The sequence below is a fragment of the Bacillus sp. ms-22 genome (assembly GCF_009759805.1).
Classification (GTDB): Bacteria; Bacillota; Bacilli; order Bacillales; family Bacillaceae; genus Bacillus; species Bacillus xiamenensis.
Map to the genome: position 1 here is coordinate 3,455,990 of NZ_CP046653.1, position 57,671 is coordinate 3,513,660.

Genomic DNA, 57,671 nt, shown 5'->3' on the forward strand with positions numbered 1-57,671 from the left:
GCTTTGCCAGTTCTCTCAATTTGATGGACTTCCCAGCAATGTAACCGAGAAGATACAGTCTTTGACCGAGCCGATACTTCAGTGTATCTTGATTCTTTTCTACAAAATGATTCATTTCAAGTGCCTTGAGCAGTCTCGTCGTAGTAGACATTGCTAAATTCATCTCTTTTGAAATGTCCGTTAGCGTCAGCTCTTGACGTTCTTCGCTAAAACAATAAAGAATATCCAGAGCGCGCTGAACAGTACGCAGTCCTGATTCTTCTTTTACCTTCTTATCAGCCATGTTTACTTTCTCCTTTTCCCTTTTGATTTCTTATCGACATGAATGAGCAATTTTGCTATAATCCATTTTAAATGTTCCATTAAAAGAAAACAAATTCCATTAGACGGAATAAGATAAATAGATGGTTTTTGATGGAGGAGATATAGATATCATGATATACCTATTCATTTATACACTTCTTATTAGCTTATACATCGTTCATCAACTGTTTCCTGCTCCCATACTTTCCTATATTGTTGGTCTGCTGGCTGCTGCTTCGCTCACCATTTCGTTTAAGAAGGCTAATGGGCTTTATTTAAAAACAGGTGCTATGTTTCTCTTAATTGGCTTGGTATTATTCTTCTTGTCTGACCAGCCTTTTCACACGTTTTTTCTTCATTTTCATTCCATGCTAGGCTTGCTTTCTTTATTTTTCATGCTGCCATTTATTCATTCTCTCATACATGTTGGACATTTCGATACACAATTAAATAAACTGCTTACCCTGCATACAACGAGTACAAATCAGCTTTATCGCAAGAGTTCGTTCGTCACTCATATTCTTGGCATGTTTTTAAATATCGCAACCATTCCCTTGCTATATACATCCTTGAAACCGTCGCTGGACGCCCTGAAAGAGAAAGTTAAACAGCAGCTTTATACGCGAAACCTCTTAAGGTCATATGCGCTCTGTCTAAGCTGGAGTCCTGTTGAAGTGCTGGTGAGTGTCACCATTGATGCCACCCAATTGAAATATTATCAAATTGCACCCGTTACCTTTTGTTTAATGGTGGTTGTGCTGTTGACGGATTGGCTGCTCTTTTCTCGTCAAAGCAAGCGATTGCCAAACATCATCCATTCAGAAGAAACGCATACCAATCCTAAGAGAATCAAGCGAAAAACCCTTCAGCTCGCTTTCATGCTGCTAAGTTTTATCACAGTCGTCTCGCTTGTCGATGCCTGGATTGGAAAAGGTTATTTATTCGCTGTTGTGCTGACGATTATTCCATTTGCTTTACTCTTTTCAACGGTCATCAAAAAACGGAAACAATATGTCGCTGTCTCTGTTCCTCATTGGAAGGAGCGAACCCGTCAGCTCTCCAATTATATGTGTCTATTTTTAAGTGCTGGTTTCTTTGTCGATATGCTGCTCGCCACAAACAGTATGCAGCCGATTCAAGCATTTATTGTCAGTATATCAGACCATGCCATCTGGGTTTATTGTGTCATTGGGTTGTATTTTCTGATCACCGCTCTTTGCGGTTTTCACCCGCTCGTCTCACTCGCTTTGTTAGTGAGCATGCTGGCACCTGTCATCCATGAACTGCCTGCCCTTCCTATTGCCATCATGCTCATTATCGCTGGAACATCAACTGTTATGTTTAGTCCATTTAATGTTTCGGTCTCCCTATTAGCCGATTTGATGAAGGTCAATCCTTACCGTATCACTCGTTGGAATATCTGGTTTGCCGGCTTTTATATCAGTATGGGCATCGCATGTGCAACAGTCATCACCATGATCTTTTATTCATAGAAAAGAGAACTCATCTATCTAGGATGAGTTCTCTTTATGTTTGTCATTATGGTTTTAATTGAATGCGTTCAATCTTACCTACGATAAAGATGTACGACATCGCCCCGCCTAATGCTACCAGGCTGACAAATAAAATACCGCCGTTGTATGAGCCTGTCGCTGATACAATGAGACCGATAATCAGCGGCGTGATGATGCCGGATAAATTAGCAAAAAAGTTAAATACGCCGCCAGCCAGTCCAACCATCTCTCTCGGAGCCACCTCAGACAGCATGGTCCATGAGATATTTGACAGCCCTTGTGCGAAGGAGGCGATGGATAAAATGGTCAGCACAAGTGGAATACTCGTTGTAAAATTCGCCAAAACAATCGTACTTGTCAGAAGCAAGCCGACCACAACGGGCAGCTTTCTCGCCACATTGACCGAGACACCCCTCTTGAGCAGCCAGTCAGAAACATAACCACCAAACAGTACCCCAAAGAATGCTGCGATGTATGGAAGAGATGCGGCAAAACCTACCTTAAGAAACGCCATATTTTTCGCTTCTGCTAAATAGGTCGGAAACCATGTTAAAAAGAAAAAGAGAGTGGACGCAACAGAAAATTGACCAATATAGAGTCCGATCAATTTACGATATTTTAAAAGAGCGGCAAAGTCTGCCCATTTCAGCTTCTCCTGTGATGCTACTGTCAGCCCTTCGCCTTGACGGATCAATTCTAACTCATCTTCATTAACCTTCGGATGTTCCTTCGGTTCGTGATAATACTTGTACCAAAAGAAAGCAAATATGATACCGAGCGCACCTGCAGTAATAAAGACGGTTCTCCAGTCGAAAGTCGTCATGATCCAAAAAAGAAGAGGTGTCGCAAATGCAAGACCCACATACTCTCCAGCGGTATAAACACCTGTAGCAAATGCCCGTTCTCGTCTTGGAAACCATGTTGTCACAATGCGGTTATTCGCAGGAAATGCAGGGGATTCTGTAATCCCAATAAACAAACGGCAGCCGAATAAAAAGGCAAAACTGTTCGCAAACGCCTGTAAACCTGTGAAAATAGACCAAGTAATAAGTGATATCCCATATGTTACCTTTGAGCCAAATTTATCGAGAATAAAACCGCCTGGTATTTGCATCGCGGTATATGTCCAGCTAAATGCCGAAAAGATTAATCCTAATAAAGCAGGATTTAATTGCAATGAAGATTGAATAGCAGGTGCAACAATGGACACACTGGCTCGATCAATATAATTAATAGCGGTAATAAAAAACAACAGAATCAATATACCAAAACGGGCTTTCGTTGGTTTCATATAATTGGGCTGCAATTCGTTCCCCTTCAGTTCTGAATGCACTTTCATAACCATCCTCCTTTGTTTCCGCATCGTGCGGATCGGTTGAGCGTCTTAAATGACCCCTTTTTCTTCTAACTGTTTACATTCTTCTTCTGTTAAGCCAAGCATTTTCGTTAAAATCTCATAATTATGTTCACCTAAATCAGGCGCAATATGCCGGATACGACCAGGTGTTTTTTCAAACTTCGGAATGATGCCAGGTACTTTCACTTTGCCAAGACGAGGGTGATGCACCTCGACAATATTCTCTCGTGCTTTAAATTGCGGATGCTCAAAGATATCCCGAATGCTCAGGATCGGACTCACAGGCACGCCGTGTTTATCTAGAATGGCTAATACCTCATCCCTTGTTTTAGACGCAATCCATTGAGAGACGATAGCATCCATTTCATCGTTATGTTTCAGCCGGGCTGCATTCACAGAGAATTTCTCATTCTCTAGTAAATCTAACCGATTCATCGCCTCTGCCAAACGATTGAAGGTCGAATCCGTACTCGTCACAAGGACCAAATAATGCCCGTCCTTTGTTTCGTAAGTGCCGGCAGGACTTGAATGACCACTTAGACCTGGTGAACGCTCACGCACCTTTCCAAGCTTATCATATTCTGCAATCAAGAATTCTAGCATACGGAACACAGATTCATAGAGTGCCAAATCCACCATTTGCCCCGTTCCTTCTGGATGCGTATCCCGGTAATACATCGCTGTCACAGTAGCAAACGCCACATAGATTCCTGCAATGTAATCCGTGAGGGAAAAGGAAGGGCTGACTGGATGTCGATCTGGAAACCCTTGAATATATGTAAAGCCGCTAAACGCCGTCGCAGGTGTTCCAAACCCAGCCTTATCCTTAAACGGGCCGGTCTGCCCATAGCCCGATACTCGAATCATAATTAAACGAGGGTTGATTTCCTTTAATACATCGTACCCAACGTCCCATTTTTCAAGTGTTCCTGGACGAAAATTTTCAATAATGACATCAACCTGCGCTGCAAGCTTTTTAAAAATGTCTTTTGCTTCTTCTTTGTGCAGATCCAGTGTAAGTGATTTCTTATTCCTTGAGAGACCTGACCATCTCAGCGGTTCACCATCCGCAAAAGGACCGACATGCCGCAGTGTATCCCCTTTTCCAGGAATCTCAACTTTGATCACCTCCGCACCAAAATCGCCTAGAAGCACCGCGCCATAGGGTGCAGCAATCATTGTAGAGACGTCTAATATTTTGATTCCTTCAAGCGGTGTATTCTTATTCATTGCTTGACTCCCTTTCATTCAAGTGATAAAGGGCTAAAATGCTTCTTATTTTAGCCCTTGTCTTCTTTTTGAGTGACCCAGAAGCCCTAGGTGATTAGAAAGGTGAGCTCACGGGGTCAGATTTTTAGTCCTTCGGAAGCTGCCCTTGCGGTGTATAGAGCCAGATGAGCCATAACGGTTCATCCCCTGTATTCACATGCTGATGCGAGACACCGTCTGGAATAAACATAAAATCATTTTGCTTAAAGGACTGTTTTTCTCCATCGCAAATGACTTCGCCAGATCCTTTAATCACGTAATCAAATTCCTCTGATCCTGGATGATTGTGCACCGAACTTGCTTCTCCTGGCTCAAAAATAGTAAGACCTGCCATCATATGCTCCGATCCTACAGTATCTGGTGTAATGGTTTGAAACACCTTTCGAATCATTTGCTCTTCTGGATGATCTAAACCTAACCATAGTGGATTTCCATCTTTAAACGGGTTCAATACTTTAATTTTCATTGTTTATTCCTCCCTAGTTCTGTTTAATTCACACTGACATGTGAGCGTTTTGTATTTGGTGAATAAATATCATTAATATTCCAATGTCCATCGGTCGGCACAGGATCATTTTTCATTGCTACATCAATGACGCATGGTTCTTGAGATGCAATTGCTTCAGCCAATGCTTCTTTGAATTCAGAAGCGGCAGTGATTTTGATCCCCTTCATCCCATAACCTCTTGCAATGGCCGCAAAATCAGGAGAATAACTTTCTCCATCTTTTCTAAAAACAGTGCCGTATGTCGTTTCATAGTGCGCCATTTGCAAGCCGGCGATTGTCCCAAACGCACTGTTGTTCATCACAATCCATACAACAGGAATGTTTTCTTCCATGGCTGTTGCGAGAACGGATGGATTTTGACCGAATCCGCCATCACCGACGAGTGACACAACGACACGGTCAGGCTGAGCAATCTTTGCTCCAAGTGCGGCGGGAGCTCCAAATCCCATCGTCGCAAAACCACCTGGCGTTAAAATCGTCCCTGGTGTCAACACAGGAAATTGCTGCCCCACTCCATTTTTATTCCAGCCAACATCTGTTGTAATGAAGGCATCTGGCGGCAATATTTCCCGCACTTCCTGCAAAATACGCTGCGGCTTCATTGGGAAGGACTCGTCTTGAATATTCGTCAGATTGCTCTTTTGAAATTCATCACGGTATGCCGCAATTTCTTTTTTCAATTCAGGTCGATCCAGACCTTCTGGCAGTCTTTCTTTCGCCACACGATTTAGTACGGTCAGCGCCTGCTTGAGATCTGCTACAGCCCCAATTTCAACAGGATAGTTTCGTCCAATTTCATTCGGATCAATGTCAATATGAATGAGCTTGGTTGATGAGAAATTAAACGTATACTCCGATTCCCACGAACTTGCATCCGCTTCAGCAAAGCGAGTGCCTAAAGCCAATATATAGTCCGCCTCTTTACACTGATCATTGATAAATTTTGTTCCCCAAAAACCTGTCATCCCCAAGGTCATTGGATGATCATCCGGCATCGCCCCTTTCCCCATCAAAGAATGGGCAACAGGGATGCTCAAATGGTCAGAGAATGTCTTTAACTCTTCCGCAGCATCTGCTAGTAAAATGCCTCCCCCTACATATAAGAGCGGTTTTTCCGCCTGCAGCAATCGATCTAATATACGATTTGCTGTATGATCATCAATGGAAGGTTTTTCAATGGTGTGTGTATGATGCTCGATTTGTTCAAATAGGGACACATCTAAGTCTTTTGAGAACACATCCATCGGAACAGAAATCAGCACAGGACCGGGACGTCCGCTTTCAGCTAACTGAAATGCTTTTGATAATATCTCTGGAAATAATTCTGGAATGTCGACACGCCATGCCCTTTTCACAAACGGTCTATAAATTTCGTATTGAGAAGCATCGGAATGAAGATTGATTTCTTGGTGTGGGTGCTTTCCGTAGTAATGACTTGGGACATCCCCTGCAATGACAACCATTGGAATGGAATCAAGTGCTGCATTTGCGACACCTGTTGCCGCATTGGTGAGTCCAGGACCTAAATGACTGAGAACAACAGCCGTCTGTTTCTTTGCTCGTGCATAACCGTCTGCTGCATGTGCCGCTATCTGTTCATGTCTGACATTCACAAATTGAATACGGCTTTTTTCAAGTGCTGATAAAAAAGCAATATTCGTATGGCCACAGAGACCGAAAATATGCTCGACTCCCCGATTTTCTAAATACTGAATGACCTGTGTAGAAATATTCTTCTTCATGTTTCTCTCCTCTCACGGTGCAGCTATGAATCTGCTACTCACTTATTCTTTGAAAACACAACAGATAGAACGGTATTCAAATCTTGAATCGCTACTTGTCCGGGAGCTGAACTTTCTTTCCCCACGGCAAAGGTCATGACAGACCCAAACAGTCCACCAACCATTCTGGTGAAGGCCCCATGCTCTCCCATCGCCATCGAAATGACTGGAATCGACAGTCGTTTTTGCGCATAGTTGGTCGCCGAAAGCAGCTTTAATGCATCCTCATACGAATGCGGCATGACAGCGATCTTTGCGATGTCGGCGCCGACTGATTCTGCATTGGTGAATATTTGTACAAGGCGATCCACCTCAGGGGTACGATGGAAATCGTGATACGATACAATCAAGGTGATCCCATTCCTTTTAGCCGCCTGACTGACTTGCTGCATATGTGTCACATCATGCATCAACTCATAATCAATCGCGTCCACAAGCTGAGTGGAACAAAGCTCGACAAGCAGAGACACCTTCTCCTCTTCTGAGAGTGATATGCTTTCACCACCCTCCTTTTCAGAGCGGATGGTAAATAAAAATGGGATTTTATTTGCCTTTTCTACCATTCCTTTAAGGGTTTCTATTACTTGTTCCTTGTCATTGAGGTGTGTGAAAAAATCCGCTCGCCACTCAATCACATCCGGCTTCTTCTCGACTAACACCTCGACCTCATGAAACAATTCTTCCTTTGTTTGTCCTATTAGCGGTGTACAAATCATCGGCTGACTGACTGCCTGCACGTCTTTTAGCTTGTGCTGAAATGCATTCACATCCATCTGCTCCTTTTCATAGGCCATTTGGAAGCACGACCATTTTGGTTTCGGTCATCTCTTCGATGGCGAAACGCGGCCCTTCTCTTCCAATACCACTTCGCTTAATTCCGCCATATGGCCAGTGATCAAGTCTAAAATTCGATGTCCCATTGATTACAACGCCGCCAGTTTCAAGCTCTTTTGCTGCGTGTAACGCAACATCCATCTGGTTCGTAAAGATGCCTGCTTGCAGACCATATCGACTATCGTTTGCTTCTTTGATGGCCTCATTCAGCTCCTCGTACGGGAGAACGCAGACAACTGGACCAAACACTTCTTCACAGACGACCTTGGCTTGTTTCGGCGGATTCAGCAAAATAGCTGGTGTGATGCTTGCTCCCTTTCTTAATCCTCCAGATAAAAGCTGAGCACCCATTTTCTCTGCCTCTTGTATCCAAGCCTCAACACGCTTCGCTGCTTGTACATCCACCATACAGCCAATATCACTCTCATTAGACAGCGGATCTCCAACGACAAGTTGCTCCACTTTTTGTTTTAATGATTCAATAAATGACGGCAAAATGTGCTTGTGGACATAAATTCTTTGTACAGAAATACAGCTTTGACCAGAGTTGCTAAAGCCCGTCTTTGCACAAAGAGATGCGGCTTTCTCAATATCTGCATCATGATGAACAATCGTCGCTCCATTTCCTCCAAGCTCCAGCAGAACTTTTTTTAATCCAGCAGAGTTTGAAATATGCTCTCCGCCAGCCGCTCCACCGGTAAAAGAGATCAGATTGGTTCTTTCATCAGTGACTAACTGTCTCCCTGCATCTACTCCCCCAATCACAAGCTGGAGGGCTTTCTCAGGAAATCCTGCTTCGATCAGCAGTTTAACAAACGCTGTGGCAACAGCTGATGTTTGCGGTGCCGGCTTTAAAATAATGGCATTCCCTGCCGCAAAGGCTGGACCGACTTTGTGACAAATTAAGTTGAGTGGTGCATTAAAAGGGGTAATCGCCAGCACAACTCCAACCGGCACTTTAAATGTCATCGCCATGGCTTCCTGTCCACGGGAAGATACATTGCCAGGAATGGTCTCACCTATTAATCGATTGGCTTCTTGGGCTGACAGCGCCATCGTTTCAATTGATCGTGAGACTTCATCTCTTGTATTTTTAAGCGGTTTGCCTAATTCTAAAGAAATGAGTTTTGCAAAATGCTCTTTTTGTTCTTCCAGCAAGGTGGCTGCTTTTGTTAGCAGCGTTGAGCGTTCTAATGCCGACATCCCTGCTATTTGTTTTTTAGCTTGCTGTGCAATAGAAAGTGCCTGTTCAATATCTTCTGATGATGCTAGATAGGATGCACCGATGATCTCCCCAGAGTATGGATTGATGATGTCTTCTTTGACATGATTTGCATCCAGCCATTCGCCGTTTATATATGATAACGCTTTCAATTTACTCAAATTCTCTCACCCTCCTTCAAGTGACGCGTTCCAACCCCCGCATAACGAACCAGTTTTTCTTCATTTGGACAAGGGCCTTTCACGAGGGCTCCTTTTGTCAGCTCTTCATATGCATGCGCCACGATGCCCATTCCTCTCGATAAGGAAAAGATGCCTTTTGCCGCTCCAGCTGGAATGCTTAATTCACATTGAATCGCAGCAGATACACCATCTATGTTCATCGTTATTTTTTTCCCTTTTAGTTGTTCAAGTTCATGCCTAATGGCCTCGGCTAACCGTAAATATGTTCCACTGATATGACCTTGCTGCACATATGACTGACTTAGCTCATATAACCGTCTCACCCTCGGATCATCATCATGCAGCTGGTGACCGATTCCTGGAATTTTTTCCTTGCGGGCTAACCACGTCTGACACACTTGCTTTGCAGCAGACTTGATATCCTTGTGATCATCGTAGACCGCTTTGGCCTCGTATAACATACGCATCGCCTTTTCACCGGCTCCGCCATGAATATCACCTAATAGATTCACCCCTGTTGCAACAGAGGAATTAAACGAAATGCCGCACGTAACTGCCATTCTGGCCGCTGCAATAGACGGTGCTCTTGGTCCATGGTCCGCACCTGCGACAAGAACACTTTCAAAAAGAGCCGCTTTCGAATCATCCAGTAATTCACCAACAAGCAGTAAATAGAGCATTTGCGGATACGACAATTCACCAATAAGCTCTTCAATTGGATACCCTCGAAGCTCAATTGAATTTTTCTCAATATGACTAATCTCCGTCTCCCACCAAGCGCCTCCTTCTTTGTATATTTCCAGCGCACTTCGATTTTTCATTGTGTGAATCATTCCTTTAGCCTCTTATTTGGAGATGAACCACTCCTTTTATTCCATACAGTGGAATTTGATTTCACTTTTTGGAATGTGACTTTATTGTAAGCGCATTCGTTTTTATCGTCAATCATTTTTTCTGAAAATACTGTCATTTGGTCAGAAATTAAGTGAATCGAACTAATTATTCCACCCATTTTTTATTCCATTATCCTTTATTTAGTCAAACAGACTTATGTAGATCGTTCTACTAATTTACTGAACCATTTTTCATTCCGCCTGTCAAATTCAGATGAAATTTCCACATAAAAAATCCTCTCCATTTCTGGAGAGGATTCCAGATTGTTGACAAAGGGCTAAAATGATCTTTATTTTAGCCCTTTGTCTTCTTTTCAGCGTGATAGAAAACCTTTGCAGTCTAGGAAGGACGAGTACCGGAGCGGAGCGGAGCGAATTTGACATTCGTGAGCACCGGCACGCAGGACTGACAAAGAATGCGAGGGTTTGTCTACACGCTGAAATCCTCTCCATTTCTGGAGAGGATTCTTTTTTATTTCCACCAGTCATCAAACATTGAAGCCGGTACTTGGCGTTTATGTTCTGATTGTACATAGCGCTTTTCAATCGCTTCTGCTGCTTGAGCTGAAACAGGTTTTCCTTCTAAGTAATCATCAATTTCATTGTACGTAATACCAAGTTCTGTTTCATCCGTTTGCTGAGGTTTTTCATCCAGCAGGTCGGCTGTTGGTTTCTTTAAGTATAGACGTTCAGGTGCTTGAAGAGCTTCCAGCAAAGACCGGCCTTGGCGTTTTGTCAGACCTGTGAGCGGCAAAACATCTGCACCGCCATCACCATACTTTGTGAAGAAGCCAGTCACAGCTTCAGCAGCATGATCTGTCCCAATGACAAGTAAGCCTTCCTGTCCACCGACCGCATACTGTGCAATCATTCTCATGCGTGCTTTGACATTGCCTTTATTAAAATCAGACAGCGGGCCGCCTGTTTCCTTTTGATATTGATCACTAAATGCCGTCACGGCAGGCGCTATATCATATTTCCAAGACTTGTCCGGCTGAATAAATGATAGAGCCAGCTGCGCATCGTCTTCATCCTGCTGCGTGCCATGCGGGAGACGCACCGCAATAAAGACGGCATCTTCTTTTCCCTCTTGGCGCAGCTCTTCTACTGCCAGCTGAGCGAGGCGGCCTGCAAGCGTTGAATCCTGCCCACCGCTAATGCCGAGGACGAATCCTTTTGCACCAGTCTTTTTCAAGTAATCCTTTAGAAATCCAACCCGTTTTTCGATCTCCTGCTTTGGGTCAATTGAGGGCTGCACATGCAACTCTTGGCTGATCTTTTTCTGCAAACTCATACACTTTTCCTCCTAAGCATCCTCTACATGAAGAGAACAGGTTTTACTCTCAATTCATTTGGTTTGACAACGATTTTAGACACCTTATTATACCATGTTTTCATAAAGGATATTTTTTAGACGTTCCCCTTTTTCTTAAATGATCAAACATTCACAAAGGAAAGAGACCAAGTCTTTTATAACTGGTCTGTCCTTTTTAATCAATTTCCACCCGTATGGATGTACAACTTGAACCGTTACACTTCCCAATGTCAGCAGGGCAGGCGGACACCGCGACAATGAGATCCATTTCTGCACGCAGGCAAATGTAATCACCAGGTAGCGATTTTGGCATCTCCACAGACAGCTTTCCTTTTTCATCAATGACTGTATTCATAAAGACGTTAAAAGGATAATACATATCCTCCTTCGGAATACCAAATGGCTCAAAGGCCGTCCGCAGATTATCATAGCAAGTATGCATGACCTCTAGGTGCGTCCGGCCATATAAGAGCTGATACATTTCTTGCCGGCAGGCAGGCATATATAAATCATGACATTCCACTGTATCTTCAATGACCGTAAACATCGGTTTATATAAATTAGAATAAAGCTTATCTCCCTTTTTCACCTTGGAAGAGAACAGGCTGTCCATTGTTGCGCCCTGATCAAATCTTTCATAAAAATCCTTCTCATGATACGCCATCACATCTGCTACTTGCTGACCTTCGACATCAACCACTCGCATACATTGGCCTTTTCCTAAACGAAAGCCTTGTCCATCCTTTGGGAAAATCACGTATTCTCCGTTCATCACATGCACTCCCTTTCCATGACAGTATGCCCAAAACGTCCCCTTGATCATGTATAAAAAAAAGAGGCGGTCACAAGCTAATGCTACTGAATTGGAAAGGTGTTGCACATGCATTGAAAGAAGAACAATCGTTATCTTGGTGGCAGCTTTCTCTCATTGGAGTCGGCTGTACAATTGGCACTGGTTTCTTCCTTGGTTCCAGCATCGCCATTACAAAGTCCGGTTTTTCCGTCTGCATGTCATTCTTGCTTGCTGCGGTCGGCACATATCTCGTCTTTAAACATCTGGCTGCAATGACAGCCGAAAACCCAGATAAGGGATCGTTTTGTTCCTATGCTCGAAAAGCGTATGGGCGCTGGGCGGGTTTTAGCAATGGCTGGGTGTATTGGTTTTCAGAAATGCTGATTACGGGAAGCCAGCTGACGGCAATCTCTCTTTTTACTCGGCACTGGTTTCCATCCATTCCACTTTGGGTGTTTTCAGCGATTTATTCCGCTCTTGCTCTGCTTGTCATTATCATCGGGCTTTCTTCTTTTCAAAAGACAGAAAATGTCCTTGCGGTGCTGAAGACCGGGGCGATCTTGCTATTTGTCGTCCTTGCCGTTCTTGTCTTATGCGGCATGCTCACAGAACACCGGCCGGCCCTCCATCTGCCAAATAAAGACCACGAATGGATGCCGCTCGGTCCGCTTGGTCTATGGAATGGGCTGATATATGCGTTCTATGCGTTCGGAGGAATTGAAGTCATGGGGCTGATGGCGGTGCATTTAAAGGACCCGAAAGATGCGGCAAAATCCGGACGTGTCATGCTGATCATTCTAGCTGTGATTTATATCGTCTCCATCGGACTTGCTCTCATGCTTGTGCCAGTGACGGCCTTTAACGAGAACAGCAGTCCATTTATTACATCATTGGAGCCATTTCATTTATCCATTTTTCTTCATATCTTTAATGGCATTTTCATTATTGCCGGTTTTTCAACATTGGTCGCCTCCCTCTATGCCGTCACGACGCTGCTTGGCACGATGTCAGAGCATGAGGATGCGCCTGCTTGTTTTAAACAAAAAGAACCATCTCATGTCAGATGGTCTTCGATTATGTTAACTGCTGCTGGATTGATCGTCTCGATTTTACTTGCACTCTTTTTGTCCAAACACATTTATGAGCATCTGACAACAGCAGCTGGTCTTACCCTTTTGTATACATGGGTGTTCATTCTGCTCTCAAGTAAAAAGCTGTCAAAGCCATCTACTCGCCAAACGTGCGAAATGGTGCTTGCCCTTCTTTTAATCGGAGCCGCCGTTTCGGGCACTCTGACAGAAGCAAGCGGACGGCCTGGCTTTTTTATCAGCCTTGGGATCATCGCAGTGATTGCCATTATGGTGCTTTTTATGAGGAAAAAGTGGAAACAGGATCAGGCCGCATCATAATTTCATTATGTTTTTTAAAGCAGTAAATGGACATTTGGCGGAGGCAGGTTTCTCCGCCTCATCATCCGAAAGGAAATATTGTTTCCATTCTAAATTTTTCTGATCACCATACCATTTTAACGCTGGATGTACATCTACTTGATCGTACGCCTTCAGCCGCTTCCGTACGAGTTTACTCATCTTTTGACCAAATGTGGTGGAGCCGTTCATTTTTTCAAACACCCACCTTGGCTGAAAGGCCATCATAACATAAGGGAAATGCCGGCTTTTTCGAAGTCGATGAGCAGGTGTCGAACACAATATAAAGTAAGGTTCCCCGTGAAAACAAAACTCCCATTCGTGATGCTCAGGATCTGCCGGAATGTCCTCTGGCCAGTTCAATTCATCCTTTTGATGCAACCGCTGAACCAAAGACCAGAACTGTTCCTCAAATTCTTCAATTGAGTGCTCCTTTACATCCTGTGGTGTTTCAAAGAAACAAATGAATGAAGCATATTGACCAGTTTGTCTAGAGCAACTTTGATAGTTTCTTAAAAGCTCTGCCAGATCATTCACTGCCTCATCTCCCCGCGGATCACCGACAAACCCATAACGCAAATGATCAAGAAAGTATCCTTGTCTGCCTGGTACACAGGGAAATGTATCTGCCTCATCGCCTACCATCTCTCCAAATCGCGTAAAAGCATCCTGCTTCCATTCTTCCAGTGACCGTAGATTTTGATCAAGGCAACTTTTCGCATACAGCTGAGCCATTCCCTTCCACCTCGTTTTAGCGTCTTCTCCATAGCCTATGAGGAAAAAAAGCTATGGTGACTGTCCTTCAACGACTTTCCCTGCACATCCACAAGGTGGATTTTTTTGCAAAATGAGCAGGAGTTTTCTTTCTTTTATCCAATCATGTTTGAGCAGACTTCTGCATATATTCATGATGCCGCCTCTTTTTGATAGAGCCAGTGATCATCATTGAAAAGGTTGTGAATGGCATGCGTCTTCTTTTTCTTCATCCAATGTATCTCATCTTATTTACACTGCCGGTCATGGCATTTCTTTGGGGATTCATTGGGTATCTTCTATTCAAGCGGATATGGCCTGTCCTTCTGTTAACGTTCGTGTTCTCCACGATTTTCATCTTTGCTTACACTGGATTTGACCTTTCTAATCTATACTGGGTCTTTTTGATGATGGCTCTCACTTTCGTATCAAGCGGATTCTCGAAGGTCATACACGGTCATTTTCAGGAGAAAAAACGAGTAAAGCCTATATGAGTGGTTCTTCATCAAAAAAACAGACTGAACGTATCAGTCTGTCAGATTGTTGACAAAGGGCTAAAATGCTCTTTATTTTAGCCCTTTGTCTTCTTTTCAGCGTGAACTGAAAACCTTTGCAGTCTAGGAAGGACGAGTACCGGCGCGGAGCGAATTTAAGATTCGTGAGCACCGGCACGCAGGACTGACAAAGAATGCGAGGGTTTGTCTACACGCTGACAGACTGAACATATCAGTCTGTTTCATTCATCCTTCTACCCAATCAACGCCATGATCCCTTGATATCCAAAATAGGCACCGAAGCCGAGTAAAGATAGACCGGCAAGAACAGATAAGCCATGCAATATCCGTTCATTTAAATACCGTCTAAACGTACTGGCGAGTAGCGCCATACAGAAATCCCATATGAGCATGCCGATAAAAATGGCCAAACTGTACATCAGCATTTGGGATGCTCCATACTTTTCGATCGTATTGGCCAAAATGCTGCCATAGATTCCAAGCCAAAATAAAATACTGAGCGGATTGGAAAGAGAAATGAAAAACCCTGACATGAATGAGTGTCCGATTGATATGTTTCCTCCATCCTTTTTCGGGCTCTCCTGCAAATTGATTTTACGAAGGCTTTCAATACCGGTATAGGTCAGAACGAAAAAGCCGAACAGCCACAAAAAAGTTTTCACAAGAGGTGCGGTCAAAAGCTGGGCGACACCAAAATAAATGAGGAGCATATACACAATATCCGCAGCCATGGCCCCCACACCAAAAATCCACGCGTGCCAAAATCCACTTTTAATCCCTCTGTCAATTTGGGCTGCATTGACTGGCCCAACAGGCGCTGAAAGCGACAACCCTAAAAAGATATATCCAAAAAACACCGTCACAAGACGTCCTCCTTTTGATGCTGACTTGTACATGTTATTCACGCTTTCGTTGTTTTAGTACAAGTCCTTCGTCACCTTTTCTGAAGATGAGCTATACAAAAGGAAAAGCTACCGAATCAGCTGCTCACCGGTCTGCTTTCATCGCCGGCGGCTGCGCGGGTACGGTTTCTTTTTTCCGAGATCGATTCATTTGAATGGCAGCCGCAAAAAGGAGAACAGCTAAAAAGGCGAAAACAAAGACGGCGCTTGCCGCACCTGCCCACTCAAGGCTAAACCCAATCAAAAAGGACAAACAAGCTCCACCTAAACTAGCGGCGGCAATAAAATAACTCGTGGCCTCGTCGATGGCATTTTCAATCATTAATGCAGAAGCCGTCAAGGCAATGGGGAACATGCCAGCTGCGCACAGACCGATGAAAAAGATCAGAATTAGCTGCGCGGCGATGTGGGTGGCTAGAGCAAATACGGCGAGCAGCACAATCATAAGCGCTGCGCTTAGCTTTAAAAAACGAAGCGGATGCAACTGATCGGCTTTTCTCGCAATAACAGTTCTGCCAATGACGATCGCTGTCCAAAAAGTAGAGACGGCAAAAAGCCCCCAATTGTCTCCCCCTTTTTCTAGCATGATCGACGGCAAAAAATTCGCAAAGTTCGTTTCAATTCCTGCGTAGAAAAACGCAAAACAGATCATCAGCACCACAATCATTCGATTCCCTCGATCAAACAGCAAGGACGGTTTCTTCATGTCTTGAATAGGAGCCGCCATCTGCCCACGAGGGAGTTTATTCATAAAGGTAAGCCAGAGCATGAGAAAAAAAGTCAGTGCACCGACTTGAAATAAAAATACATAATGCCACGTTTCCTATGTCACAGTCAGCAGAATCAATAGAGGAAATAAAAGTGCACCTAATCCAAAAAAGACCTCCATAATGCTGATTCGCTTTGCACTGTTTGCCATTGAAATGACATATGCCCCGGCTGTTGTCTCAAGACTGCCAGCACCGCTTCCGAGGAAAAACCCTGCCACCACAAGAATCGTCCAGCCCGGCACCAAAAGGCCAAGAAGAAGCGCTCCGATCATCAGCAGCAATCCCATGGTCAATACAGCACCGTAGCCTTTTTTCCTGACAAGTATTGGCGACAAAAGAACCCCTGTCAAAAAGCCAATAAACTGAAAGAAGATTAAAGAAGATAATTCCCCAGGACCCTTCTCATAACTAGACAGCAAATAAGGCGTTAAACTGCCAAAAAACACATGAATGGTCCCAATAAAAAAATAAAAGATACAGCCAAAATAAAACACCTTTTTCATCTTTTCACTTCCTCTAAAAAGGAGCGGAGTCATGATATCCTCCGCTCCACCTCTTCATTAATATGCGCGGGCAGAGACGACAGCCTCTTCCCTCTCGAAGCACGTATTCAGCGCAGCCTGCGCGCGATAACCATCTGCAAAATCAGCTACCTTCATATGAGATGGATATGAGTTTGTATTTACCCAATGCATCAGCTGATCACGGAATGTATCAGACCATCCATAAAATTCATTTGGTGGATCTGTCAGCAATGTTTGCGGCATTTGATGACGCTCTACACACAAGCCATCACTGATTTCATATTCGTTTTTCATGTTTGTATGGTATTTAAAAACCTTGTCATGACCCACCACTTCTACACTAAATCCACATTCCTCCGGCTGCGTACTTTTGGACGTCACCAAATGAAAGAACACTTGATTCTCCATTTGCCCAAAAATTTCGGTATGGTCATCGACCTGTACCTTTTTCTCTTCCTTTTCCTTTACATGTGTCAGCATCTTCGTATTAAGGGATTCTTTTTTCATTTCACTGCCAAATCAGTACCACAGCATATCAATCAAATGAATCCCTAAATCTCCTAATGCACCGCTTGTACGCAGACTTTCGCCGCTGTCTCTCCACGAAAATGTCTTTCTTCTAAGGGCACTATTTTTCTTAAAATGTGTCCGTACTGTCAAAACGCGTCCTAATTCACCATTGGCGATCAAGTTCTTCAAAATATTCACAAATGATAAATAGCGATAGTTAAAGCCCATACTGGCTTGAACCTGGAACTGTTTGGCTGTCTCCACCATTTCCTTCGCTTCTTTTAACGATACAGCCATCGGTTTTTCACATAAAATCGGCTGTCCTGCTCTAAGCGCCTGAAGGGCATGGTCCTTGTGACAGAAGTTAGGGGAAGCAATGATCAATCCATCTGATGCATCCGCTAGTGTTTCGATACTGGAATACACACGTCCGCCGTACTGTTTAATAAATCCTTGTGCGACGGATTCGTGCAAGTCATAGACCCCAGATAATTCTGCACCTTTGATCGTTGATAATGCTCTAGCATGTGCTTTTGCAATATTCCCTGCTCCAACAATTCCAATTTTCTTCATGAATGTGCCTCCTCATGTTTATACATCACTGTTTTCAGTGTTTCATAGATTCCTTTTGCATACCCATGATGACAAATTTGATGATGGTGCCGTTTGGCTTCGGCTGTTGCATTTTGGACAAGAAAGCCGTGCGTGACGGATTGAAGCATCCGCAGATCATTCCCACTATCACCAAAAGCAAAGCCCTGATCTTTTGACAGATCATATTGATTCAGCATAAAACGAACGATTTCATCCTTTCCTGTTCCCACTGGTAAAAAATCAACGTCATAGCAATCCGCAGGGTCTCCCGTAAGCGGGTTGCATTTGTTGATGTTCACCGCCACACCCCGCTCCTTCGCAAGTGTTTGTATGAACGATAGATGATGGAGGTCTGTTCGTTCATCCTGCTCCTGATAATAGAAATTCTTTTTATACCCAGAGCTGCCCAGCTGCGTTTGCGGCCTAAGGGTGATCCCCTTTTCACGTACGCTTTGCAGAATACCTTCGATTTTTTCGTCTGAAAAGCCCTGTGCATCAAGCCGTTTCATCCATTCTGCATCCGTCTTTCCAAATTTGGCTTCTGATGTATACACGATTTCAGTTCCTAAATTCGACGCAATGAAATGCGGGAATTGATAGAAACCGCCTTTCTCCATTTTGCTCGTAACAGAATCGAGGCTGCTTCCCGTTACCCAGCCCAGCATGAGCTGTCCAGCCTCGCTTTTTTCTGCCACAAAAGCTTCCAGCCGCTTTACATCCTCTCTCTGCTCCTCGGTCATTCCGTGAGAATAATAGGTCTCATCGAAATCACAGAAGACGATCCACTGCGGATGTTGCGGTTGAGGCACAAGCTTTTTATTGAATGGAAGATTTGATAACATGATGGACCCCCTCGATGACTTTCTCCTGATCTTTAAGCGGCATACCTGGGTAAAGCGGCAAGTGGAGTAATTGCTGCACGGCTTTTTCCGTATGTGGAAGTGCCGTTTGTTTATACTTTTGAGAAACAAGATTCGTTTGATGCTGATGCGATAAAACCGGGTAATAGACATCTGTTTCTATGCCCATCTCCAGTAATTTCTCTGCCAGCTCATCTCGGCTTCCCTTCACCACTCTGATCGGGAATAGATGCCATACATGATCCTCTGTTAGCTTCGGAAGCTTTATGTAGCCTTCGTCCTCCAGTGTTTGCAGCTGATCTATGTATCTCTTTGCCAAGTAAAAGCGTTTAAAATTTTGTAAACCTAAATATTTCATTCTTTCTAATCCGATTGCGGCCTGTAAGTTATCAATCTTAGAATTAAAGCCATAGTCACTGCGCTTCACGTTTTTCTTTCCTGCTTCAAAGCCGTGATAGCTGATTTCCATGCATTTTTCGGCTAGGGCTTCATCATTTGTCGCGATGGCTCCTGCCTTTCCGCAAACTCCAAGGTTTTTGTACGGATTAAAGCTGAGAACAAGTCCATCTCCAAATGCCCCAAGCCCGCTGCTGCCAATCGCCTGACAGCCATCCTCAATGATGGATAGACCATGCCGTTTCGCAATTGCCGAAATGGCCTTCATATCCGCTTGTTTTCCATACAAATGAACCGGGAGAATACACACTGTCTTCTCTGTCACATGTTTCTCTATTTCACTCGGCGCTAGGCAGTAGGTGTCTGGATCAATATCGGCATAGACTGGAACCGCACCAATCGCAAGCACTGCATTTTCTGTTGCAGCAAAGCTGTTGGCGGGCAGAATCACCTCATCTCCAGGACGGACGCCTGCTGAGATTAAACTGATCATCAAGGCATCTGTTCCACTTGATGTGGCAATGACATATTTTTTCCCTAAGTACTCTGCAAGCGTCTTTTCAAACTTTGGAATATAAGGGCCTGACGTAAAACGGCCTGAACTTAATACTTCTTTCAGTACTTGCATAATATCGTCGATCTCATCCTCTGAAATCAGTTTATCTACCGGCAGGAACGGTATCTTTTTTTCCTTATTTTGTTTATAATGGAAGAGAATTTTTTCCAAACCAGTACGCGTAATATCTTGCTCAAGGAACGCAGCAAGCTTTTCATTTGCTAGATTCTTTTCAACTGAATCAGCCTTTACTTGAACACCTTGATTAATCATATCCAGCAACGGTAGATAATCCTTGCTTTTACCTGATATCTTCGTCAATATTTGCACTCCATTCCCTCCAATTAATCAATTCCATTTGTTAATATTTAACTTGTTTCACATTGTAAATGATGTTATCGATTTCAGAACAATAACTTTGTGTAAAGGATTTGTTAATATGTGTACAATTTATGAAATTGCCAAACGCTGCGGGGTTTCAACGACCACTGTTTCTCGGGTGCTGAACAACCATCCATATGTATCAGAAGAAAAGCGCCAGCACATTTTACAGGTGATGAAAGAAATGGAGTATACACCAAGCTCAGCAGCTCGCACCCTTCGGTCACATCAGACAAAAACCATTGCTGTGTCTGTTCCAGCTGTGGATCATCCTTTTTTTGCACAATTGATTAAAGGCATCTCAAAGGAAGCACTGGATCAAGGGTATAAAGCCATCGTGCTCCAGACGTTTTACCAAGAATCAGTAGAACGTGAAGGGCTTCAATTATTAAAAAGAAAAGAAGTAGATGGTGTCATATTGGGGGCGTTAGAAAATAAGTGGGAAACAATCGAGCCATTTTTAGCAAACGGCCCGATCGTAATGGCAAATGAGTATCATCATACAGCAGACATTCCGATTATTGGATATGATGAGCGGGAAGCTGCCTATAAAGCGGTTGACTACTTGATTCAATCAGGGCGTACATCGATTGGATTTTGCTTTGATACAGAAAGCAGCGAGGCGCAAAAACAAAGAAAGCAGGGCTATCTTGACGCGCTTACTGCTCACGGTTTGCCGCTTAAAGAGGATTGGCTGTTCGGCGAGGCTTTTACCATTGAAGACGGTTTTCGTTTGATGGACTTAATCCACGGGATGCCGGATGCACCTGATGCGATTTTCACCGGCAATGATCAGGTGGCAGCAGGACTTATTAAACAAGCCATTTCATATGGTTATCAAATCCCTAAGGATCTAGCGGTGATCGGTTATGACAACCAAGACATTTGTGAGGTGACAGCTCCAACGATCACCACCATCGACATCCCCATCGTCGAGCTTGGCCAGCAGTCTGTGAAACAAATGATCCAGCTGCTGCAAGACCAAAAACCATTACAGCGTGAACATATTCAGCTGCCTACCCGGCTTGTCACACGAGAATCCACATAAAAAAGACTGAGAGATTTCTCAGTCTTTCATTTTTCAATCAATCGATCAACCTATACAAATTGAGCAAGAATGAAGGTCCATATACATACGATGCCAAGCAAGATGAAGCTGTACTTCACTGTTTTTTTGAAAAGCTCAGATTCTTTCCCTGTTTCTCCAACAGCTGCTGTTGCGATGGCGATAGACTGCGGAGAAATGAGTTTCGCCATGACACCGCCGGTCGTATTCGCCCCAATTAACAAACCTGCCTGAGAACCGATTTGAGAAGCCGTGACCGCTTGAAGGTTACCGAATAAGGCATTGTTACTCACAACAGACCCCGTAATAAACACACCGATCCAACCAAGCATTGGACTGACAAGCGGGAACAAATCGCCTGTTTTGGCAAGCGCGAGGCCAATTGCAGAGCTTAGTCCAGCAAAGTTCGCCAAGTTGGCAAACCCCATGATAAAACAAATCGTGAGAACAGGTATCCAAAGCTCCTTCACTGCTGCTTGTAAGCAGGCAGCGCCCTCTGTTAATTTGATCTGCCGGCTAAACAATCCTGTCAGCATGACCGCAATGAGAATGGCAGTACCAGTTGCACTGATGACATCAATTTTAAAGATCGCATCAAGCGGTGTGTCTGTTTGGGCAATTGGCGGTAATTTCACAATTTGCTGATGCAGAAACGGCATTTTCACTAAAATGGTTGTCCAATTGAGCGGGCCTCCCTCAGCAAACAGCGCTTTAAATGCAGGCAGACTCCATACCGTAATCACAGCCGTTAAGATATAAAACGGAGACCAAGCCTTCAGCACCTCAATGCCGCTATACGTTTGTTTCTGTTCAATGGCTGGTGCTCCTTCTTCACGGTAAATGTGTGTTGGCTGCCATTTTCGGAGAAAGAGAGCCAGCATCCCCATACTTGCTAAAGCTGAAATAATGTTCGCAAGCTCAGGCCCCATCGTCACCATGGTCACAGCCTGCAAAATGGCATAGCTTCCACTCACAACAAGCAAGGCTGGCAGCGTTTCTTTGATCCCTTTAAAGCCGTCTACAATGAAAATGAGTAGAAACGGGATACAGAATGAAATAAACGGAATCGTATATACCAAGGTTTGAGACAAAGCAAGCGGCGGCATATTTCCCATTTGCGCCCCTGTAATCACTGGAATACCCACTGCTCCAAATGCGCCAGACGCAGCATTGGCAATTAAGCAGAGCATAGCGGCTTTCAGTGGTTTAAATCCAAGCTCTGTTAAGAGAGCGGCACTGATCGCAATCGGTACACCAAATCCGGCTGCTCCCTCTAAAAATGCATTAAAACTAAAACCAATTAATAAGAGCTGTAAACGTTGATCTTGAGAGATTCCTGCAATACTAGAACGAATAACATCGAATTTTCCAGATTTCACAGCAATTTTATAGAGCCATACAGCCATGATCACGATATATCCAATCGGCCACAGCCCATTAGATATACCGAGCAGCACAGCAGATAATGCCTTTTCAACCGGCATATGAAAGAAGAATACAGCTGTTACAAAACTGACGATCAAGGTGAAAAAAGCGGCCAAAACACCCTTTAACTTAAATACAGTTAATGCAAGTAGGAAAAACAAGATTGGAAGCATCGCCACCAATGCACTCACGAACTCATTACCAAACGGATCATATATTTGCTGCCACATAGTGATTCATCCTTTTCTGCTCAGATAGGTTGCCTTTGATTGATTAAAAATGAGGAGCTAAAATCCCTTTTAACACATTCACACTATGTGCGAATTTTTCTTTTTCTGTGTCATTTAGTGCAAGCTCCATCACTTCTGTTGCACCATTTCGGTTCACAAGGGCTGGTACACCAATGTAGACATCTTCTGCTCCGTATTCTCCATCTAAATAAGTGCTGACAGTCAGAATGCTGTTTTCATTGTGCAAAATGGCTCTTGTAATACGGGCTAAACTCATCGCTACACCGTAATAAGTGGCACCTTTTTTCTCAATGATTTGATAAGCGGCATGACGCACATTTTCCATGATCTCATCTAAATCTTCTTGTTTGTATTGATCATTTTTCTTCATTAATTCTGCGATCGGTACACTTCCGATATTTGCATGGCTCCAAACAGCAAGCTCTGTATCCCCATGCTCTCCAATGATGTACGCGTGTACGTTGTGTGCTGCTGCTTCAAAGTACTCACTTAGCATGTATCTGAATCTTGCGGTATCAAGAGTGGTTCCACTGCCAATGACTCGTTCTTTCGGAAGTCCGCTGAATTTCCAAGTCGCATATGTCAAAATATCAACTGGGTTTGTAGCAACTAAGAAAATGCCATCGAATCCGCTTTTCATTACGTTTTCGACAATGCCTTTAAATATGTTTAAATTCTTCTCAACAAGGTCCAGTCTTGTTTCACCTGGCTTTTGGTTTGCACCAGCGCAGATACATACAATGTCAGCATCCTGACAATCCTCATAATCTCCATACCAAGTATTCACAGGATGCGGGGCGAATGCTTTCCCGTGGTTTAAATCCATGACGTCACCCATTGCTTTATCTTGATTCAAATCGATGACTACCAATTCATCTGTGATCGCTTGATTTATTAATGTAAAGGCATAACTGCTGCCGACAAAACCTGCTCCAATCAGTGCTACTTTGTTTACTTTTTCGTTTGTCATGTCTCCTCATCCTCCTGAGTAAAACTAAGTTGTTTGTTTGTGAAGTATTTCACATTTATATTGTGCAATACTTCACAAACTTTTGCAAGGGGATTGCTCAAAAAAATAATGTAGCCATTTTGTGAACACCTATGGAAATATAAAAAGTTTATAACAAATTAGTCACCTAACCTCGTTTAATGGTGTGCTATTCCTCTTAAACCCTCTCTTTTAATCGACATAAAAAAAACATTTTAGAATTTTATTTTCAGATAACCAATACCGAAATAAAATTAAAAAATGTTTTTATCTAAACCATTTGAGAACAACTATTCCGTCTTCAAAATGAGGAAAAATTATAAAAAAGTAATTTCATTAATTTCTAACTGATCGTAAATAGATTCTATAGAGTCAGGTTGTAAAGCCCACCGATAAGCCGGATGAATTTCCCAATCAAATCCAAAGTCAGCAAAATTTCCAGATATATATCTAGATTCCTCAAAATATTTTCTGTGCAACTTTCCATCTCCAGATAATTTTCTAGCCGTTAGAAAATTAATTTTATATAAAAATGCAGCTAATTCCTTAGAAGATGCCTTATTTCTATTTGAAAAGAGCATCTCTCCGCCTTGTAATACGTTAGAAATTTTAGTGTATAAATCAGCAGAAGTGTAAACATAACCCTTTGAAGCTCTCTTCTCAACTTTATTGGGTTTCATCCCCATTAGTAGACGCTCTATTTCAGGTAGCTCAGATCTGTACTCGTTTATTGTGTCTTGAATTCTTCCTTGAGAATACTCCTCAAAAATATTTTGAAAATCTAGTGAAGTAATAATACTTCTATCCGCTTTGTATGCTGACCTGGCAGCTAATGTACATAATTTAACCAAATCCCTGGGTCTCTTACGAATTAGCGACATAAGAATTTTATATGTCGGTACATGACTCCATTTTCCTTTACCTTTGAATATATGCTCCATTGTAGTGTTTAAATACTTTGAAAGTTCTTGTTGATTTTTAGATTCTAGATCTATATCGGGAATAGGATCGTTAAGAAATGTAGTAATACGTTTAACTAATAATTGAAGAATCTCATGATTACTCCAAGAGTACCAAATCACAGAACCTTCTATCTTATCAGTAGACTCGTCTGAAGTTCTAACAGCATAATAAACATCTGTTCTTAGTGCAATCTTGAATAAGACATTCCTGTTTTCATTTGAAATATCACGAATAGCATTTAATAAAGCGGAAATCCTTTTTATATCTTCTTTTTTGTTTAACCAACCTCTGTCTAAATCATCAATATAAACAACTACTTTTTTATTATTTAAAAATTGCTCGACTAGTTTTCTTTGAGTAGGATCTAAATCTATACTATCTTTAACGTTTTTTACTGTTTCCAATACAAATTCCATTATTTTGTTTCCAAAGTGCTTTATTTTTTGAATGTCATTATTATTATGGAAATTTAGTCTCTCTAGTATCTTTTTTTGAATAATGGTTTTCAGCCCTTCTTCCCACTCGCGCACTGAAGTTAAAAAATCATTGGCAGTGCTACTATTTATATTGTAAACATCATTTGGTTGAATAAATATGGGCAGCCGTCCGTTTTCATAGTCTTCAAATGCAGAAAACTTAACCATTGCTGATTTTCCAGTACCCTTATGCCCAACTAATATACGAAGAGGCAAATTTGATGTGAAATTATTGTATATTTTTGTCTTGAAAAAATATTGTTTTAATCTTTCATCATTCTCATCTTCTGCGGCCTCATGACCAAAAAGTTTTTGAATATTTTCATCATTGAAATCTAAATGAACTCCCATAATAATCTCCCTTTAGTATTGTATTTTAGGAAAATACATCCTCTATATAAATTTAATTTTCTATTTAAACTTATCCAAATTTTATTTTTTTGTCAATTCTTTCATGTCCTAGAAAACTTTTCGCATATAAACTTATAACCTATTAGCAATTGCTAAGTTCACCGTAGATAAAGCCCCAAGAATAAAACTGTAAAATCATATTACTACCATAACTATATGGTTCTAATATATTCTTAATTCCACTGGTAGCGCACGTGCCTCTATAAAACTTTTGATCATGTCGACAAAAAGTTCTTTCTTTTCAAAAGTAAACGTATGTCCAATGTCAGGAACGATGACCCCCGCTGCATTCGGGTGTGCATTCGTGATTTTTTCTGCTGACCTAGTCATAATGCCCTTTTCCTTTTCTCCCACTGTCACAAGAATCCGTGCCTTCGATTGTTGAAACGTGTCAGGGAGCTTGTAATGAAGGTTTTCTTGAAACATCGTAAGCAGCGTCTTCTTCTGCAATTGTTTGGAATCCGCTGCATAATGATCCAGTACATCGTTTGGAAGTCCCATCTTTTCTGCTTGCAGCTGGATGAACCAATCTTTCTTTAATAACGGATATGTAAGAGGTAAAATGGGCCTTACCATCAAATAGAGCCATGGTAATGGCAACACAAGGGCGCTATTGATGATGGCGATGTCTGCGATGTCTGGCTCTCTCGATAACACATCAACGGCTACCTGTGCACCTAGAGAGAAGCCAATTAGAATAACTGTACGGCCATGTGCATGCTCCTTTATCCATGAAATGATTTCAAAAGCACTTTCTCGCATGGAAAACGACGTTTCATTTGCTCTTGTCCCGTGACCGATAAAATCAGGGGTATAGCATTCATACGTTTCCTTGAATATTTCCATATGCTCCTGCCACATCCAGCTGCTTACGCCTCCACCGTGCAGGAAAATCATCATTGGTTTTTCCACCATCGACAACTCATCCACCATCCTTATATATAAGAAAAAGCAGTCGCTTTTTGAGCAGACTGCTTTTTCCATATGCTCCCTTCTATTATAAGGGAACTATTACATAATTGGCTATTTTTTCAAATCCTCAATGGAGTTCACGTTTTTCATATAAGTCGGAACAACTAGACCCATTCGCAGACCCTTCATACTTGTACCGAGGTCATCATATTTTCCTTTAAACTTCGCTGCATACGTTTTATGTGTATTTGGAAGCCAAGCAGATAATGATGCATCAGCACTTCCGGTTGCAATTGCTGTCCACATTGGACCCGCTTCAACCTGAGTCAAGGTCACTTTAAAACCAAGATCTCGCAGTACTTCTGCCGCAACATTGGTACTTGCAATCTCACTGTCCCACGCAACGTAGGCAAGATTGATTTTATCACCATTCGATTTTTTCACGCCTTTTGTCCATTTAGCCACTTGATCTTTATGTTTTTTCACATATTTAGCGGCAGCATCTTTCGGTTTGACGCCATCCTGGATATCAAGCATCACTTCGCCCATGTCATCTTGAGACCATTTAAACTGACTGAGCATTTTAGCTGCTTCAGGCTGATCCTTCGCAAATCCTTTACGTGAAATGGTGTGAATTTCTTCTTCATCACCATATGATTTTTTCGGATCATCTAAATATTTTAAATCATAGCGGGTAAACATCCAGTGAGGATTCCAGCCAGTAATGATAATTGGCTTTTTACGGTCGTAGGATTTCTTCAACGTGGCTGTCATGGCTGCACTTGATGCAGACACAACCGTCCAATCCTCTAAGCCGTAATCCATTTTCGCTTGATCGGTTAAGGCCATAATACCTGAACCTGGATCAATCCCGATAATCGTTTTATTGACCTGCTGTGCTGCACTCGCATTTGAATCTGATTGTGCACCACATGCGGCTAGTAAAAAGACGAGCAGGGCGGTCATCCCAATGTAGAGAGACTTTTTCCACATTAAGCATTCCCCCTGGTTTTTTTCGTTTTAATGTTTTGTGTAATACGATCCAGTGTAATCGCAACTATCACAATGGCGATACCAGCTTCAAAACCAATACCTGTTTTCAGCTGCGTTACTGCACTGTATACTTCTGAACCAAGTCCTGGCGCACCTACCATTGCCGCAATGACGACCATGGATAAAGCAAGCATGATACTTTGGTTAATCCCAGCCAGAATCGTTTTTGTTGCAAGCGGAAGCTGAACTTTGAATAAACGCTGGAATGTCGTAGAACCAAACGCTTCTGTTGCTTCAATTAAATCGGCTGGTACTTGTTTAATACCGAGAATGGTCATACGAATCGTTGGCGGCATAGAGAAAATAACCGATGCCACAACCCCAGGAACCACGCCAATGTTAAAGAAGAAGATCGCTGGTAAGAGATAAACGAATGCAGGCATTGTCTGCATTAAGTCTAAGATAGGTGTGACGATTTTACGCACAGTTTCTTGCTGTGAAGCCCAAATACCAATCGGAACCCCGATCACAATCGAAATAATCACGGCTGTCACAACGAGCGCAAGTGTCTGAAGCATTGGCTGCCAGTAGCCTAAATAGTCGATCAGTAAAAATCCAATAAGTGTGAAAAGAGCAACTCCTCTTGTACTGATCCACCAAGCAATCCCGGCAAAGATAAGGGTTAAAATGATAGATGGAATGACACCAAGTGCTGCTACAATTCCATTTACTGTTCCAGCTAATCCATTTGTGATGCCATCAAAGAAACCACCAAAAGTTAATGTTAACCAGTCAACAAATTGATCGATATAATCCGCGAACGGAATTCTAGGTAAATCACTCATACTAAACATCTTATTCTACCTCCTGTGTAGAAGGCTCTTGTGCTTTAATTTCCTCTGGGGCGTCAGACATGTTGATATACTCATCATTTCCTGATAATGCACCAATCAATGCACCTCTGACCACAATACCCTTCATTCTGTTTTTCTCATCAACAACTGCAATTGGAATGTTCGCATCAGACACCGCATCAAAGATCTCTGTTAAATACGTTGTTTCCAATACCGTTGTAAATTCTTTATCAAGAACAGTTTCAAGCGACGCACCCGTTTCTGCCGCTTTTTTCGCTGCTTGTGCAGAAATAACACCTAATAAATGCTTTTTCTTATCTACTGCATAGATAGACGAAATCCCAAGATTCTTCATGAGCGTGAGTGCAACACGTGCCCCTTTGTCAATCTGAATGGTTTCTGCACGTTTCATAATATGACCAGCGGTTAATACTTTAGAAAGGTCAACATCTTCAACGAAACGTTCGACATATTCATTCGATGGATTCATCAGGATTTCTTCTGGTGTTCCGATTTGAACGATATTTCCGTCCTTCATGAGGACAATGCGGTCGCCAATACGAAGCGCTTCATCTAAATCATGGGTAATGAAAATAATCGTTTTTCCTACAGACGTATGAAGCTCAAGCAATTCATCCTGCATATCTTTACGAATTAATGGATCTAGTGCGCTGAATGCTTCGTCCATTAATAAAATGTCAGGGTCATTTGCTAGTGCACGTGCCAATCCAACACGCTGCTGCATACCGCCACTTAATTGATTTGGGTACTGCTCTTCAAAGCCTTCAAGTCCAACAAGCTTTAAAGATTCAAGCGCTTTTGAGCGGCGTTCTTCTTTCTCTACACCTTGCAATTCAAGTCCGTATTCTGTGTTCTCCAGAATTGTACGATGCGGGAACAATGCGAAGTTTTGGAAGACCATGCTGATCTTTTTCCGTCTCACTTCACGCAATTGATCCTTTGACATATTTGTTATCATATCCCCATCAATATAAATTTCGCCGGAGGTTGGTTCGATTAACCTGTTTAGCATCCGCACAAGTGTGGACTTTCCGCTCCCTGATAGCCCCATGATGACAAATATCTCGCCGTCATACACATCAAAATTTGCTCGATTGACACCAACTGTTGCGCCGGTCTCTTTGAGGATCTCTCTTTTTGTTTTCCCTTTTTCAAGCATTTGAGATGCTTTTTTAGCATTTTTACCGAAAATTTTAGATACATTATTTATCTTGATTTTGATCTTTCTCTCTTCAGAATTCATATTTTCCCTCCAAATTAGCATCTTTATAACCGTAACATACGCGTTATGATGCGAACAATCTTTAGAATTCGCTTATTTCCGCACAATATGTATGAATTCCATTTAGAGGTCTGGTGATTAGGGTTTATACACCGTATTACTCTTAAATCCTATAGAATGCTTCATAAACTACATATTTTACGGGGTATTTTCTCTCATCAGACAATATTTTACTGGAATTTCCTCATTGTGCTAAAAAATAAGTCGAATACTCGTGCTGCCAGACTTTTTAAATCATGAGTGAACCATTCTCCTGAACAGGATTTACCCGAAAATGGCCTCATAAAAACCTCTATTCTCAAATTTTAATCAAATAAACAAAAAAAACTGCCCACAACTTTAGTTACAGACAGCTTGTTTTTTTAGGACTCTAGGGCAGCCCGCTTGATCTGATCTTGAAGCTCAAGCATACGTTTTGTGCCATCTTCACGTAATCGTTTGTTTTCCTCTTCGATCTGCTTCGTCTCTTTCATCCCTTGTACAATCGTATTAAAGGATGATTCAATCGTTTCAATGTCAATGCTTGGACGACCGGATAACTTGGCAATCTCAACACTTTGGCTTGAAATATTTTCAGCATTTCGTTTCAACATTTCATTGGTTCTTCTGTCCAGCTCACTCATTGAATCAGCCACAAGCTTTTGTCTCTTTGCTGTGACAGCTTGAATGATTCCATTTTTGAAAATAGGAATGGTGATGATGAAGGCAGAGTTGATTTTCCCAATTAATTTCGTATTCCCACGCTGCAGCAAACGAATTTGCGGTGCTGTTTGGAGGGCCACCATTCGTGCCATATCAAGGTCATACACACGCTCTTCAAGTGCTTGAATACCATTACGAAGCGTATCCAGCTCCATTTGCGCCAGCTGGTTTCCACCCGCCGCTTTTTCTTCATAAGAAGGAACCAATTGCTTTAATTCTTCGATTTTCATTTGACCTGCTACGACATACTTTTCAAGCTCCAAGTAGTATTGAATGTTATGCTCATACATTTCTTCAAGCGTCACAGTCGATTTGGTCATTTCGTCTTTATATTTATTGATTTCCACATTGATTTTTTCAATTTCTGCACCGAGCGTTTGATATTTACTGAAAATCTTTTCGATCATGCTGCCGCCGCGCTTAAAGATTTTTGATAACAAACCACCCTTTGGCTCGTCAAAATCATTTTTATCAAAGCGATCCATAATTTTTCCAAGCTGCGTGAGCATCGTTCCTGAGTCTGTGACGCTCGTTGAACGCATCATGGACAGAATACGGTCAGAGAACTTAGAGATTTCGACAGCCGGCTGTTTTCCGTATTCAAGTAGCTCGAGCTGATTTTTGGCATCAATCTGTCTCGCAATGTTTTGAACTTCTGGATCATTGCGCAGCTGAACGCGGATATCGTCTGCCTTCTCAATCGTGATCTCCTCTTTATCAATTGAAATGATGTCATTACCGTTTGTATTTGTCATAAGCTTTGATCTCCTTATCGGTTTTTAATGGATTGAAATAACTTTCTGACGATGGACGGCTCTTTAAACTCCTGATTCATGACCATGTCGTCGAGCCAATGTGTATCAAATAATTGGTCATCTATATACCGCTCTATACACTGATATCCGGCTGGATGATACACGAAAAGATCCACACCCATTTCATTTAGGAAAATCAGGGCAGCCGCATCAGAACGAGTCAGCTCACCATTATATTCTGTATGGTATAAAATCACTTTCGGTACAGTCTGTGCATAATCAAAGGTTTGAATGAGTTCAATGAGATCGCGGCTGATATGCAGAAGCTGTTTGAATAAATAGAGGCGGACATCCTGATCAGTCTCATTGCCTTCTTTGATTAGTTTCGGATGCTGGCAGATTCGAGCTATCGCCTCAGCTATCGCTCGCTGCGTGCCCTCATATAGATGAGAAAACTGCCATACATTGCTTTTCATTAATAATTCAGGATCAATCTCTCCTGCTGGAGAAAGGGCATGCTGATAATGAAATTGATAATTCGAAGTCACTTCTCTCGTAAAAGGAAAATGGCGGATCGTTTTCGTTTCTTTCCACTCCATTAATGTGTGGATACGGTCCCAATATTCACGCTTGTCTCTCGTGACCCCCATCATTTTGGCAAACAGGTTCGGAATTTGAATCGTATCCCGATCTGCTTTGAAATTTGGGCGGATAAACGACCGTTCCTTTGCAATTAAAAACAGCTCATCATACGTTGTCTTTAGCGTAATGGAATGAGGGGTATGATCTCTGAATTGCCATGGCTTATACAGCATGGAATCTTCTGTGTGAAGCACCTCTTCAAGCTCTCTTGTCGAACGGTACGCCACCGTTGATTTCCTCTCAGGCTTTTCAGTAGGGAACGGCTCAAGCTTTGAAGTTCCTGGATACTGATCAATAAAAGTCAGCTTTTCTTCTGGATCTAATTCTCGAAACGGATCCTTGCCTTCCGGATGAAATAGCACCACATCACAGCCAATCAGCATGACATAGTAAAGAAAATAAAGCTGACTTTTATTCGCCTCTCCATACCAAATGACAGCAGGCATTTTTTCTTCAATATTCACTTCTTTCAGCCATGGCCCTAGATGGTTATTTGAAAACTTCACCACATCTAGTAAAACGCGGCGGAAATCAGGATGCTGAAATCCGCCATCATGCAGCTGCTTGAAATGCTCAAACACCTTGATTAATGAAAGGCGGATATGCCGGTTCATCACAGGATTTGGATGACGTACAATCAGCTGCTCGCCATCTAAAAAAGCCACAAAACGATTCACGGACAATCCCTTTTCTTCCTGATTAATCAAATGAATCCGTTGAAGCGCTTGAAAATGCTCTGGTTCAATATGCCGATTGAGTGTTTCACTTAAAATATGCGTGCCGTCTGTTTCATATAATTCATGTAAGTAAATAAAATAATCGGTTGCATCATGCGGAGTTCCAAGGACCCGGGCGGCTAGACTAGGCAAGGATAAGGTATGCTCGTCCTTGACATAGCCATCTCGTTCAGGGAGCGGCTTTTTCAGCAAGTTTTTCCAGGCTTCCTGATCCGCCCTTGTCTGGGTCACATTGATTTCTTTATAGCTCACGCCGCTCCTTCCTTTCACCTATATTTTTTCCAAAGTTACTACTATCATATCATTCAGCCTTCTACTTCTGCTATCGAATCGAAGGCTTTTTTGCCGCAGTCATCTGCTTTGCGACAGATGCGGCGATTTCATCCGCTGCCGCCATGCCAGATGCTGCCGTCGGTTCAAGTGATCGATCAAAGTCTAAGACTTCCCCATGCCTTGGGGCATAGCCCCTATCAGCCTGACGAATGAGTTCGGCATCTAACAAGGAATCGCCCGCACCATATACGTAGTCAAGGTTCAGCCTTTCCTTTAGAAAGGCAACAGCATCCCACTTATGAAGCGGCTGTGGAATAAAATAAAGCTTCCTGCCCTGAAGCGAAACCTGCCAGCCTCTCTCCTCACCCCACAGCCTTAATTCAGCAAGCGGAATGTGAGTAAGATACTCGTCCTTCATGATCAAATAAAGAAATTTCCCATCAGCTGTCCGAATCCGCTTGACCCAGGCGGCAATTGGCAGTTCAGCTATTTCCCTCAACATATCTCTGACGGGCATACACTCTTTCAATCTCTCATCTACAAGGGTCTGCCATTCCTCCAGCGGCTTGCCGTGATGAAGGATGCAGCCGCCGTTTGTCGTGATGGCATACTCTGGTTTGATCTCTTGTTGAAAGGGAGTGATTCGTTCATATTGCGTGGTCGTTCTTGTCGTCACTGGGATCAGCCATCCTGCTTGATAAATGGCCTGTAAGGATGTTTTCGTTTCAACAGACATATAGGAAAGCGGCCGATCATCCAGCACCTCGATGACATCATATGCTCCCTTGTATGCAAACTGCTCCAGCATTCGATGCGAGTAAATCAGTGTCCGGTCTAAATCGCTGGCAAACGCTATTTTCTTCATGACGATTGCTCCAGCGGGCGAATTAACCCGCAGCACGTGTAGGACATATTTGCATATTCAATGACGGGAACGCCTCTATCCTCTGCCAAAAGCAAAATATGCTTCAGCTTCTCCTGAGACCCTGGCTGAATCAGTATTTTCCATGGGATTCTTCTGAGCAGCACTCGAGTCGTCTCGCCAACACCAGGCTTAATCAAATGCGTATTTTCAATTTGAAATGCTTGACCGATTGTTTCAATGGAAGTCATCCCCCGCCAATCAGCAGGTTCTCCTTGTGCGACGAGGATGTCTGCTTTCTCTTGTACATTTGAATCAAGCCTAGAAAATGCTTCTTCAATTGTATCTACATACAGATTAGACACATCCTCATCCAGCAACTCTTCATAATACTTGGCCCCATGGAAATCATCGGCATTGATCCAGCGGTTGTTTAGTACCGTTCGACTGACTAGTCCAGAGACCGTCGAGTTCAGACAGGCACTTGGAATGAGGAAGTCCTCTCTTGTTCCGTATAGATTTGTACAATAGCCAGGGTCAGCAAGCACAGCCAGCTCACTAGAAAGACGAATCCCATACTTATGTTCAAAATCAAGCACAGCCTTTTGCAGCTCTTTGGAAATAGCGCCTTTCCCGGTCCAGCCATCAATAAAGGCAATCTCAAAGCCTGGATGTTGGTTTAGCATATAATGCACCGCATTCTCATCTATTCCTCGGTCACGAATAATAGAAATACTATAATGAGGCAAATCAAGACCATACGTCTTTCGAATATACCGCTTGATGAGCACCCCGATCGGTGTTCCAGCTCGTGCCAAGCTGCAAAGTACGGTTTGAAAGCCTCGTTTTTTCACAATTTGTTCTGCCACAATCGCTACAGCTTCCGCTACCTTTTGCTTACTTTCTTCAAGAGATTGATAGAATAAGTGCATATAAGATGCCGTAGGCTTGTATTCAATTGGCAGCATTTCTGAGTAATGTGCACCGCTCTGAATAGAGCGCTCCCGCTCTTCTGTACTTTTCTCCATCTCAATCGATGATAAATCCTTGAGTAAGAAGGTTACGTCCTGCTCTGGATAACTTCCCATCTTTGTATACACATTAGCCATTCACCTTCACCTCATCTGATAAAGTCACAATATGCATATGCTTCACATGCCGTTCAGCAAATAAGTGAACAAGCGGCAGCAATGCTTCTTGAGAAACTTTTTTCTCGAAAAAAAGAAAGACATCATCGTATTGATCTTTGGGGATGTTGTACACGTAGTGCTGAATACGGGAATCCTCTGGACTCATGAACGCAAACCCGTTCTGGACAGCGTACCCTTCCTTTTCGACCGGATGAATCGGGCTTCTTGTGGTCGAATGAAACAGAACGCCTTCTCCCATATGGGCTGCCAGTCTCATCGGCACATACATCAGCTCCCCTGTCCCTAAGCAGAGTGTCTGTTTCCCTTTGCGTTCTTGCTGCAGCTTTAGTCCAGCCTCAGCAGCTGCTTGATCAATGGCGGCCGTATCCGCCGCACTTAAACCGAAACGACCCGTTTCATGTATATATGACGAATGGCCAGCCGAATTGACTGCATGGGAAAGTGAATACGGAACGTGTTGAAAGAAAGATTGAAGTGAATGAAAAGAGAGTGCTGGTCTTTTCTCCTGCGCAGCAATCTCATATGAATAAGTAGGCTCATCCAGTGTTGTCCCCCGAAACATCATCTGCCCTTTTAATAGAGACAATGATGTGATCTGAATGCCAAGCTCCTCTTGAAGCTGAAGCATAGCTTCCTCATGCGCAGGTGTTCTCCAGTCTAAAATGGACAGAAGGGTATAAGATTGTCTTGGATACTTTGCGTGCAGATCCCGAATGATATTCATATTTGTTCGACCTGTTGTGACCTCATCATCTACTAATACAACGGGGCGGTCAGTCAGGAGCAGGGCTTCGTCAGCATAACAAAGCTGATCCGTTGCATGAGAATGCTCTTCTTCAAATACCAATACAGGATCAAGATCTAGCAGCTGTTCACGTGTCGTATGAATGTAAGATGCTCCATCTATCACGTCATAGACACCATGACCAAGTGCTGTTGCCGTTTCAGCAAAACCGATCACAATAGGCTGTTTGCCCGTCATGAGCTTCTCTTTTTTAAGAGCAGTATATGCTTCGGTTAACATGGCATGGTCTTCCGTCTTTAGTGCCTTTACTAGATGGTCTTGATGCGGGGGCGTCTGGCCCGTTTGCTCTTTGGCATAAACCATTGCCAAAAGACCTGAGACAAGAAGTGGTTTCAGCGGGTGAACAGGCAGATGTTTACCAAGCACCTTACTAACAAATAAAAAGGCTCTCTTTTTGTTCACCCTTGCCGCCATCTCAAACAGATGCTCTTTTTCAAGCTGAAGAGCCCCCTCTTTGAGATCAAGCTCCACCTTCATATGTGCCAAGATGTTCAGTGTATGCCGCTTCTGATTCTGTAAGTATGTCGATATAGCTTCTATTTTCATGAAACACCCCGTAAATGTCTGACTTCATTAAAATGTGCTCGGCCCACCGATAATGTGGCTTCGTTTCATTCATCTTATTAGAGAATGCACTCTTCATCACTCCAACTGTGCCATCGGCATGCTCCAAAATGCTTAATGCGTCCATGTACTCTTCCTTTGTCACAACATACATGCTTTGAACTGGTTTGAGATGTGTTGGATGGATCACTGTCTTTCCATGAATGCCGTTTGCCACATCCAGCCTTGTCTCTTTGAGCAGGCCTTGCATGTGATCAGGCTCAGATGAAAAAGGCTCGCCGCCCTTAGAGAGAGCACGAATGAATGGTTTTGGTTCTTTTCGTGCGGGTCCAAAATGCTCCCATACAGCACCAGATATCACAAAAGAACGGCCAAAATAATTGATGATATCTGTGATCAACTCAGCAATGAGCCTGATTTCATAAATGGTGGTCTCGCGATCACGGCGAATGCCGTACAATCCACACAGATCCGTTGCCCCAATGCGAATATTCAACATATATTCCTCATCATTCAGCATGATCTGCTTTAAATCAGACAACACCTGATATCTCGTTTCTTTTTCTAATAAATCTGGTGTTTCCAAAATAGGCATTCCATAGAGTTTTGTCTTCGTTTGTGCTGAAGCCTGTTTCAAGCTGTCCACATATTCCTTTGCATTGTGAACAGAACACTTCGGAAACACAAAACCAGTCAGTAAATGAAGGGAGGACCCAAGCAAGTTTGCCATATTGAGCAGCTGCTTTGGCGAACGAACCCGAATGAATAAAAGCGGCAAATGGTCAGCCGTTTCTGGTGAATGAGTGAGTTTCTCTGAAAGGAAGGTCAGTTGTGCCACTAGATTCTGTTCAGCCATGTCCACTTCTTGATCACCAATGGCATCCTCCAAACAAAACACAACAGAGCAAAGCGCTTCATATTTCTGCGAAAGCAGCATATCTGCTATATCCTGTCTGGTCGCAGGCATATATAAAGTAGCACCTAATGCATGCGCAAGTACATGCCTTGGCGACAATGAATGAATCGCCGCCGGCCGCTTAAAAAATATATCGTGCTGCCTCGCCTCTGATAAAAAACGAAAATATCGCATGCAGTGCCACCTCCTGTTGTTAGAGAGAAAATCGAACAAATGACTTGATGATTCAAAAAAGGATGGAGCCGTTAGTCAACTCCATTCCTTTTCAATCGTCCTATTCTTCTTTTGAAGCCGCAGCTTCGTTTGTCACAACTTGATGTTTCTTCTTATTGATTTTATGAACAATAAACGTTCCGATAAATGCTAAAATAATAATCGCAAAGAAGACGAGATGCGGGATTTCAATATGAGCAGCACTTAAGCCCATTTTCACAGCAATGATCCCTATGAGAATAAATGCCGTATTCTCAAGCTCTGGTATACGGTCAATAAGCACAAGGAATAACTGTGCCACTGTACGCATCATGAGAATCCCCAGCATTCCGCCTAATAGAAGAATCCATACTTCCTCAGATACAGCGAATGCGGCAAGAATACTGTCCACCGAGAAGGCAAGGTCCATAATTTCTACAGAAATAACGGTTGCCCAGAAGACGCCAAATACACGAATCATCCAGCCTTCTTTTTTCAATTCCTTCGCTTCGTCATCTCCGTCACCTAACCAGAAGTGCTTAATGACAAGCCAAGCTAAGTATGCAGCACCTAGAACCTTAATCCACAAGAACTTAATAAGAAGCATTCCTACGCCAATGAATAGAAAACGGAAGAAATAAGCGCCAATTAATCCGTAGGTTAATGCCTTTTTACGCTGCTTTTCAGGTAAGTGTTTCACCATGACAGCTAATACAAGTGCGTTGTCCGCTGACAACAACCCTTCAAGCACAACAAGGGTTCCAATGAGCCCCCAAGAGACAGGGTCTGTTAATACCTCTGCCCACATTTGCCAATCAAAAAACGAGGCATACGTGTCCAACATATGTTTCAAAATGTCCAACTGGTTTTCCTCCTATAAGTGTAGAAGCATCAGCAGGCTTTCGCCTGCTGTTATTCTTGATCGCTGTTTCTTTCTCACTTTGGAAAAGGCCCTCATATGAGTCATTGGCAGCGCCTCTTGAATTGATTTGTTTCTCCTATTTACACTTCTAATCCATAATTTTGACAAAGAGCTGCAAGTCCGCCAGAGAATCCGCTTCCGATTGCGTTAAACTTCCAATCGCTACCGTGTCGGTACAATTCACATACCACAACAGCTGTTTCAATTGAGAAGTCCTCCCCTAAATCAAAGCGAATCAATTCTTCCCCGCCCTCTTCATTTACAACACGAACAAATGCATTAGAGACTTGTCCAAAATTCTGGTTGCGCGTCTCTGCATCGTGGATCGTCACTGTAATTCCGATACGATCAATGTTAGCAGGAATTTTTGAGAAATCAACGAGAATTTGCTCGTCATCTCCATCTCCTTCACCCGTACGGTTATCACCTGTATGAGTCACACTACCGCTAGGATGCTGCAGGTTATTATAGAATACAAAGTCTGTATCTTGCTGACAACGATTGTTTGCATCCACTAAGAAAGCCGAAGCGTCCAAATCAAATTCGGCTCCGCCAGAATATTTATTCGTATCCCAGCCAAGTCCGATCATCACCTTTGTCAGTCCTGGGTTGGTTTTCGTTAAATCGACACGTTGTCCTTTTGAAAGTTGAATCGCCATATCGTATCTCTCCTGTCTTTAAACATATGAAAACGGGCATTACCCGATATCTAAGCCGAAGTCCGTTGCAATACGGGCAAGTCCGCCTTGATAGCCTGATCCTACAGCCGAGAATTTCCACTCTCCGCCATGACGGTATAATTCACCTACAATAATCGCTGTTTCAATCGAAAAGTCTTCTGCCAAATCATATCGAATGAGCTCTTCATTTGATGCCGCATTTAAAATACGTACGTAAGCGTTAGAGACTTGTCCAAAATTTTGACTGCGCGCTTCTGCATCATGAATCGTAATGACAAATGAAATCTTCTCAACACTCGCTGGTACAGTTGAAAGGTCGACATTGACCTGCTCGTCATCTCCGTCTCCTTCACCCGTGCGGTTGTCGCCTGTATGTACGACACTGCCGCCTCCGCCAGTTGTTTGATTGTAAAAGACAAAGTCAGATGGAGAGTTTGCTTTACCTGCCGCATCTAAAAGGAATACACTTGCGTCTAGATCAAAGTCATGTCCGCCGTCATACTTGTTCACGTCCCAGCCAAGTCCTACCACCACTTTTGTTAAGCCTGGATTCGTTTTTGTTAAATCAATTTTTTGACCTTTCGCTAAAGAAATTCCCATCAGGAACCTCTCCCTTCTAAGTTAAATGTAGTTTCTCGTAATATCGGCTAGCTTTACATCATTTGTACCATTTCCAACAGCCGCAAACTTCCACTCATTCTCGTGACGATAAAGCTCTCCAACGATTAATGATGTTTTACCTGCATACTCATCTTTTAAATTATATTTCACTAATTCTTGATTATTTGATCGATCAACGATGCGGATGTAAGCATTTTGAATCATACCAAAGTGCTGGTTTCTTCTAAGAGCATCATAGATGTTCACGACGAACACCAATTTATTCACATTACCTGGCACTTTGCTTAAGTTCACGAGGACTTGTTCATCATCTCCGTCTCCTTCACCTGTCAGGTTGTCACCAGTATGCTCAACACTGCCGCATTTGCTTTTCAAGTTGCCAAAATAAATTAAATCTTTATTTTCAGTAAATTTATCATTTTTCAGCATCAGCACTGAAGCGTCACAATCAATATCAGCGCCGCCTCCGCCACCAAACAGTTTTCCTAAAAAACCGCCGCCTTGTGATACAGGGTCCCAGCCAAGTCCAACCAGAATATTAGTTAATCCTGCTTTCCCTTTTGTTAAATCAATACGTTGACCTTTTTCTAATGTAATCGCCAAATCAATCACTCCTCCAGCATAATAAAAATCTATTTATTAAGCGATGGACCCTGTTAAATCATCATACATGAAAATTCGACAAAATTCATGAAATGACATGGGAGCCTCTTACTCTTTTTTCTATTTACTAGTATATACGATCTATGTTCACCATAGGTTTCAATAACGTCATATTTTTTTAAAAAGAAAGAACCTGATGAAAAATACTTTATGTCGTAAATCACGTGTTTCATGTGAAACAATGTCGAATGTTCCCGATTAACAGCTCTACTAATGAAAAGAGTGTTGGCACAGCTTCATATGTTGATATAGAAAATTCAGGTATATGTAAAAGAAGGATCACCCTTTCGTTTCCTTCCATACATGTATTTCTTTATACTTGTGAATAGAGATTCCACGTATTGATGAAAGGATGTTGATGATGCCATCACTTCATATATTAGATCAAGTCGCCATTCCTAAAGGGCAGACAGCACATGAGACATTGGTCCAGACGACGAAGCTCGCCCAGCTTGCGGAAACACTTGGGTATGAGCGGTATTGGTTCGCTGAACACCACAGCACAAGAGGGCTCGCTAGTACGGCGCCTGAAATATTAATGGCTCATATTGCGGCACATACATCGACCTTGCGGACAGGCTCTGGCGGCATTTTACTCCCGCAGTACAGCCCTTTTAAAGTGGCAGAGGTTGCGCGGCAGCTTGAAGCCCTTTACCCTGGACGGATTGAGATCGGTGTTGGTAAATCTCCAGGCGGAATTGAAAGGACGAGACTGGCATTGACGGACGGCATGAAGAAGGATCTGTCTCAGTTTGACCGCCAGCTGAAAGATCTTCTTTTTTACTTATCTGACAGCCTGCCTTCTGGTCATCCGCATGCGGGAGTGAAAGCTGCCCCGCTCGTTCCCTCTCCTCCGCCGGTTTGGCTGCTTGGACTAGGAGAAAATAGTGCCATGCAGGCGGCATCCCTTGGAATCAACTATATTTTCGGCCATTTTATTCACCCTGCACGCGGCAAAAAGGCTTTTGAGACGTACCAGTCACACTTTTCTCCATCTGCTTTCTCTCGTCAGCCACAATCTATGTTTGCTGTCTTTGTTATCTGCGATGAAACAGATGAGGAAGCGAGCCGCATCGCCAGCAGTACAGATTTATGGCTGCTTCGTGTTGAAAAAGGACTCGACAGCCGCGTTCCTTCTATAGAAGAAGCAGCGGCATATCACTATACTGAACAGGAAAAGAAAAAAGTGTTACACAATCGTAAGCGAATGGTTGTGGGCTCGAAGCAAACAGTGAAAGAGCAGCTCCAAATGTTAATGGATCGCTATCAAACGGAGGATATCATGATTCTGAACAATTCCTTTGATCCATTAGAAAAACAGCGCTCCTTCGAACGAATCGCAGAACTATTTTGAAGCCAATCATCACATGGCTTCTTTTTTACATTGTCACAAAAAATGGGAAATGTAACATGGAGATGTCAAAATCTTACCTTTTGTCATCTGGTCGCAATTGTGTCGTCTAATCGTTAGCGAACTGTAAACGCATTGAAGGTGTACCTTCTATATAGTGGAGGTACATATAAAATGAACGGTTTACAATGCTGAAAAAAAGGAGATGATAGGCGATGAAAAAGAGACTCGACTGGGTAGATGCAGCTAAAGGAATCGGTATTCTGCTCGTCGTCATGGCACACGTACCCATTCCTGATTCAATAAAGCAATTCATTTACTCTTTTCATATGCCGCTTTTCTTTTTACTATCAGGTATGATGTTTCGATCATCCTCAATTCCTGCTATGTCATTTATTCAGAAAAAAGCCAAAAGCTTGCTCTTACCTTATCTTTATTTCTCCATCATTACGTATGTTTTCTGGTTCTCTGTTACCCGCTTTTTCGCTTTTAAGGGGCAGACGGATATTGATCCCTTTGTTCCATTTACAGGTATTTTTATATCCAATGCAGATGAAGCAAGGCTGACGCACAACCCAGCCATCTGGTTTTTAACGACGCTCTTTTTAGTGGACATCTTATTTTTCTTTATGCATCGTCTCTCAAAAGGAAAACCAGCTGTATTGAGTTTACTGACGCTCCTTTGCGGAGGAGCTGGATATGCCTCTACTTTCTTGTTAGACCACAGTCTCCCTTGGAATGCCAATGTCGCCTTAACGGCTGTTGTGTTTTATGCAATTGGATTTTTAGCCAAGCAATGGTTTGTGGAATTAAAAACAGATCCAACCCTCCTTCTATGTACAGGGTTGCTTGTGCTGACGGCTTACATGCAACGCTTTAATTCACGGATTGATATGCGTGTCAACGACTATGGCGATCTATTTATTTTCTATGTATGTGCACTGCTTGGTTCAGCTGCCGTTATTTATTTAAGCTTCAAATTGAAAACGTCCACTATTTTGACGTATCTCGGACGTCATTCCATTGTCATTCTCGTTTTGCAATTTGCCATCATCGATATCATGAAAGCATTTGTTTATTATGGACTAGGCATCAATATTTCTGATACAGCCCACCTGTCTTGGACGCTCTTTTATACGCTTGGTACATTGCTGCTCATGGTGCCATGCATCTCCTTCTTGAGCAAGTATCCTATGCTGCTCGGCAAACCAGCCAAATCCGCACACCGCTACGAACAAAAACCATCCGCCGGCTAATAGGGCGGATGGTTTTTTCTATTCATCATTGATTTGAGAAGGATAAAGCGTCATACCTCCATCAACAAATAATGTGGTACCTGTCATATAGGCAGCTTCTTTAGATACAAGAAATGCAGCGGCAGACCCAATCTCTTTCGGATCACCAAAGGCTCTCATCGGAATTTTCTTAAGCTGTTTTTCCTTTTTCTGTTCATCTTGAAGATCGTCATTCGATTCGGTTGACATGGTGCCTGGTGCAATCGCATTGACCCGAATACCCGCTTCGGCATAATCAAGAGCCAGCGTCTTCGTCATCATATTCATTCCGCCTTTGGAAGTGGAATAATGAACATTGAACGGACGCGGAATTTCCTGATGGACACTGGATATATTTAAGACAGATCCTTTTACATCATGCTCCATCATATAGGCAATGGCCGCCTTTGCTCCTAAAAATGCGCCTGTGATATTCACATCAATGACTTTTTGCCATTGTTCCAGCGTCATTTCATGCGGCATCGCTTCTTCCCCGTTAAAGCCTGAATTATTGACAAACACATCCAATGCGTCGAAATGCTCCAGTGCTGCATCCATTAATGCCTGAATTCCCTCCTCTTTGGAGACATCTGCGTGTACTTTCACCGCTTGACCTCCATGCCGCTGAATGGCTTGTACCGTTTCTTCAGCACCCTGTTCATCGCCTTTATAGTTCACAACCACGTTCATTTGCTCTTGTCCAAAACGCAAGGCGATCGCTTGTCCAATTCCTTTAGACGAACCTGTCACAATGGCTGTTTTTCCTTTTAAATCTTGATACATCTTCATTTCCTCCAATCACGTGCTGCAACTTGTTGATACACAATGGTTACCCATTTTGAAAAAAAGAAAAACACAATCCTCTTGTTTCAAAAGGATTGTGCTGTTCATCAAGCTAAAAGGTGTTATACACATTTTCACACGTTTCGGCGGTGGGCTGATAAAAACAATGTGACTTATACCTTGCCACAAACGGCTGATTGTACCAAGTCGCTGGACAATTTCCAGGCGGCTTGAAATACCAAAGGCTGAATTTCGCAGGCCAAAATCGTTCCCCGTTAATGTTCCTTCGTGCAAGTACCTTTTCACTTTCTCGTGCTCGTTGATAAAAATAGCCATGCGTGACCGCCTCAAACGCATGCTCCTGATAAATCATTTGTGGAATCGTACGCAGCCCTTTAAAGTCAGAGCAGTTGGCACGCAAACGATTGATGCCTACATTCCCTACAAGCAGCATCCCTTGCTTTCCTTCACCTTCTGCTTCCGCTCTCAACAGTCTGGCCATTAAATCAATATCAGAGCTTGTCGCTCTTACCACTGCCATACATCCACCTCCATTTCATTTCTCTTTTATTTTATGTAGCGTTTGTGTGTAGATGACTGCCATTTTGACATGAAAAAACACGTTTAGTGGCGGCAGCCTGTCTAAATAACTCAAGATTTCGCTGGACATGTGTCTCTCTGTCAACAACACACAAACCAAGTAACCATACACATAACAGGAAATAATATTCATTACTATATACTCATTTACAAGTCATAAAAATCCTTCTAATTCCTACACCTTCTTCAAAAACAGTCATTTGAACCTATTCAATAATCCGACTCAAAACCTTAAAATATAAAATATTGAGTTTTTACAGGAGATTTCAAACAATAAAATACAAGTTTCTCCTATCAACTTAGTGTCATTTTTACTATTTGAAGCCGGTCAATCTTTGAAACGCACTGAAGTATTGACAGTACTTTCGCTTCATTCTACAGTAAAAAACATACAATATTTTTCTTTTTGTGCAAAAAGAACGATATGATCTAAAGATTTCCAATGAAATGCACCATAAAACCCGAGGAGGAAAACATCTCATGTTTAAAAAGAAATTATCCCTGTTTCTTCTGATTTTGTGTGTAACGGTTGTCGCTGCTGCTTGTAGTGGTGGAAAAGACAAAACAGCTGCGAAAGAAAGCGATACAAAAAAATCTCTTGATGCAGCAGAAGTAAAAGTAGAAAGTGCTGAGTACACATTACCACCTCAATACGATACATCTGTACAGGATGATCAGTATGTCCTAAAAGTAAACGTATCTGTGAAAAACATCAGCAAAGAACCTCTTAATGTAGATAAAAGCAACTTTACACTTTACCAAGATGACGCTCAGGTGTCTACGATTTCTCCAGATGACTACAACGAAGTATTATCTTCAAGTTCTCTAAATGCAGACAAAGTATTAAAAGGCGGTCTTTTCTATGTGGTTGATAAAGACAAAGACTATCAACTTGTCTACACAGAGCCTGGTACTGGATCGGAAAAAGATGACAAAACACTGGAATTCGATATTAAAGGAAAAGACTTGATGAAAAAGGCAGAAACACTTCAAGCGTCTGCAAAAGCCCTTTCTTCTTATATTGATGTCATGATTTTTGGTAAGAAAAACGACGATTTCGAAAAACTAACTGGTGATAACAAATCAACTGTAGTGAACGAATTTGATAAATCATTCAAACAAGGCTATATTTCGTCTTCTGGTATTTCATCTAGCTCAGCGAAAGACGAAAACCTTGATAAGCTTCTAAAAGCTGTGAAAGAAACATTAGCTGAAAAATCAAAAGTTTCAACAAAAACGAAATCAATCAGCGGTGATAAAGCGGTCGTAACAGTCACTCTGACTCCAATTGATGCAAGCCCGCTTGTCGATCGTTTAAAAGAAAAAGCAACTGAATTCTACAGCAAAAACCGTACAGCATCTTATGATGATGCTCAGAAATATCTACTTTCTATCTATCCAGATGAATTTAAAAAATTAGGACCATCATCTTCTGAAGAAACAGTAGAAGTGAACATGAAGAAAAACGATATCGACCAATGGAAACTTGATTTGAACGACTACAAAACAAGCTCATTGGTTGAAAAGTTCATCAAGAACTAAAGAAAAACCCCCGGTTCGGGACTGACCCCATAAAGTGAGACAAATAAAAAACACCTTTAAGTTGAAAATCGGGTATATCATACCTGAAAACAATTTGGAGGTGTTTTTTGTATGGGAACAAGAGTCAGTTACCCCGCAAGTGTAAAAGAAGAGGCGGTTCAGATGAAGTTGGCAGGAATCTCAACAAAAGAAATCATGGACAAGCTAGGAATTAAGAATAAAACACAAGTGAAAACTTGGATGAAATGGTATCACAATGGTGAAACCCACCGGTTTCATCAACCTGTTGGAAAGCAGTATTCATACGGTAAAGGACCTGAATACCAAGATGAAAACGAGAGATTGAAAACAGAAAATCGCTATCTAAAACAACAAATAGACATATTAAAAAAGTACCGAGAATGGGAAAGGTGGTGGAAAAAGAAGCACTCGTGTCGATCTACGAAACGGTAAAAGATAAAGTGAGTGTCAGTGAATTCTGTCAGCTATTTGAAGTGGCTAAATCAACATTTTATCGTTGGAAAAAACAAGATCATCATCACTCAAAGCAACATGGGTTAATCAAGCTTATTTCAACACTTTGTAAGTTACACAAGTATACGTATGGGTATCGTAAAATAACGGCTCTTCTGCGCAAAGAAATGAAGATTAACCATAAGAGAGTACAACGAATGATGCAAACCTACGGTTTACAGTGTCGTGTGAAAGTGAAAAAGCGTAAACAGACCGGTCAACCCTATTACATTGCAGAAAATCACTTAAAACGAGATTTTTCTGCGACAAAGCCACTTGAAAAACTGGTGACAGATATCACGTATTTGCCATTTGGGCAAAAAATGCTTTATCTATCCAGCATAAAAGATTTATATACAAGTGAGGTTGTGGCTTATACGATTGGTGATAAACAGGATGTTTCTCTTGTTTTAGATACATTGAAGCAGTTAAAGACACTGCCTAAAGGCTGCGTACTTCATAGTGATCAAGGTTCGGTCTACACTTCCTATGCTTATCAAAAGGAGATAAAGGAAAAAGGCATTACCATGAGCATGTCCCGTAAGGGAATGCCCGCTGATAATGCCCCCATCGAATCCTTCCACTCCAGTTTAAAATCAGAAGGATTTTATCTCCACCACCTGACAAACACTACAACAGCCATTGTAGAAAAAACAGTCAGGGAGTATATTGATTATTATATCAATATCCGAATTCAATTGAAATGAAACAGCCAGTCACCAAAAGAGTTTCGGCAACTGGCTGTTTCGTAAAGGTGTTTTGATCCCTGTCTCAAAAACGGGGGTCAGTCCCGTTTTTTGTTATAATTTATCATCTGGTTTGGCGAACGTTCCCCCCTCTATCATAAAAAAACAAGAATATAGTCAATTTATCTTACCCCTGACAACATTTCTTTCTATAATCAGTGTTCCATTTCTTTAGCTTGATCACTATGAGGTATTCAATCCTGATTGTTCTTTTTTGTACTTAAGATTTTTTCTGCTTATCTGTGTTAAAGATGAAATGTAAACAAAATGTACTCCTCATACTTTATTTCTATTGAACTATATTATAGAACTAGCTTCTTTCCTAACTCATTATAAAAGTAAACCATCATTTTCATTCACCAACTCTTTTTTCTATTTAAGTTATTCCTTAATAAAACTCTTCTAAATATAAATAATTCCATTTTTATAAAAAATTCAAAAAAAGGGTTCTTTATGCTTATTTTAAGGTAATTTTAAACTTTTTATCATTGATATTATGCTAGAATTAGTAACTGCTTTATGACTGCTTTATTTCATACCGGTGCGGTGATTATTGTTGGAGGAGCTGGTTATGTAATTGCTACAGAAGCCATCAAGCACAGGTCTAAAAGCAAAAAAAAATATAATCATTATGAAGCTGCTATTAAAGGCGGAGTATATGTTGGAAAAGGACTAAGTAAATCGCAAGCAATCGCTAGAATGAAGTCAAAAAAGGATATTTGGTCTATTTCTTCTAGTCAGGCAGAAGTTGTTGCAGCTGGAGCTAATACAAAAGGTAAACCATTTAAAGAAGTAGATAGATACAAAGGTAAGCCGAAGAAAGGTTATTATTATCACTGGCATCCATATAAAAGAACTCCAAAAGCTCATTCATTCTACGGAGGTCCTGTTAAATAATTAATAGAGGTGAATCATGTATAATTACGAAAAGCTATATAAACAGTATTTATATAAAAAAGATCAATTGACTTTTACTAAAGAACAAGTCGTTGAGATGATAACGTCTAAATTTAAAGCTAGAGAATTTTCAAAAACAAAGATTTTAGATTTAGTAAATGATGATCACTTTGAATATACTAAGATATATAAATGTTTTGTCATTGATGATCCGAGTATATTGATTCAATTGTTTTCGAATGAGGAAAAAAAGGATCATCGTGAACAAGTACTTCACAACCGCCTCCATCCTTTGAATCCCAAAAAGGTAAAAGAATGGGAATATAATCACTTATTGCTTGATGAACAAGAAGGTAGAAGAATTGATATTATTTTAGAAAGTAAAGATGGAGTATATGTTTCAGAATTTACCGTAAGAGCTAGTTGCGAAAAGCTTGTTAGGTATATAAATGCTTTAATTGTAGGTGCACTTATTGAAAATGAGTTAGAAGAATATCCAGTTGATATTCATGACGAGTATTTTCAATTTTATTTAGAGAACTTGGATCAATTCGGTTTCTTAGACTAAAACATACGGTGATCGGCATTCACCTGAAAACGCCCTCTATCATAGTAGACTAACCTAGTCAAATGGGACATAAAAAAACAGATATTCAGCTGAAATAAAATGGGCGGTTGTAAAAGATAAATTAAGCGGACAGTTTACCAATCAACAAATTATGGATAAATATCATATAAAGAATGTATCTCAGATTAAAACATGGATGAAGTGGTATCGAGGAAATCAGCTACATCGATTCGATCAGCCAATTGGAAAACAATATAGCTTCGGGCATGGACCTGACAATGTATCCAAAGAGGAAAAAGTGAATAGGCAGATTGAACACCTTAAGATGGAGAATGAAATTCTAAAAAAGTATTTGGAGATCGTAGAGGAGTTGAAAAGGGAGTAGCCTTGTGTTTGATCGAGAGATTACGGAAGAACTATACAGTAACGTCTGTCTTAAGTATTTTGCAGATCGCCAGATCGACCTATTATCGTTGGGTATACGAAGGAATATGTAAAAAATCACAAGTGGAGAAGGATATTATTTCCTTATGCACCGAAACGTCGTTCCGGTACGGCCACCGTAAAATCCGAAAGCTGCTTCAGCGTCAATATGATATCAAACGAAACCGAAATACTGTACAGCGCATCATGCAAAAATACCATCTTCAATGTCGTGTGAAGCGTAAAAGGAAATGGAAATCACAAGGGGAATCTGTCGTCATTGCCCCAATTATATTAAATCGAAACTTCACCGCAATACATCCGAATTTAAAATGGGTAACAGATATTACTTATATTCAGTATGGATCGAGAACGCTCTACCTTTCGACCATTATGGATTTGTACAACAACGAAGTTGTTGCCTATACCCTAGATGATCACCAACAGACATCACTCATATTGGACACATTGAGGGCAGCTTTAGAGAAAAGGAATTTGCCTAAAGGTGTACTTGTACATTCAGATCAAGGGAGTGTATACAGTTCGTATGCATATCAAAAGGAGCTGGGGGCAAGGAACCTCACAAGCAGTATGTCTAGGCGAGGTAACTGTTGGGATAACGCAGTGATTAAATCATTCCATTCTAGCTTAAAATCAGAGGAATTTATGTTTACTAAATTCAACTCTATATCAGAAAAAGATGTCAGGCAACGAGTCGACTGTTACATCAAATATGATAATGAAGAGCGTATCCAAGAAAAATTAGGCTACCACGCACCAAAAACATTTGGTAGCATGTCAGCCTAATAAGGGTGTTTTATTTGTGTCTCCTTCTGCTATGTCAGTCTACTAGTTCCCGGGGGTTTTCTTTAGTCTTTTTTTGATTGAAGTCTATATTTGATTACAACATACAAAGAACTTTCATCTTACTTTAAAAAATAGAAAGAGTATAAAATAAAAAGTTTAAAGAAGCAAAATTAATGAAATCACTTCACACGCAACAAAATATGACTATCCAACAGTTATTCATAATAAAAATAGAAAAAAACCATTAAATAATGTATTTTTATATAATTATATGGTTTTTTTGTTATAATTATCATGATTGTATTATTTTTTCCAGGAGGGAAGGGCATGTTTAAGAAAATATCTATTATATTAATAACTGTAGTGCTTATTTCAATCGCGCCAAACTCACTACCAAAAAACTGGGCTTTTGCAAGTACATACAATTCAGCAACACAAAATAAAAATTTGAGTACAACTGAAAAAGAATTTATTCAAGAATTAAAGGAAAACAATGTGAAATCAGATGAAGAAATAGAAGATACTTTACAAGATGTAGTTGGAACAGAACAAAAAACAAAAAAGGAGATCGACAAAAGATTAGAAAACACCATAATTCTACCTGAAACAAGTTCACTAGACGAATCAACAAAAACTCTATATCTAGATGATTATATGCAAGATAATATTAAAAATGGGAATTTCAAGGTTGAGGAAATTAACGAAAATGTTAATGTTATTTTCACTAATGAAGACACTTTCTTTGTAGAAATTTTAACCGCTGAAAATCCGGATGTGTTAAAAGAAGAAAACGATACGCTATCAAACATACCTGTATTAGGAAGTGTAGTTAAAGCAATAGGGCCAAAAACAGCAAGTGCAAAAACTAAATATACAGGGTCAGTCAGTAAAAAATATGTGGCTTATAGCTGGGTTGGCATTCCATTGTGGGAAGTGTACACTAAAGGAGAGTTTAAATACACTGGAAAATCTGTAACAGCTTATTGGAAAGATGGATATGTTAAAAAACGGTGGGGAGGCGTTGCATGGCAAGTAGATAATTATGGAGAAGGTACAACCCGAAACGCAAAAGGTACATCAGCTACAGTCTTCACAAGGTTTAATGCTCATTATGGAATTGAATATAGTGGTGTGGGTATAGTCCTTCAATATAAAGATGTCAGAAATGAAATTACCTGTAATAAAAACGGTAAAATCTCAAAGTCAACTACAATACGTTAAACTACAAGGAGATGATTAAAATTGATTTTTAGAAAAAAAGATTACATTATATCTTTTTTAGTTATATTCTTGATTCTTATACTCAGTATAATGCCTGGGGATGGGATTATACGACCAGTTATAGGTGCAATAGTTGGAGCATTATTAGTTTCACTAGTCATTGGAACAATTACTAACCTAATTTTTAAAAAAAAAACTCTCATTAACAAATAAAAAATTGCAGTTTATATCATCTGGATTCAGATTGTAGAGAAATTAATGTTTTTCTACAATCTTTTTTATTTTGAACGCATTATAAAGGCCTACTTAGCAAGGTATATAGCAATTTTTCTGTCTAATACAAGGAAGGTTGTAAATTTCAAACAAAATTAGGCTGTCGAGATTTTCTCGACAACCTTTACGCCCTCTATGAATTAAAGTCATTTCTTTATTTCGCAAGCATCCATTTCTCTTTCATAAACAAGCTTCTCACGATGACAAACAGGATAACGACTAACAGCGCCGATGAGCCGAGCGTCAGGGCAATCGACATTGGGTCAACGATGCCAAACATCAATTGCTTGCATAGTGCGTGAATATTAAGGAATGGGATCGCAAAGTAATACGTATCTAGCTGCGTAGCGCCTGCTCTCATGGTGAAAAACATCGGAATCACACCTAGTGTAATAATCATGGACATGTACGATTGTGCTTCTTTCACTGAGCTTGAAACGACACTGAGCAGCAGTTCAATCATTGAGACCATGAATGAGAAGATAATTAATGCCACGAACATAACGCCGATGATGCTCCACACTTGATCTCCAAAGTTCAGCGCTTGTTTCAGTTTTTCTGTAAAGAGCAATGTAGAGAGCAGCAGCATGCCAATCGCCACAATGCCACTTAATATACCAAACATAGAAACAGCTAGCCATTTTCCAATTAAAAGCTGGAGTCTGCTGGCCGGTGTCAGGAATAAGGCTTCAATTGATTTTCTATCCTTTTCACCTGCTACGATATCAAGCGCAGCTGGCAAAGCACCCGAGATGACGGAAGTCACCAAAATCATTGGAAGGAGAATCGACAGCAGCATGGTAGTCACCCCGTTTTCTCCATCCCCGTCCTCTCCTTCTTGCACATCAACCGATTGCACCTCAAACGGATGAATCACTGACGATTTGATCTGATCCTGTGCTAAACGCTTTTCTACGACTTGATTTTGATATTGTTCAAGCAATGATTGCAGCATTTGAACCGCAATCACTGAATCATCATCTGTTGGATACCCATGGACTTTAATGGCAAATGAGGTTTGATGCTGAAGCATATCGTCTGCATCTTTCGGCATTTCTAGATAAGCATTCGCCTCACCGTCCTTAACGGCTTGCTGCGGGTCATCAAAGGTTTCAAGTTTCAGGTTTTTCACTTCTTTGATCATGTCATTCATATCGGACGGAAGCTTTTCATTGATTGCGACTGTATACGTTTTATCGCCTGGATCAGCGATCATGCTTTCGTAAAAAAACACGAGTCCGAGCATCGTCAAAAGAGGGATCAACACTGTTAAGAGCAGCGTTTTCCTGTCTCTGAGCGAATCTGTCATTTCTTTTAAAAAGACGGTTTTCCACATTATGCATTCCCCCTTGCGAGCTTCGACATAAAGATGTAATTCAAGTCTTCACTTTGTTCCTGTGCATATAATTCTGGAAGCGTTCCTTTGTACACAAGCTCCCCTTGATGAATCATCATGACACTGTCACAAAGCAGGCTGACTTCTTCCATGATGTGGCTTGAAAATAGAATCGTTTTATTTTGCTGTTTCAACTGATGAATAAACTCTCTGAAAATATTACTCGATGTGATATCTAAACCGGTTGTCGGTTCATCAAACAAAATAATGTCAGGATCATGAATCAATGTTCTGGCAATCGCCACCTTTTGTTTCATCCCTCTTGAAAATCCTTTTACTTTGCGATCCATGTATTGCCTCATCCCAAACCGCTTTGCTAAATCCTCAATTCTTGCTTTGATTTCATGCTGATCTAAGCCATATAATTTCCCAAAGTATTCAAGGTTCTCTCGAGCCGACAAACGGTCATAAAGCCCCGTCTCTCCTCCAAACAAGACACCAATTCGCTTCTTCACTTCTGTTGCTTCTTTGACTGTATCGAAGCCTGCAACATTCACGGTTCCATGAGTAGGCTGCAATAATGTCGCAACGGCGCGCAATAATGTGGTTTTCCCTGCGCCATTTTCTCCTAAGATGCCGACGACTTCTCCTTCCTTCACGGAGAACGTCATATGCTTCATTGCCTTTACGACTTTTTTCTTATCTGTAAACCAGCAGCTGCAATCGCTGAGAGTAATCATTTGGTTCGCCCCTTTCGACTATCTACGTCTATGATAGAAAAAATAAAGCGGACCTGACATAAAAATGTCGCGAAACGTCCTTTTTCTGTCTTGAAATGATCAATTTCAAAAAACAAATGGTAAAATAGACAAATAATAAGAAGAGTCATAGGTGATTTTTATGATAAAAGTAGGTCTTGTCGATGATTATCGAGTGGATTTAGAAAAGCTGCATGCCATCGTCGGCAGAATGGAGGCCGTTGACATTGCCTTTGTGACGCAGTCAGCCGAGGATGCATATGAGAAGGTCAAACAGGGCGGCATTGATTTGTTGTTTGCAGACATTGAAATGCCCGGCATGTCAGGCTATGAATTAGCAGACCTTATTCACTCTCACGCACTGAATGTGGATGTTGTATTTGTGACGGGAAACAGTGGGTATGCTGTCCATGCCTTTGATTTGAATGTCCATGATTATATTATGAAGCCTTACCATGCCGATCGAATCGCCAAATCCTTAGAGCGCTACATGTCCACCAAGCAGGAGAAAAGCATTCATGGACGGCTTCTCATCAAGCAGCAGTCAGATATCCATGTGTTGCAGAAAAAAGACGTCATTTTTGTTGAACGTACGGGCAGGTCGACGACCATTGTCACAACAACAGGAGATATTCAAACGTATCAAACACTCAACGAGTTAAAGGGCGATTTAGCTGAGAAAGATTTTATCCGCTCCCACCGCTCGTTTATCATTAATATTCATTACATTAAGAACTTTTCGGCGTATGCCAAAAATTCATTTATCGTGTCTTTTGAAGGTACTGATAAAAAGGCCATGATGACCAAGCAGCAATTGGAATACTTTAAGAAATACTACTTTTAAGGAGAACGAACGTGAACGCTTTCTATCTTGGATTTCGCATATATACGCTCATCTGGCTAGGTCTTGCCGTTCAAGCTGCCGCGACAGCTTTTCTGCCTTTGTCGTCAAGCATGGTGTGGCTTCTGACCTTTTGTATCATGTGCCTTTACACATTTTTCATTTACAAAAGGTTTTGGCTGGGTATGAGTGGTTACGTGATATTAGGCGCTTTTGTGCTCATCACCTGTTCAGGACTTTCACTTTTTCTCACGCACGGAAATGGGCTCAGCCCCCTTTTAACTGTTATCATCATTTTGACAACGGATCTCCTTTCCTTAAAGATGATGAAAACGGAGCACCATTTAAATGGACGGCTACAAGAGCTGACCAATGCTGAAGCGAGAACCAATGAATTGCTGCTTGAGCTGCGAAGTAAACACCATGAAACAGCCAGACATTTAAATGCTTTTTCCACGTCAAATGACGAGCATGAGATCAAGGATTTGATTCAGCATTACGTGAAATATGTCCCTTGGATCAAAGGGGAAAATGCTTATTTGGCCTCAACCCTTCATCCCTTTTTCCAGCGAGCTGAAAAAGAGGACATTGTCCTTTCACTCGATCTTCAAGCACCCTTTTCTTCTCTTCCTTTTTCTAAGGCTGATCAGGTGAGTTTTACTGGCAACCTGCTCGATAACGCTTTAGATGCCGCCATTGAAGCGAAGCAAGCTGGGAACGAAGGGAGCATCTCGATCACGACTTCCATACGGAGCGGGCTCTTTTTGATTCATTGTGAGAACAGTACAAAGGGAATGGAAAAACACGTATTAGATCATCTATTCAAAACATTTGGCCGCTCAACAAAAGGCGGTGATCATCAAGGAATGGGTACATATATCATTCATCAGCTTGTTAAAAAAGCGGACGGCACGCTTGATTTTACTTATCGTTCTCCAAATCTGCGGCTCGTGATCAAGATTCCTCTCACAATGGCATAAAAAAATAAGGTGCTGCTCGGCACCTTATTTTTTATGTTAAGAAAAGATTTGATTGATTTCGTTGATTTCTTCTTTTGTTAATTGAACATCGTTTGTTTTTAGGTTTTGCAAGACTTGCTCTGCTCGTTTTGCGCCAGGAATAATCGCATCAATGCCGTCCTGCGCTAATAGCCATGCCAGCGCTACGTGTGCCGTTTCTGCATGCTTTGCTTGTGCAATGGCCTTCAGCTTGTCTACTTTTTCGAGATTTTGAAGGAAAGCATCACCTTGGAAAAGCGGGTTCTTTGCCCGAATATCATCAAATGTCGCATCCTTTGTAAATTTTCCAGTCAACAAGCCTGACGCCAACGGGAAATAAGGAATAAAGGAAATGCCATGCTCCACGCAGTATGGGAGAAGGTCTTGCTCGGCCTGACGCTTTAGCAGAGAATACTCTGATTGAAAGACGTCTAAGTATCCATCTCGGTTAAAGGTTTGAAGCTGTTCAAAATCAAGGTTTGATGCCCCAATTGCCCTGATTTTCCCCTCATCCTTCAATTCCTTTAATGTACCTGCCACTTCATCCAGCGGCGTGCGCCCGTCTGGGAAATGCATATAGTACAAGTCAATATAATCTGTTTGCAGCCTTTTCAAGCTGTCTTCGACCTGCTTCCTTAAGAAATCACGGCTATTATCAAGTTCAATTTGCCCGTTTACTTCTTTATGAGCCCCTTTTGTCGCAAGGACGAGTGTTTCTCTACCGCCTCTTTTGGCAATGATCTCGCCAATCAATTCTTCTGAACGGCCTAGCCCATAAATAAAAGCAGAATCTAAGAAATTGACACCTTGATCAAGAGCCGTTTCCACAAGCTCCCGACCTGCATCTTCACTTAGATTCGGAAATAAATTATGGCCACCTACTGCATTTGTTCCAAGTCCTATCGGATTCACTTGTAAATCAGTTCGTCCAAGCGTTACTTTCTTCAAACCCTCATCTCCCTTGGCTGTTTAATCACCCTTATTTTCCCACGAATCATTTTCAACATTCAAGTATCCTGCTCCTGAAAATCAATCTGGAGGTGGACGCTTCGAGAACAAAAGGTCGTATGATGGAGATAAACTAAAACAAAATCCTCCAAATGATCAGAACTGGAACGGGAATGCTGAAGCAAGCGGCTTACAGCTTAAAGAGTAAAAGCATCGCGGACAAGCTATTTATTAGCATCAACGCATTTTGCAAAAGTGGCATGCACCAGACCGGCACAGGCTGTCGTCTTCGCTATCCGCCACCGCCCTGCGACATAATAACTACCTTTATTTCAAGATTTTTATACAAAAAACATTTAAAAACCACGATAAAAAGATAAAATAATCCTTATTAACCAGTATATTCAGCTTACAAAATTCCGTTTTTTATAGGAAAATGTGTAAAAATCTATCAAAGATAGGGACTAAAACCTATTCCTCACCGCAAATGAAATTCGATAGAATGAATAGTGCAAATCGTCATTAGGAGATTTTCCCCTCTAACACCCGAATATACCATTCTATCTGTTTCTTTTTTCTTAGTCAGATATGGGAAGGGAATGACGAAAGAAAAGCAAAGGAGCATCAACTGTGAATCTAAAGAAATTAAGCGCACTCCTCATGATTTCATTCGTGATGATCATCTCTGCGGCCTGCCAGAGCTCATCAAAATCAACCAACGCTGAACAAAAATCTACGAAAACAGCCGAGATAAAAGTGAATAGTTACGAATATACGTTACCAGAAGACACAACAACTACACTGCGTGACAATGAATTGGTGTTAAAAGTCAACGTGACGATCACCAACAAAGGTGACAAAGCCCTTTCCTTATATAACTCTGATTTCTCTCTTTATCAGGACGATGCCAAAGTCTCCGATTTAAAATTCTACGGCAGTAAAGACCGCCTTGATCTAGGGTCTTTGAATAAAGGAAAATCACTATCTGGTGCTCTTTATTTCCTAGTAGATAAAGGCAAGAAATATCAATTCGTGTACCAAGACAGCATCAAGAAAAATAGTGATTCAATCGAAATTGCACTAGATGGCAACAAAATACTAGATACAGCAAAAAAACTGGATAACCCAGCAAAAGCGCTATCCGCTTATACTGATATCATTGTCTTTGACAAAAAGAACGATCAATTTTCTGAATTAACAGGTGACAACCAATCGGATATCGTCAATAAATATCATGAAATGTTTGTGAAAGACTTCAAGAGAAGTGCAAGCATATACGGAAATGAAGTGAGCGATCGTGATATCCTGTCCATGTACAAACGCATGCAAAACACAATGAAGGATAAAGCCAAATTAGAAACAAGTGTGAAAACCATTTCAGATGACGAAGCGAAGGTTTCCGCTCAAGTAACAGGCATTGATGCCTCTAACTTAAAAGACAAGCTGGACAAGCAAAAAGATGAGTTCTACAACGGCAAGATTCGTTCGAAAGAAGAACTGTATAAG

At 41.6% G+C, this 57,671-nt stretch carries 53 protein-coding genes and 1 pseudogene (2 of these 54 running past the window's edge); 15 read left to right on the forward strand and 39 right to left on the reverse strand.

Features of this window, described 5'->3' with window-relative positions:
• On the reverse strand, positions 1–283 hold the beginning of the coding sequence (locus tag GPA07_RS17740; RefSeq protein WP_008361553.1) for an IclR family transcriptional regulator. It extends 491 nt beyond the left edge of the window; 283 of the gene's 774 nt are visible here — the first part of the coding sequence; the start codon lies at positions 281–283; its stop codon lies beyond the left edge, outside the window.
• 151 nt (positions 284–434) lie between these two features.
• Here GPA07_RS17740 and GPA07_RS17745 point away from each other — a divergent pair, with 151 nt between their 5' ends.
• Complete coding sequence (locus GPA07_RS17745) at positions 435–1,796, forward strand: hypothetical protein (RefSeq protein ID WP_008361552.1); 1,362 nt, start codon at positions 435–437, stop codon at positions 1,794–1,796.
• Between the two features lie 46 nt (positions 1,797–1,842).
• Here the strand turns inward: GPA07_RS17745 and GPA07_RS17750 are convergent, their stop codons facing one another.
• From GPA07_RS17750 to GPA07_RS17790, 9 genes are all read right to left on the reverse strand, one after another.
• Positions 1,843–3,156 carry an MFS transporter gene (locus GPA07_RS17750; protein WP_008361550.1) on the reverse strand — a complete coding sequence of 438 codons (1,314 nt, stop codon included), beginning with the start codon at positions 3,154–3,156 and terminating at the stop codon, positions 1,843–1,845.
• Positions 3,157–3,201: 45 nt separating this feature from the next.
• Positions 3,202–4,404: a CaiB/BaiF CoA transferase family protein gene (locus GPA07_RS17755; RefSeq protein WP_008361548.1), complete on the reverse strand. Its 1,203-nt coding sequence runs from the start codon at positions 4,402–4,404 to the stop codon at positions 3,202–3,204.
• Positions 4,405–4,528: 124 nt separating this feature from the next.
• Complete coding sequence (locus tag GPA07_RS17760; RefSeq protein WP_008361546.1) at positions 4,529–4,909, reverse strand: cupin domain-containing protein; 381 nt, start codon at positions 4,907–4,909, stop codon at positions 4,529–4,531.
• Positions 4,910–4,932: 23 nt separating this feature from the next.
• The gene (locus GPA07_RS17765; protein WP_008361544.1) at positions 4,933–6,693 is read right to left on the reverse strand and encodes a thiamine pyrophosphate-binding protein; all 1,761 of its coding nucleotides are present in this window, start codon (positions 6,691–6,693) and stop codon (positions 4,933–4,935) included.
• Positions 6,694–6,731: 38 nt separating this feature from the next.
• A complete protein-coding gene (gene aroD / locus GPA07_RS17770) occupies positions 6,732–7,505 on the reverse strand; it encodes a type I 3-dehydroquinate dehydratase (RefSeq protein WP_034739890.1) in 774 nt (257 codons plus the stop codon).
• 10 nt (positions 7,506–7,515) lie between these two features.
• The gene (locus GPA07_RS17775; RefSeq protein ID WP_157293082.1) at positions 7,516–8,949 is read right to left on the reverse strand and encodes an aldehyde dehydrogenase family protein; all 1,434 of its coding nucleotides are present in this window, start codon (positions 8,947–8,949) and stop codon (positions 7,516–7,518) included.
• Positions 8,946–9,803: a citryl-CoA lyase gene (locus GPA07_RS17780; RefSeq protein ID WP_083381096.1), complete on the reverse strand. Its 858-nt coding sequence runs from the start codon at positions 9,801–9,803 to the stop codon at positions 8,946–8,948. Before GPA07_RS17780 ends, GPA07_RS17775 begins: the two co-directional genes overlap by 4 nt.
• A gap of 532 nt (positions 9,804–10,335) precedes the next feature.
• Positions 10,336–11,157, reverse strand: coding sequence for an ammonia-dependent NAD(+) synthetase (nadE, locus tag GPA07_RS17785; protein WP_071168125.1), 822 nt, complete (start codon positions 11,155–11,157; stop codon positions 10,336–10,338).
• A gap of 196 nt (positions 11,158–11,353) precedes the next feature.
• Positions 11,354–11,950: a DUF1989 domain-containing protein gene (locus GPA07_RS17790; protein WP_157293083.1), complete on the reverse strand. Its 597-nt coding sequence runs from the start codon at positions 11,948–11,950 to the stop codon at positions 11,354–11,356.
• Between the two features lie 80 nt (positions 11,951–12,030).
• Here GPA07_RS17790 and GPA07_RS17795 point away from each other — a divergent pair, with 80 nt between their 5' ends.
• Positions 12,031–13,380 (forward strand): amino acid permease, encoded by a 1,350-nt coding sequence (locus tag GPA07_RS17795; RefSeq protein WP_071168127.1) that lies wholly within the window; start codon positions 12,031–12,033, stop codon positions 13,378–13,380.
• On the opposite strand, the gene GPA07_RS17800 is transcribed toward GPA07_RS17795, so the two are convergent.
• Positions 13,375–14,133, reverse strand: a complete 759-nt coding sequence (locus GPA07_RS17800; protein ID WP_008362119.1) for a YqcI/YcgG family protein — start codon at positions 14,131–14,133, stop codon at positions 13,375–13,377. The two genes, GPA07_RS17795 and GPA07_RS17800, sit on opposite strands and share 6 nt — an antisense overlap.
• Positions 14,134–14,321: 188 nt before the next feature.
• Here GPA07_RS17800 and GPA07_RS17805 point away from each other — a divergent pair, with 188 nt between their 5' ends.
• Positions 14,322–14,645 (forward strand): DUF2651 family protein, encoded by a 324-nt coding sequence (locus GPA07_RS17805; RefSeq protein WP_232532076.1) that lies wholly within the window; start codon positions 14,322–14,324, stop codon positions 14,643–14,645.
• A 254-nt stretch (positions 14,646–14,899) separates the two neighbouring features.
• Here GPA07_RS17805 and GPA07_RS17810 read toward each other — a convergent pair whose 3' ends face one another.
• From GPA07_RS17810 to GPA07_RS17830, 6 genes and pseudogenes are all read right to left on the reverse strand, one after another.
• Positions 14,900–15,529: a LysE family translocator gene (locus GPA07_RS17810; protein ID WP_008360353.1), complete on the reverse strand. Its 630-nt coding sequence runs from the start codon at positions 15,527–15,529 to the stop codon at positions 14,900–14,902.
• Between the two features lie 124 nt (positions 15,530–15,653).
• Positions 15,654–16,337, reverse strand: a complete 684-nt coding sequence (locus GPA07_RS18940) for an MFS transporter (protein WP_332835460.1) — start codon at positions 16,335–16,337, stop codon at positions 15,654–15,656.
• A gap of 54 nt (positions 16,338–16,391) precedes the next feature.
• Positions 16,392–16,841: an MFS transporter gene (locus GPA07_RS18945; RefSeq protein ID WP_232532078.1), complete on the reverse strand. Its 450-nt coding sequence runs from the start codon at positions 16,839–16,841 to the stop codon at positions 16,392–16,394.
• A gap of 57 nt (positions 16,842–16,898) precedes the next feature.
• Positions 16,899–17,945, reverse strand: a pseudogene (locus tag GPA07_RS17820) (Gfo/Idh/MocA family protein).
• A complete protein-coding gene (locus GPA07_RS17825; protein WP_157293084.1) occupies positions 17,942–18,808 on the reverse strand; it encodes an HAD-IIB family hydrolase in 867 nt (288 codons plus the stop codon). Before GPA07_RS17825 ends, GPA07_RS17820 begins: the two are co-directional and overlap by 4 nt.
• The gene (locus GPA07_RS17830) at positions 18,783–20,108 is read right to left on the reverse strand and encodes a DegT/DnrJ/EryC1/StrS family aminotransferase (RefSeq protein WP_157293085.1); all 1,326 of its coding nucleotides are present in this window, start codon (positions 20,106–20,108) and stop codon (positions 18,783–18,785) included. Before GPA07_RS17830 ends, GPA07_RS17825 begins: the two co-directional genes overlap by 26 nt.
• Before the next feature lie 109 nt (positions 20,109–20,217).
• On the opposite strand from GPA07_RS17830, the gene GPA07_RS17835 reads away from it, so the two are divergent.
• Positions 20,218–21,207: a LacI family DNA-binding transcriptional regulator gene (locus GPA07_RS17835; RefSeq protein WP_157293086.1), complete on the forward strand. Its 990-nt coding sequence runs from the start codon at positions 20,218–20,220 to the stop codon at positions 21,205–21,207.
• Positions 21,208–21,257: 50 nt separating this feature from the next.
• Here GPA07_RS17835 and GPA07_RS17840 read toward each other — a convergent pair whose 3' ends face one another.
• The 17 genes from GPA07_RS17840 to GPA07_RS17920 form a co-directional block, all read right to left on the reverse strand.
• The gene (locus GPA07_RS17840) at positions 21,258–22,880 is read right to left on the reverse strand and encodes an L-lactate permease (protein ID WP_157293087.1); all 1,623 of its coding nucleotides are present in this window, start codon (positions 22,878–22,880) and stop codon (positions 21,258–21,260) included.
• Positions 22,881–22,923: 43 nt separating this feature from the next.
• Positions 22,924–23,871: an L-lactate dehydrogenase gene (locus GPA07_RS17845; RefSeq protein ID WP_008360351.1), complete on the reverse strand. Its 948-nt coding sequence runs from the start codon at positions 23,869–23,871 to the stop codon at positions 22,924–22,926.
• Between the two features lie 335 nt (positions 23,872–24,206).
• Positions 24,207–25,679: a P-loop ATPase, Sll1717 family gene (locus GPA07_RS17850; protein ID WP_157293088.1), complete on the reverse strand. Its 1,473-nt coding sequence runs from the start codon at positions 25,677–25,679 to the stop codon at positions 24,207–24,209.
• Between the two features lie 222 nt (positions 25,680–25,901).
• Positions 25,902–26,723 carry an alpha/beta fold hydrolase gene (locus GPA07_RS17855; protein ID WP_157293089.1) on the reverse strand — a complete coding sequence of 274 codons (822 nt, stop codon included), beginning with the start codon at positions 26,721–26,723 and terminating at the stop codon, positions 25,902–25,904.
• Between the two features lie 39 nt (positions 26,724–26,762).
• Positions 26,763–27,644, reverse strand: a complete 882-nt coding sequence (locus GPA07_RS17860) for a glycine betaine ABC transporter substrate-binding protein (RefSeq protein WP_008360349.1) — start codon at positions 27,642–27,644, stop codon at positions 26,763–26,765.
• Positions 27,644–28,489: a glycine/proline betaine ABC transporter permease subunit OpuAB gene (gene opuAB, locus GPA07_RS17865; protein ID WP_008360348.1), complete on the reverse strand. Its 846-nt coding sequence runs from the start codon at positions 28,487–28,489 to the stop codon at positions 27,644–27,646. Before opuAB ends, GPA07_RS17860 begins: the two co-directional genes overlap by 1 nt.
• A gap of 10 nt (positions 28,490–28,499) precedes the next feature.
• On the reverse strand, positions 28,500–29,762 hold the full coding sequence (gene opuAA, locus GPA07_RS17870) for a glycine/proline betaine ABC transporter ATP-binding protein OpuAA (protein ID WP_071168136.1): 1,263 nt from the start codon (positions 29,760–29,762) through the stop codon (positions 28,500–28,502).
• Between the two features lie 401 nt (positions 29,763–30,163).
• A complete protein-coding gene (locus GPA07_RS17875; protein WP_008360346.1) occupies positions 30,164–31,258 on the reverse strand; it encodes a toxic anion resistance protein in 1,095 nt (364 codons plus the stop codon).
• Between the two features lie 14 nt (positions 31,259–31,272).
• Positions 31,273–32,889 (reverse strand): YceG family protein, encoded by a 1,617-nt coding sequence (locus GPA07_RS17880; RefSeq protein ID WP_008360345.1) that lies wholly within the window; start codon positions 32,887–32,889, stop codon positions 31,273–31,275.
• 70 nt (positions 32,890–32,959) lie between these two features.
• Positions 32,960–33,775, reverse strand: a complete 816-nt coding sequence (locus GPA07_RS17885) for an HAD family hydrolase (protein ID WP_157293090.1) — start codon at positions 33,773–33,775, stop codon at positions 32,960–32,962.
• Positions 33,772–34,881: a cysteine protease StiP family protein gene (locus tag GPA07_RS17890; protein WP_008360343.1), complete on the reverse strand. Its 1,110-nt coding sequence runs from the start codon at positions 34,879–34,881 to the stop codon at positions 33,772–33,774. The genes GPA07_RS17885 and GPA07_RS17890 overlap by 4 nt, the downstream gene beginning before the upstream one ends.
• Complete coding sequence (locus tag GPA07_RS17895) at positions 34,874–36,205, reverse strand: phosphoribosyltransferase family protein (RefSeq protein WP_157293169.1); 1,332 nt, start codon at positions 36,203–36,205, stop codon at positions 34,874–34,876. Before GPA07_RS17895 ends, GPA07_RS17890 begins: the two co-directional genes overlap by 8 nt.
• A complete protein-coding gene (locus GPA07_RS17900; RefSeq protein WP_008360341.1) occupies positions 36,189–37,382 on the reverse strand; it encodes an HpcH/HpaI aldolase/citrate lyase family protein in 1,194 nt (397 codons plus the stop codon). The genes GPA07_RS17895 and GPA07_RS17900 overlap by 17 nt, the downstream gene beginning before the upstream one ends.
• 100 nt (positions 37,383–37,482) lie before the next feature.
• Complete coding sequence (locus GPA07_RS17905) at positions 37,483–38,262, reverse strand: TerC family protein (RefSeq protein WP_008360340.1); 780 nt, start codon at positions 38,260–38,262, stop codon at positions 37,483–37,485.
• A 140-nt stretch (positions 38,263–38,402) separates the two neighbouring features.
• The gene (locus GPA07_RS17910) at positions 38,403–38,981 is read right to left on the reverse strand and encodes a TerD family protein (protein ID WP_008360339.1); all 579 of its coding nucleotides are present in this window, start codon (positions 38,979–38,981) and stop codon (positions 38,403–38,405) included.
• Between the two features lie 39 nt (positions 38,982–39,020).
• A complete protein-coding gene (locus GPA07_RS17915; protein WP_008360338.1) occupies positions 39,021–39,602 on the reverse strand; it encodes a TerD family protein in 582 nt (193 codons plus the stop codon).
• A 21-nt stretch (positions 39,603–39,623) separates the two neighbouring features.
• Positions 39,624–40,226 (reverse strand): TerD family protein, encoded by a 603-nt coding sequence (locus GPA07_RS17920; RefSeq protein WP_008360337.1) that lies wholly within the window; start codon positions 40,224–40,226, stop codon positions 39,624–39,626.
• A 421-nt stretch (positions 40,227–40,647) separates the two neighbouring features.
• Between GPA07_RS17920 and GPA07_RS17925 the strand changes: the two genes are divergently transcribed.
• Together GPA07_RS17925 and GPA07_RS17930 are read left to right on the forward strand one after the other, a co-directional pair.
• Positions 40,648–41,640, forward strand: coding sequence for an LLM class flavin-dependent oxidoreductase (locus GPA07_RS17925; RefSeq protein ID WP_008360336.1), 993 nt, complete (start codon positions 40,648–40,650; stop codon positions 41,638–41,640).
• Between the two features lie 212 nt (positions 41,641–41,852).
• The gene (locus GPA07_RS17930; protein WP_071168145.1) at positions 41,853–42,893 is read left to right on the forward strand and encodes an acyltransferase family protein; all 1,041 of its coding nucleotides are present in this window, start codon (positions 41,853–41,855) and stop codon (positions 42,891–42,893) included.
• Positions 42,894–42,911: 18 nt separating this feature from the next.
• Here GPA07_RS17930 and GPA07_RS17935 read toward each other — a convergent pair whose 3' ends face one another.
• Together GPA07_RS17935 and GPA07_RS17940 are read right to left on the reverse strand one after the other, a co-directional pair.
• Positions 42,912–43,694, reverse strand: a complete 783-nt coding sequence (locus GPA07_RS17935) for a glucose 1-dehydrogenase (RefSeq protein WP_008360334.1) — start codon at positions 43,692–43,694, stop codon at positions 42,912–42,914.
• A 112-nt stretch (positions 43,695–43,806) separates the two neighbouring features.
• Positions 43,807–44,235, reverse strand: coding sequence for a cell wall hydrolase (locus GPA07_RS17940; protein ID WP_008360333.1), 429 nt, complete (start codon positions 44,233–44,235; stop codon positions 43,807–43,809).
• Positions 44,236–44,774: 539 nt separating this feature from the next.
• Between GPA07_RS17940 and GPA07_RS17945 the strand changes: the two genes are divergently transcribed.
• The 6 genes from GPA07_RS17945 (at position 44,775) to GPA07_RS17970 (ending at position 51,011) form a co-directional block, all read left to right on the forward strand.
• Positions 44,775–45,836, forward strand: coding sequence for a DUF4352 domain-containing protein (locus tag GPA07_RS17945; RefSeq protein WP_008360332.1), 1,062 nt, complete (start codon positions 44,775–44,777; stop codon positions 45,834–45,836).
• A 111-nt stretch (positions 45,837–45,947) separates the two neighbouring features.
• Positions 45,948–47,056 (forward strand): IS3 family transposase gene (locus GPA07_RS17950; protein ID WP_157293091.1). Its coding sequence is split into 2 segments (ribosomal slippage): positions 45,948–46,221 and positions 46,221–47,056, totalling 1,110 coding nucleotides; the frame shifts between segments, so codons are not numbered across the junction.
• A gap of 558 nt (positions 47,057–47,614) precedes the next feature.
• On the forward strand, positions 47,615–47,992 hold the full coding sequence (locus GPA07_RS17955) for a hypothetical protein (RefSeq protein WP_157293092.1): 378 nt from the start codon (positions 47,615–47,617) through the stop codon (positions 47,990–47,992).
• 16 nt (positions 47,993–48,008) lie between these two features.
• Positions 48,009–48,560, forward strand: coding sequence for a hypothetical protein (locus GPA07_RS17960; RefSeq protein WP_157293093.1), 552 nt, complete (start codon positions 48,009–48,011; stop codon positions 48,558–48,560).
• Positions 48,561–48,654: 94 nt separating this feature from the next.
• Positions 48,655–49,790, forward strand: a protein-coding gene (locus GPA07_RS17965) for an IS3 family transposase (protein ID WP_157293170.1) whose coding sequence is annotated in 2 segments (ribosomal slippage) — positions 48,655–48,904 and positions 48,904–49,790 — 1,137 coding nt in all. Because the reading frame shifts where the segments join, the coding sequence is not laid out codon by codon here.
• Between the two features lie 327 nt (positions 49,791–50,117).
• Positions 50,118–51,011, forward strand: a complete 894-nt coding sequence (locus GPA07_RS17970) for a hypothetical protein (RefSeq protein WP_157293094.1) — start codon at positions 50,118–50,120, stop codon at positions 51,009–51,011.
• 427 nt (positions 51,012–51,438) lie between these two features.
• On the opposite strand, the gene GPA07_RS17975 is transcribed toward GPA07_RS17970, so the two are convergent.
• On the reverse strand, positions 51,439–52,620 hold the full coding sequence (locus tag GPA07_RS17975) for an ABC transporter permease (RefSeq protein WP_008358251.1): 1,182 nt from the start codon (positions 52,618–52,620) through the stop codon (positions 51,439–51,441).
• Positions 52,620–53,360, reverse strand: coding sequence for an ATP-binding cassette domain-containing protein (locus tag GPA07_RS17980; RefSeq protein ID WP_008358249.1), 741 nt, complete (start codon positions 53,358–53,360; stop codon positions 52,620–52,622). Before GPA07_RS17980 ends, GPA07_RS17975 begins: the two co-directional genes overlap by 1 nt.
• 160 nt (positions 53,361–53,520) lie before the next feature.
• Here GPA07_RS17980 and GPA07_RS17985 point away from each other — a divergent pair, with 160 nt between their 5' ends.
• Both GPA07_RS17985 and GPA07_RS17990 read left to right on the forward strand, forming a co-directional pair.
• Positions 53,521–54,222 carry a LytR/AlgR family response regulator transcription factor gene (locus tag GPA07_RS17985; protein ID WP_071168156.1) on the forward strand — a complete coding sequence of 234 codons (702 nt, stop codon included), beginning with the start codon at positions 53,521–53,523 and terminating at the stop codon, positions 54,220–54,222.
• 11 nt (positions 54,223–54,233) lie between these two features.
• The gene (locus GPA07_RS17990) at positions 54,234–55,199 is read left to right on the forward strand and encodes a sensor histidine kinase (protein ID WP_008358246.1); all 966 of its coding nucleotides are present in this window, start codon (positions 54,234–54,236) and stop codon (positions 55,197–55,199) included.
• Between the two features lie 36 nt (positions 55,200–55,235).
• On the opposite strand, the gene GPA07_RS17995 is transcribed toward GPA07_RS17990, so the two are convergent.
• The gene (locus GPA07_RS17995) at positions 55,236–56,165 is read right to left on the reverse strand and encodes an aldo/keto reductase (RefSeq protein WP_157293095.1); all 930 of its coding nucleotides are present in this window, start codon (positions 56,163–56,165) and stop codon (positions 55,236–55,238) included.
• Between the two features lie 630 nt (positions 56,166–56,795).
• On the opposite strand from GPA07_RS17995, the gene GPA07_RS18000 reads away from it, so the two are divergent.
• A protein-coding gene (locus tag GPA07_RS18000; RefSeq protein ID WP_157293096.1) for a DUF4352 domain-containing protein crosses the window boundary here: on the forward strand, positions 56,796–57,671 show its 5' portion. 165 nt of this gene lie beyond the right edge of the window; 876 of the gene's 1,041 nt are visible here — the first part of the coding sequence; the start codon lies at positions 56,796–56,798; its stop codon lies beyond the right edge, outside the window.

Bases quoted from the DNA above. Each gene is read 5' to 3' on its own strand.
- GPA07_RS17745 (WP_008361552.1), top strand. From the start codon at position 435: ATGATATACCTATTCATTTATACACTTCTTATTAGCTTATACATCGTT.
- GPA07_RS17750 (WP_008361550.1), bottom strand. From the start codon at position 3,156: ATGAAAGTGCATTCAGAACTGAAGGGGAACGAATTGCAGCCCAATTAT.
- GPA07_RS17755 (WP_008361548.1), bottom strand. From the start codon at position 4,404: ATGAATAAGAATACACCGCTTGAAGGAATCAAAATATTAGACGTCTCT.
- GPA07_RS17760 (WP_008361546.1), bottom strand. From the start codon at position 4,909: ATGAAAATTAAAGTATTGAACCCGTTTAAAGATGGAAATCCACTATGG.
- GPA07_RS17765 (WP_008361544.1), bottom strand. From the start codon at position 6,693: ATGAAGAAGAATATTTCTACACAGGTCATTCAGTATTTAGAAAATCGG.
- aroD (WP_034739890.1), bottom strand. From the start codon at position 7,505: ATGGATGTGAATGCATTTCAGCACAAGCTAAAAGACGTGCAGGCAGTC.
- GPA07_RS17780 (WP_083381096.1), bottom strand. From the start codon at position 9,803: ATGATTCACACAATGAAAAATCGAAGTGCGCTGGAAATATACAAAGAA.
- nadE (WP_071168125.1), bottom strand. From the start codon at position 11,157: ATGAGTTTGCAGAAAAAGATCAGCCAAGAGTTGCATGTGCAGCCCTCA.
- GPA07_RS17790 (WP_157293083.1), bottom strand. From the start codon at position 11,950: ATGAACGGAGAATACGTGATTTTCCCAAAGGATGGACAAGGCTTTCGT.
- GPA07_RS17795 (WP_071168127.1), top strand. From the start codon at position 12,031: ATGCTACTGAATTGGAAAGGTGTTGCACATGCATTGAAAGAAGAACAA.
- GPA07_RS17800 (WP_008362119.1), bottom strand. From the start codon at position 14,133: ATGGCTCAGCTGTATGCGAAAAGTTGCCTTGATCAAAATCTACGGTCA.
- GPA07_RS18940 (WP_332835460.1), bottom strand. From the start codon at position 16,337: ATGCTCTGGCTTACCTTTATGAATAAACTCCCTCGTGGGCAGATGGCG.
- GPA07_RS18945 (WP_232532078.1), bottom strand. From the start codon at position 16,841: ATGAAAAAGGTGTTTTATTTTGGCTGTATCTTTTATTTTTTTATTGGG.
- GPA07_RS17825 (WP_157293084.1), bottom strand. From the start codon at position 18,808: ATGTTATCAAATCTTCCATTCAATAAAAAGCTTGTGCCTCAACCGCAA.
- GPA07_RS17835 (WP_157293086.1), top strand. From the start codon at position 20,218: ATGTGTACAATTTATGAAATTGCCAAACGCTGCGGGGTTTCAACGACC.
- GPA07_RS17840 (WP_157293087.1), bottom strand. From the start codon at position 22,880: ATGTGGCAGCAAATATATGATCCGTTTGGTAATGAGTTCGTGAGTGCA.
- GPA07_RS17845 (WP_008360351.1), bottom strand. From the start codon at position 23,871: ATGACAAACGAAAAAGTAAACAAAGTAGCACTGATTGGAGCAGGTTTT.
- GPA07_RS17850 (WP_157293088.1), bottom strand. From the start codon at position 25,679: ATGGGAGTTCATTTAGATTTCAATGATGAAAATATTCAAAAACTTTTT.
- GPA07_RS17855 (WP_157293089.1), bottom strand. From the start codon at position 26,723: ATGGAAAAAGCAGTCTGCTCAAAAAGCGACTGCTTTTTCTTATATATA.
- GPA07_RS17860 (WP_008360349.1), bottom strand. From the start codon at position 27,644: ATGTGGAAAAAGTCTCTCTACATTGGGATGACCGCCCTGCTCGTCTTT.
- opuAB (WP_008360348.1), bottom strand. From the start codon at position 28,489: ATGAGTGATTTACCTAGAATTCCGTTCGCGGATTATATCGATCAATTT.
- opuAA (WP_071168136.1), bottom strand. From the start codon at position 29,762: ATGAATTCTGAAGAGAGAAAGATCAAAATCAAGATAAATAATGTATCT.
- GPA07_RS17875 (WP_008360346.1), bottom strand. From the start codon at position 31,258: ATGACAAATACAAACGGTAATGACATCATTTCAATTGATAAAGAGGAG.
- GPA07_RS17885 (WP_157293090.1), bottom strand. From the start codon at position 33,775: ATGAAGAAAATAGCGTTTGCCAGCGATTTAGACCGGACACTGATTTAC.
- GPA07_RS17890 (WP_008360343.1), bottom strand. From the start codon at position 34,881: ATGGCTAATGTGTATACAAAGATGGGAAGTTATCCAGAGCAGGACGTA.
- GPA07_RS17895 (WP_157293169.1), bottom strand. From the start codon at position 36,205: ATGAAGGTGGAGCTTGATCTCAAAGAGGGGGCTCTTCAGCTTGAAAAA.
- GPA07_RS17900 (WP_008360341.1), bottom strand. From the start codon at position 37,382: ATGCGATATTTTCGTTTTTTATCAGAGGCGAGGCAGCACGATATATTT.
- GPA07_RS17910 (WP_008360339.1), bottom strand. From the start codon at position 38,981: ATGGCGATTCAACTTTCAAAAGGACAACGTGTCGATTTAACGAAAACC.
- GPA07_RS17915 (WP_008360338.1), bottom strand. From the start codon at position 39,602: ATGGGAATTTCTTTAGCGAAAGGTCAAAAAATTGATTTAACAAAAACG.
- GPA07_RS17925 (WP_008360336.1), top strand. From the start codon at position 40,648: ATGCCATCACTTCATATATTAGATCAAGTCGCCATTCCTAAAGGGCAG.
- GPA07_RS17930 (WP_071168145.1), top strand. From the start codon at position 41,853: ATGAAAAAGAGACTCGACTGGGTAGATGCAGCTAAAGGAATCGGTATT.
- GPA07_RS17935 (WP_008360334.1), bottom strand. From the start codon at position 43,694: ATGTATCAAGATTTAAAAGGAAAAACAGCCATTGTGACAGGTTCGTCT.
- GPA07_RS17940 (WP_008360333.1), bottom strand. From the start codon at position 44,235: ATGGCAGTGGTAAGAGCGACAAGCTCTGATATTGATTTAATGGCCAGA.
- GPA07_RS17945 (WP_008360332.1), top strand. From the start codon at position 44,775: ATGTTTAAAAAGAAATTATCCCTGTTTCTTCTGATTTTGTGTGTAACG.
- GPA07_RS17955 (WP_157293092.1), top strand. From the start codon at position 47,615: ATGACTGCTTTATTTCATACCGGTGCGGTGATTATTGTTGGAGGAGCT.
- GPA07_RS17960 (WP_157293093.1), top strand. From the start codon at position 48,009: ATGTATAATTACGAAAAGCTATATAAACAGTATTTATATAAAAAAGAT.
- GPA07_RS17970 (WP_157293094.1), top strand. From the start codon at position 50,118: ATGTTTAAGAAAATATCTATTATATTAATAACTGTAGTGCTTATTTCA.
- GPA07_RS17975 (WP_008358251.1), bottom strand. From the start codon at position 52,620: ATGTGGAAAACCGTCTTTTTAAAAGAAATGACAGATTCGCTCAGAGAC.
- GPA07_RS17980 (WP_008358249.1), bottom strand. From the start codon at position 53,360: ATGATTACTCTCAGCGATTGCAGCTGCTGGTTTACAGATAAGAAAAAA.
- GPA07_RS17985 (WP_071168156.1), top strand. From the start codon at position 53,521: ATGATAAAAGTAGGTCTTGTCGATGATTATCGAGTGGATTTAGAAAAG.